Origin of the sequence: Microbacterium sp. NPDC028030 (assembly GCF_040637855.1) — a bacterium.
Lineage (GTDB): Bacteria > Actinomycetota > Actinomycetes > Actinomycetales > Microbacteriaceae > Microbacterium.
In genome coordinates this window covers 893,973-950,162 of sequence record NZ_JBEZXF010000001.1, presented here as the reverse complement: position 1 = coordinate 950,162, position 56,190 = coordinate 893,973, and the positions used below count along the sequence as shown (strand labels likewise).

The following is a 56,190-nucleotide window of genomic DNA, read 5'->3' as shown; positions in this document are numbered from 1 at the left end:
CCGCTCGCGGCCTCGCGCTGCGGCAGGGCGTCCCGGCGCGAGGCGAGGCTCGGCGCGGCGGCGAGCAGCTGCTTCGTGTACTCGTGCTGCGGATCGCCCAGCACCTCGACAGACGTGCCCTCCTCGACGATGCGACCGCGGAACATGACCACGATGCGGTCGGCGCGCTCCGCGGCGAGCGCCAGGTCGTGCGTGATGAGGAAGACCGCGGTGCCGAGGTCGTCGGTGAGCGCGTCGAGCTGGTCGAGGATGCGCCGCTGCACCGTCACGTCGAGGGCCGAGGTGGGCTCATCGGCGATCAGCAGGCGCGGTTTGCAGGCGAGACCCATCGCGATCAGCACGCGCTGGCGCATGCCGCCGGAGAACTCGTGCGGATACTGGTGCGCGCGCTGCGCGGCATCCGCGATCCCCACCATCTCCAGCAGCTCGACGACCCGGGCTTTCGTGGCGTCGCCGTGGGTGTGGCCGTGCACCTCGAGCGCCTCGCCGATCTGCTCACCCACGCGCATGAGCGGGTTGAGGTTCGACATCGGATCCTGCGGCACGAGGCCGATCCCGGCCCCGCGCAGCGAGACCATGGCGTTCTCCGGGAGCTCGGTCAGCTCGCGCCCGTCGAAACGGATGCTGCCGGCGGTGATCACGCCGTTCTCCGGCAGCAGTCGGTTGACCGCGGCCGCCGTGGTCGACTTGCCCGATCCCGACTCCCCCACGATCGCCACGGTCTCGCCCGCGGCGACGTCGATGGTGATGTCGCTGATCGCGGTGACCAGCGCGGAACCGGTCCGGAAGGCGACGGCGAGGCCGTTGATGCTCAGCACGGGCTCGGTGGTGCTCATGATGTTCTCGTTCCTTCGTTGTCACGGAGTGCCTGGCCGCCGACGGATGTCGGGTCGTCGCCCACGAGTGCGGGAAGCGCCGTGCGCCACAGCGTCTCCGTCGGCGCGGGTTCGGGCGCGAAGAGGCGGTTGGTCAACAGGACGGCGGCGGTACCGGTGCCCTCGACGATGCCGAGGGCGCAGCCGGTGTAGCCGGGGTGCCAGAGCATCCGGGTCTGCCGACCGGCGACGTCGACGCTGTCGCTGCGCCACCCGAGGGCCTGCCCCGCGTCGGGTCCGTCGCGGAACAGCTCCGCCACGACCTCCGAGCGCCACAGCTCCGGGTGCGTCTCGGGGGCGGCGAGCGCGGCGCCGAGGGTGAGCAGGTCGTCGGCGGTGCTGAAGAGTCCCGCATGACCGGAGACGCCGCCGAGCGCGTGGAAGCAGTTGCCGTCGTTCACGCTTCCGGTGACCTCGCCCTCACGCCACGCGTAGTCGCGGTCGGCGGTGAGGATCGGGTACGGCTCGCCGGTCGCGACCATCCGACGCTCGGCCGCATCACCGATGCCGGAGGATGCCACGGGCGGAGCGGCGGGACCGTAGCCGGTGCGGGCGAGGCCGAGGGGTGCCGTGACGAGCTCACGGACGGCAGCGTCCAGGGGTGTTCCGGTGACGACCGCGACGATGCGGCCGAGGAGCATGAAGCCGAGGTCGGAGTAGTGGCGCCCCTCATCGAGCCCGTAGCGCAGCGGGATCGCGTCGATCGCGTCGGCCGGATCGAGGTGCTCGCGGTCGAGGTACAGCGGCTGCCATTCCCAGAGTCCCGCGCGATGCTGCAGCAGGTGACGCACGGTCGTCCCTGGTGCGCACGCCGTGCCGGGCAGGAACCGCTCGACCGGGTCGTCGAAGTCGAGGTCCCCACGGCTGACCAGCCGCAGGATCGCGGTCGTGGTCGCCGCGACCTTCGACACCGAAGCGATGTCGAACGCGGTCGCGGTGGTCATCGGCGTTCTCGCGAGGTCGGCGAAGCCGCCGGCGGCGAGGACGCGTCCGGCCGTGGTCACCGTTCCCGCGACGGCGCCCCGGGGCGCGGAGGCGCTCGCCAGGACGGCGGCGACGGCCGCGACGGCGCTCCCCCCGGCGCTCATGCCCACTCCTTGCGCATGCGCTGCTCGGGTTCGCCGAACTCGGGCTGCGTCCTGGTCGCCCCGTCGGGCTGCCAGCCCTTGGCCTGGTAGAAGCCGATCGATGGCAGGTTGGCCGCGAACACCCAGAGCGTCGCGGCATCGGCTCCGGCCTCGCGCAGCGCCTCGGTCGCATGCGACAGCAGCGCGCCGCCGATACCGCCGCCGTGGGCTCGTGGCGAGACGTACAGCGAGTGCACGGCGCCGTCGATGCCGCCGTCCGCACCGGGAGTCGCTGCGTACCGGGTGAGCCCGAGGATGACGCCGTCCCGTTCCGCGACGAGCACCGCCCCGTCGGCAGAGGTGAGCACCCGGCGCCACAGCGTCTCGGCGCGCTCATCCGTCATCGCCTCGACCGCCGCATCCGGCAGCACACCGCGGTAACTCTCGCGCCAGCACGCGAGGAACACCTCGAGCACCCCCGACAGGTCGTCCGGGGTGGCGCGGCGCACCTGGAGGTTCACGATGCCGCGGCCTCCGTGAGCACGAGGGAGTCGATCGAGGCGACCGGCTCCGGCATCTGCAGCGGACCGGCACCCGGGGTGATGGTCCCGAGGATGCGCGGCTCGCGCGCTCCGGTGCCGCCGGGGACGATCGCGGGAACGCCGTGCATCGTGGACCAGCCGATCAGCGCCAGGAGGATGGCCTCCTTGCTGTCGGCCGGCGCCCCCAGCTCATCGGCCAGCACGACCTCTGTCGCGGGGAGCGCGGCACGGAGACCGTCGAGGATCAGCGGGTTGCGGCATCCGCCACCTGACACGGCGAGGAATCCGATGCCAGCGGACTCCACGTCTCGCGCAACTGTGCGCACCGTGAGCTCGGTGAGCGTGCGCACGAGATCGGCGACCGCGATCTCGCGCCCCTGTGCGGCGAGGTGCTCGTGCACATAGCCGAGGTGGAAGTGCTCCTTGCCGGTGCTCTTGGGCGGGGTGAGGGCGTAGTACGGGTCGTCGAGCAGCGCATCGAGCAGTGCCTCGTCGACCGTGCCGGTGCGGGCGATCGCGGCGTCGTCGTCGTAGCCGAGCGGGTTGAGGTCGTGCTCGACGATGACCGCATCGACCAGCGCGTTCGCGGGGCCGATGTCGTACGCGACGAGGCCGTCCTGGCGCACGACGGTCATGTTCGAGATGCCGCCGAGGTTCAACGCCGCCGTGACGCCCGCACGCCCGCGGAGAAGCAACTCGTCGAGGAACGACACGAGGGGGGCGCCGTGCCCACCCACGGTGATGTCGCGGATGCGGATGTCGGACACCACGGGCGCGCCGACCTTCTCGGCGATCCACGCCGGCTGCCCGATCTGCAGGGTGCCGAGCGCATGTGCGCCGTCGACCCAGTGATACACGGTCTGTCCGTGCGAGCACACCGCGTCGACACCGCCGACCTCCGCCGCGATGTCGGCTGCGACCTCCGCGAACGCCTGGCCGATGAGGGTGTCGAGCTCGGCCACCTCGGCGAACATCGTCTGCGCGGGCGGCAGTGCGGCGATCAGCCGAGCCCGCAGCTCGGGAACGTACGGCACGCTCGTCGCCGCGAGCACCGTGCCGCGCAGGTCGACACCGTGCGCGGTGAAGCCCCCGCTCGTCGCGAAGTCGACGACGGCCGCATCGATCCCGTCGTGTGAGGTGCCGGAGATCAGCCCGAGGACGCGCATCAGTTCTCCTCCAGAGCGGTGCGCAGCCGGCCACCGGCCGCGTCGAGTCGAGTGCTGGCCGCGGCGAGGTCCTCACCGCGGCGGATCATGATCGACGCGAGCTTCACGTCGTAGGCGGCGGCCTCCAGCGCAGCCACCGCCGCGTCGCGGTCGGCACCCGCGATGGTCTGCACCATGCGGATCGCGCGCTCTCGGAGCTTGTGGTTCGTCGCCTTCACGTCGACCATCAGGTTGCCGTAGGCCTTGCCGTTTCGCACCATCGAGATGGTCGAGAACATGTTGAGCACGAGCTTCTGCGCCGTGCCGGACTTGAGGCGCGTCGACCCGGACAGCACCTCGGGGCCGACCTCGACCTCGATCCCGTGCTCCGCGGCCGCGCTGAGCGCGGTGCCGACGTTGCAGGAGAGCCCGATGCTGAGCGCCCCGCGCTCGCGCGCACGGCGCACGGCCGCGATCACGTACGGTGTGCGTCCGCTCGAGGCGATCCCGATCACGGTGTCGAGCGGTCCGATGCCCGCGTCATCGATGGCTCGGGCCCCCGCGTCCGCATCGTCTTCCGCACCCTCGACCGGGTTCACGATCGCCCCGGGCCCTCCGGCCATGATCGCGAACACCAGCTCCGGCGGAGTGCTGAACGTCGGCGGGCACTCCGAGGCGTCGAGCACGCCGATACGTCCGGGCGTTCCGGCACCGACGTAGACCAGGCGTCCGCCCTGCGCCATCCGAGCGGCGGTCGCCTCGATCGCCGGGACGATCTGCGGCAGTGCACGCTGCACGGCGGCGGGCACCGTGGCATCCGCCTCGTTCATGGTCTGCGCGAGTTCGGCGACGCTCATCTGGTCGAGACGGGCATACCGGGGGTCGCTGGACTCCGTGGCGAGTCCGCCGAGATCCTCCATGGTCATCGCTTTCCTCTGTTCCGGGGGTCGAGACTGTCGCGCAGGCCGTCACCGAGCAGGTTCAGGCCGACCACGAGGAGCACCACGACCACGCCGGGCGCGATCATGGTCCACGGGGCGATCGTCACGAGGGTGCGCGCCTCGAAGATCATCGAGCCGAGCGACGGCGCGGGCGGAGGGGTGCCGAGGCCGAGGAAGCTCAGCGAGGCCTCGGTGAGCACGGCCCACGACAGCGACAACGTGACCTGCACGATGATGATCGACGTGATGTTCGGCAGCACATGCCGGAACATGGTCGCCATGCGGCTCTGCCCCGTGCTCTTGGCGGCCTTGACGTACTCGACCTCGCGCAGCGACAGCACGGGACCGCGGGTGACGCGGATGAAGATCGGCACGTAGACGATCGCGATGGCGACGGCGATCGTGAACCAGTTCCGGTCGAAGACCGACGCCAGCGACAGGGCCAGCAGCAGAGGCGGGAAGGCGAAGAGCACGTTCGTGACCGCGGTGATCGCCCCGTCGGAGATACCGCGGTAGAAGCCGGCGATGAGTCCGCAGACGGTGCCGACCACGGTGGCGAACGCGACCGCGACGAGCGAGATCAGCGCGGAGTTCGCGACACCGGCGGCCACGCGCGAGAAGACGTCGCGGCCGAACTGATCGGTGCCGAACCAGTGCACGCCCGACGGTGGCTGGAGGCGTGACGGCGGGTCCTGGGCGAGCGGATCGAACGGCAGCAGCCCGAACGCCGAGATGAGGCTGAGCACCCCGAGCAGGATCACGATGATGAGGCCGGCGAGGCCGCTGCGGCTGCGCAGCAGGAGGCGCACGCGCTCCATGGTGCGCCCGCCGCCGGGGGCGATGGTCGGGGTCTGAGAGATGTCGGTCATGCGGCACGCACCCGAGGATCGATGACCCGGTACAGCAGGTCGGTGAGCAGATTGACGATGACGAAGGCGAGCGCGATCACGAGGACGGTGCTCTGCACGAGCGCGTACTCCTTCTGCTGGATTCCCAGCAGGACCTGTCGTCCGATGCCGGGCAGCGAGAAGATCTGCTCCACGACGACGGCGCCGCCGAGCAGGTAGCCGAACTGCAGACCGGTCATGGTGACGATCGGCACCAGCGCATTGCCCAGCACATGGCGCACCTGCAGGCGGCGGGGCGGCACGCCCTTGGCCTTGGCGGTGCGGATGAAGTCGTTGGCGCGGATCTCCAGCACCGCGGTGCGGGTCGTGCGCATGATGGGCGCGGCGATGCCGAAGCCGAGCACGACCGAGGGCAGCAGCATCTGCTGCAGGTTCAGCAGCGGGTCCTCTAACAGGGTGACGTAGCCCTGACCGTTCGGGTTGAACCCGAACGACGAGGCGAGGACCGCCAGCAGCGCGGTGCCCAGGAGGAACGCGGGGATCGAGAGGCCGGCGAGTCCGACCACCTGTCCGACGCCGTCGCGGACCGAGTCGGGCTTCGAGGCGGAGAGCATGCCGAGGGGGATGCCGATCGCGAGGGCGATCACGATCGAGAAGATCGCGAGCTCGAAGGTGACGGGGAGCGCGGCGAGCGTCAGGTCGAGCACGCTCGTCTGCGCGCGGGAGGAGAAGCCGAGGTTGCCCGTGAAGATGTTGCCGAGCCAGGAGAAGAACTGCACGAAGAGGGGCTGGTCGAGGCCGTAGTACGACTCGAGAGCCGCGCGCTGGGCGGGGGTGAGCGCTGCCGCCTCGGTGCCGAGACCCGAGCTGATCTGATCGCCCGGGATGGCGCGCAGCATCAGGAAGACGAAGATCGCGACGCCGAGGAGCGTGCCGAGGGCTGCGAAAATGCGTCGCAGCACGCTGTTGCGGAGGAGCTGTCTGAACATGCGAGTGTGTGGTGCCTGTCGTCGGGGAACGAGGGGGTGCGAGGTGCCGCACCCCCTCGGTCCGCTAGGAGATGGAGGTGGTCCGCAGGTACTGCAGCGAGCCGTTCACCATCGGGACGAACCCGTCGACGTTCGACGCCGTCGCGGTGTACGTGTAGCTCGTGAACAGCCAGATCCACGCGGCGTTGTCCTCGAGGTTCTCGGAGACCTGCGCGTAGATGTCCTTGCGCTTGTCGGGATCAGCCGTCTGGCGACCTTCGGCGAACAGCGCGTCGAGCTCGGGCGACGAGTAGCCGGCGACCTTGTTCAGGTTTCCGGTGCTGGTGAAGTAGCGGCCGTACATGCCGTCGGGATCGGGCCGACCGCCGTTGAGCGCCACCGCGGCGTCGAAGTCGGCGGCGATCCAGCGGTCGACGAACGCGCCGGACTCGAGCACCTCGAGCTCGAGGGTGATGCCCGCGTCGGCGAGCTGCGCCTTGAGGTTCTGGGCCTCGTTCACCGAGGTGGCATACTCGCCCTGCGACACGATCGTCTTGATCGTGACGCCGTCCTCCTTGCCGGCCTTCTTCAGGTAGTCGGCGGCCTTGTCGAGGTCGCGCTCGGGGCAGGGGCGCGCGTCGGGGTCGGACTTGTACGCCGGGGAGGTGATGGGTCCGGTGACCTCGCCCTCGCCGAGAGCGGCGGTGTCGAGCACCTCCTGGCGGTCGATGGCGCACTGGATCGCGAGGCGGACGTTGACATCGGTCAGGTCTCCGCGCGTGGCGTTCAGCTGCAGCGCGTGGTAGCTGAGCTGCGGGGTGGTCGCGACCTCGACGTTCGCACCCTCGGCGGTCTGCGCGACCAGCGGGTCGTCGAACACGGCCAACTGCACGTTGCCGGACTGCATGGCCGACACGATCGACGACTCGTCGGGGATCACCCGGAACTCGACGGTGTCGAGCAGGGCAGCGTCGCCCCAGTAGTCCTCGTTCTTGGCGAGGGTGATCGACTGGCTGGCCTTGCGGTCGTCGAGGATGAACGGACCGGTGCCGTTCGGGGTGGTGTTCAGCGCCTCCTCGGTGTCGTCCGAGGAGAGCATCGCCATGTTGATCACGGCGAGGTTCGCCGGCAGGGCCGCGTCGGGAGCGCTGAGGGTGAGGGTCACGGTGGTCTCGTCCGTCGCCTCGACCCCGGTGACCGATGCGAGGGAGCTGGCCGCGACCGCCGCGGTGGCCTCATCGGCGATCGCGTCGAGCGAATACTTGACGTCCTCGGAGCCGAACGTGCTGCCGTCGGCGAAGGTGACACCCTCACGGAGGTGCAGCGTGACGGTGAGGCCGTCGTCGGAGACATCCCACGACTCGGCGAGACCCGGGACGACGTTGAGCTCCTCGTCGAACTCGGTCAGCGTGCCGTACAGGTTCTGCAGCACGTTGACGGCCTGGAACTGCGTCGCCTTCCACGGGAACAGGGTGTCGGGGTCGCTGGTCACGCCGATGACGAGGTCGCCGCCTGCGGCGCCCTCGGCGGGCTTCGGGTCGGACGCGGGTGCGGAACAACCGGTGATGACGAGCGCCAATGCGACGCCCGTGGCGGAGAGAGCGCCGAATGACGCCCGCCGTGCTGTGCTCATGCTGATTCCTCCTGGCTGGGGACCGCGTCGCCCTGGGTCGGTTCCGGCGATGCTGCCCGAACGTCCCACGAACATCCTCGGTCTGGGTTGGTACTAAAAGTACACGAAGGTCGCTTCTGATGTAACGGAAGTTCCTCTACTGTTATGAACACCGAACGGAGAACACATGTCCCCTGACGCCGCCCGCGACGACGCCGGCGCGCATCCCGTGCTCGTGCGCATGCGTGCCATCCGACCCGAGCTGCGCCCGAGCGAGCAGCGCATCGCCGACCTGTTCCTCACGGACCCGGCGGGCACGGCCGGACTCTCGATCGCCGAGCTCGCCCAGCGCTGCGACACCTCGACGACCTCCGTCGTGCGCTTCTGCAAGCGTCTCGGCTACGAGCATGTGCGGGAACTGCGCAACCACGTGCTGCGCGACGTCGAGCGGGAGACCTTCGACACCGCGGCGCTCCCCGCCGTCTCGGGAGACATCGACCGCAACGACACCCTGACCGACATCGTCGCGAAGGTCTCGCTCGCCGAGACCCTCTCACTCGCCGACACCGCCAAGGTGCTCGACGTGGAGTCGTTGCGCGCCTCGGTCGACGCGATCACCTCCTCCTCCAGGGTCGACATCTTCGGCGTCGGCGCCAGCTCCATCGTGGGACTCGACCTGCAGCGCAAGCTCACCCGGATCGGACGCACGGCGCTGGAGTGGTCAGACCCGCACGCCGCGTGGACCTCGGCCGCGACCCTCGGACCGGGCAACGTCGCGATCGCCGTGTCTCACAGCGGGGCGACCACCGACACGATCGAGTTCCTGATGCTCGCGCGCAGCGCCGGGGCGACGACGATCGCCATCACCAACCATGCGGGAGCGCCGCTGGCCGCCCAGGCCGACATCGTGCTCACGACCGCGGCGCGCGAGACGGGCTTCCGCTCGGGTGCGCTCGGCAGCCGGATCGCGCAGCTCATGGTGGTCGACTGCATCTTCATCGGCGTGGCGCAGTCGAACTACGACCGCTCGATGGAGGCGCTGCGCGACACGTTCGCCGCGGTGCACAGGGAGCGGACGGCGGGGGCGTGATCCCGGACGCCGGGCGCGCGCGAGCGGGACTGTTCAGCGCGTTCGCCGGCCTCGGCGTCACCGCAGCGCTCGTGCCGGCCGTGCTCCCCGCGGCGGAGCGCTCGATCGACGCCGATCTCAGCTCGGCCGTGCCCGCACTGTTCGCCGGACTCCTGATCGGGGTGATCGCCTCAGGCCCCCTCCTGATGCGCCGTCCGCCGCAGATCGCCCTGATCCTCGGCGGCGCGCTCCAGGCGGCGGCCATCGTCGGGGTGGCACTCGCCGCGACGCCCGCGGTGTTCATCGCGGCGGCGGTCGTCGCCGGGTTCGGCTTCGGACTCGTCGAGGCGTCGGGATCCGTTGCAGCCAAGTCGGTCGCCGTCGGCAGCGCGACCGGCCTGCTCAGCGCGCTGCTCGGCACCGTCGCCGTCTGCGCTGCGGTCACCCCGCTCGTCGTCGCCCTCGGTTCCGGCGTCCGCCCGGCGCTCGGCATCCTGGCCGTGGTGCCGCTCGTCTCCGTCGCGGTCTTCTCGGTCGCGATGTTCTCCCACCCGACGCCGTCCGACCCGACGCCCACGGCGGCGTACACCGAGGCGCCCTCTCGTCGCGACACCCGCGGACTGCTCGTGCTTCTCCCGTTCGCGGTGGCGTTGCCGCTCTACGTCGGCGTCGAGACCGTGCTGTCCGGGTGGTCGGCGGTGATCCCCGGGCGGATCCTGGCGATCGATCCTGGCGTGGCCGCCCTGGGCACCTCGGCGTTCTGGAGCCTGATGGCGCTCGGCCGTTTCGGCGCCGCGACGCTGCGCCGCCTCGCCGTGCCGCCCACCCGGATCCTTGCCACCGCCACGTGCGCCGCCGCCGTCCTGATGGCGGCCGCAGGACTCCTCGTCGACCGCGCCCCCGTCTGGGCCCTGGTCGCCCTGGCCGCCGTCGTCGTGCTCCTCGCCCCCAGCTACGGCCTCATCCTCGGCCTCGCGCTGGACCGCCTCGACCCGGCCCGCAGCGCGGCCGCGACCGGAGCACTCGTCGCGTGCGGCGCGGTCGGCGGCGCTGCCATCCCCGCGCTGATCCTCATGATCGGTCGCGATCCGGCGTCGGGGACGACCTTCCTGGTCGCGGCCGCACTGTGCGCGCTCGTCCCGCTGCTGGTGCTGGTCGCCGCTCGACCTCCCCGACCTGCGACCGTACCGCGCTGACATCCCCTGCGCATCTGCCGACATTCGCGACCTTCTCACAGATGCCGGAATACCGGCGCTCGCACCGGCGCAGGCGGCGTACCGTCGATGACACACCCATCCGCAGCAAGGAGCGCCCGTGTCCACCGAGGTCCTCACGATCGTCGTCAGCGCCATCGGCATCGGCATCGTGCTCACCCTCGGCACCAGTCTGTTCACCGCAGGGGCATGGCTCGTTCGCCGCATCGATGACCGCATCGACGCCGTAGACGAGAAGCTCAGCTCTCGGATCGATGCCGTCGCCGCCGACGTGACCGACCTCAAGATCTCCGTCGCCCGCCTCGAAGGACCGCCGCGACACCTGCTCACCGCAGGACGGAGATGAGACCGTGACGACAGACACCCTCACGATCGTCGTCAGCGCCATCGGCGTCGTGCTCACCCTCGGCACCAGCACCTTCGTCGGCGCAGCCTGGATGGTGCGCCGCATCGACGCCGTCGACGAGAAGCTCAGCAGCCGCATCGATGCCGTCGCCGCCGACGTGACCGAGCTCAAGATCTCCGTCGCGCGCCTCGAAGGCCCTTCACGGCACCTGCTCATCGCGAGCCGCTGAGCAGCGTTCCCGGTACGACCTACCGCAGCACGAGGGCCGCAGCGCCGATGAGCGGTCCCTCGTCGCCCAGCCCCGAGCGCACGACGCGGGTACGACGGGAGTATTCGTGCACGGCACTCGCGGTGAGCGCCTGCTGCACGAGGTCGATGTAGTCGGGCGACACCCGAGAGAAACCGCCGCCGATGGCGACGACGTCGAGGTCGACGAGGGTCGCAGCATCCGCGAGCGCCTCACCCACGGCACGGGCCGAGCGCTCGATCGCCGCCCGAGCCAGACGATCGCCGGCCGCCGCATCCCGCGCGAGGTCTTCGCCCGTGGCGCCGGTCCAGCCCTGTTGCTGCGCCCAGGCCGCACTCGCCGGGCCGGAGGCGATCTCCTCGAGCGTCAGCCCGCCCTCTCGGCGCACCTGCCCGAGGTGTCCCGCGTTGCCGGTCGCACCGGGGATGTAGGCGCCATTCGCGACGAAGCCGCCGCCGACGCCGGTCGAGACGACGATCGAGAGCGAGGCGCCGGCGTCCTGCGTCGCACCGAGCCAGGACTCGGCGAGCGCGAGCGCACCTCCGTCGTGACCGAGCACGGTGGGCACGTCACGTCCGACGACCGAGGATGCCGCCGCGTGAACCGCCTCAGCGAGCGCGAAGCCGCGGGCGAGCGGCATGTTGACCGGCATGATGGTGCCGAGTGTCCGGTCGACGGGTCCGGCGCTGCCTGCGCCGGCGCCGACGAGCTCGGCATCTCCGGGCAGCGCGGCGAGCGCGTGCTCGACGATCGCGACGACGGCGGCGTGCAACGCCTCGAACGTCGCTTCGCGCCCCGTCGCCTGCCGGCTGCGGCTGCCCGTGACGAGCACCCCGCGCTCATCGACGAGCGCGGCCTCCATCTTCGTGCCGCCGACGTCGACGGCGAGAGCGTACCGCGTCACTGCGGGTCGAGCCCGAGGTCGTCGAGATCGAACGCGGCGCGCCACTCCAGCCCCTCGGCCTCGATCGCGGCCTGCGCCCCCGTCTTCCGGTCGACGATCACCGCGACCGCGACGACCTCGGCGCCTTCCTTGCGCAGAGCTTCGACGGCCTTGAGCGCCGACTGTCCGGTGGTCGAGGTGTCTTCCAGCACGACGACGCGCTTGCCCTTGACGTCGGCGCCTTCGATCTGGCGGCCACGCCCGTGGTCCTTGGGCTCCTTGCGCACGACGAACGCATCGAGCGGCCGGTCGGTGGCCACCGAGGCGTGCAACACGGAGTTCGCGATCGGGTCGGCGCCGAGCGTGAGACCTCCGACGGCGACCACATCGAGGTCCCCGATCAGGTCGAGCATGATGCGGCCGATCGCGGGAGCGGCGCGGTGATCGAGCGTGAGCTTGCGCATGTCGACGTAGTACGTCGCCTTCTTGCCGCTGGAGAGGGTGAAATCGCCGTGGAACACCGCCTCGTCCTTGATGAGGTCGAGGAGGGTCTGGCGGTCTGCGTCGAGTGCGGTCACGGCATCCAGTGTAGGAGGCACGGCCTAGGCTTGACGCATGCGCTTGGCCACCTGGAACGTCAACTCCATCCGCACCCGTGTCACCCGCACCGTCGAGTTCGCCGTCCGCGAAGACATCGACGTGCTGGCGATGCAGGAGATCAAGTGCAAGCCGGAGCAGTTCCCCTACGGTCCATTCGAAGAGGCCGGGTACCACGTCGAGGTGCACGGGCTCAATCAGTGGAACGGCGTCGCGATCGCAAGCCGGCTGCCGATCACCGATGTGCGCACGGCGTTCGACGGCATGCCGGGGTTCGCGAAGGGGCATGAAGGCCCCGACGCACCGCTGGAGGCGCGTGCACTCGGCGTGATGGTCGACGGCGTACGCGTGTGGAGCCTGTACGTCCCCAACGGCCGTTCGCTCGACGACCCCCACTACCTCTACAAGCTGCACTGGCTGGAGCAGCTGAAGAAGTCCACGGCTGCCGAGCTCTCGGCGAACCCCGATCTTCCGCTCGCTCTGGTCGGCGACTTCAACATCATCCCGTTCGACCACGACAACGGCGACCCCGACATCGTGGTGGGCCGGTCGACCCATGTCTCACCGCCGGAGCGCGAGGCCTTCTTCGCGTTCCAGGACGCGGGTGTGACCGATGTCGTGCGCCCGCTGCTCCCCGAGGGATACACCTACTGGGACTACCAGCGGCTGAAGTTCCCCCGCAACGAGGGCATCCGCATCGACTTCGTCCTCGGCTCGCGCACCCTGGCTGAGGCCGTGACCGGCGCCTCGATCCACCGCGACGAGCGCAAGGGCGAGCAGCCCAGTGACCACGTCCCCGTGGTCGTCGACCTGGATGGCCGCCGTCTGGGAACGGGCGGCGCGGCGGAAGACGACGATCTCCCGATGATCTTCTCCTGAGCGCCGCTCCCATGACGGTGCGACTGATCGCCACCGATCTCGACGGCACGCTGCTCGACTCCTCGTCCGGGGTCTCGGTGCGCACGAGGTCGGCGCTCGACGCCGCCCGTGACCGCGGCATCCACGTCGTGCCCGTGACCGCCCGGCAACCCATCGGTCTGCGCGCGATCGCGGCTGATGCGGCCTTCGACGGCTGGGCGCTCTGCAGCAACGGGGCATATGCCGTCCACCTCGTCGACGGACGGATGCTGTTCGCAGAAGAGCTCCCGGCCGACACGATCCGCACGCTCGCCGACGCGTTGCGGGCGAGCATCCCCGGCCTGCTGTTCGCGAGCGTTCGGGAGGGCGGCGAGACGTTCGTCGCCCAGCACGGCTACGCCGAGATCGCCGACGTCTCCGACCACAAGCGAGACCCGGAGACCATGGGCGGCGTGCCGCTCGAACAGGTTCTCTCCGCGCCGAGCCTGAAGCTCGTCATCCGGCATCCCGAACTGGCACCCCCGACCCTGTTCGAGGCGCTGCGCTCACTCGGACTCACGGGTTTCGAGGCCACCCTGTCCGGGGCGCCGTTCGTCGAGGTGATGGCGGAGGGCGTCACGAAGGCCACCGGCCTCGCCCGCCTCTGCGACCACCTCGGCATCGACCGCGCAGACGTCGTCGCCTTCGGTGACGCCCTCAACGACGTGGAGATGCTCCGCTGGGCCGGCCGCGGCGTGGCGATGGCGCATGCAGCCACCATCGTCCAGGACGCCGCCGACGAGACCACCGCCTCGAACGACGAGGACGGCGTGGCGAAAGTGATCGAGCGACTGCTCGGCTGACAACAGCTCCGCCGCGACGGTCGAAACGCGCCCGGTCACCTCAGCCGAACGTCCCGACCTCGGGTACTCGGTCCGTCCTCCCGTAACGGAACAGCGTCACGCCCTCGTCGTCGGTGATCGGCCGCTCGAGCAGGCGCAGCACGGACGGCAGGGCGTCGTCGGCGAAGACCTTCTTCCCCGCGCCGAGCAGGATCGGGTACACCCAGAGGTTCAGCTGGTCGAAGAGCCCCTCGGCCAGCAGCGTGTGCACGAGGTCGATGCTGCCGATCACGTGGACTTCGCTGTGCGCGGCGCGCATCGTGGCGATCTCGGCCGCGAGGTCGGCGCCGACGCGCGTGCTTCCCGCCCACTCGAGGGCGAGGTCGTCGTCGCGGGTCGCCACGTATTTCGGCACCCGGTTGAAGAGCGTGCCGATGTCGCCGGACTCTCCCTCGGTGTGATGCGGCCAGTAGGAGGCGAAGATGTCGTAGGTCCGGCGACCGAGGAGCAGCGCATCCAGCCCGCGCATGCCCTTCTCGACCTCGGGTCCGACGCCGGAGGAGGGATACCCCGCCTGCCAGCCGCTGAAGCCGAACCCGCCAGACGGGTCTTCGTCGACGCCGCCGGGCCCCTGTGCGACCCCGTCGAGCGTCATGAAGAGGTCGATCAGGATGCGGCCGCGCGCGGCGTCCTGCGTGCTGTCAGTGCTCATGTCGTGCTCCCTGCAGTCATTCGTGCGATGTGGAACGTGGCCGAGAAGGCGTCGAGCCAGGAGTCCTCTCCGCGCACCACCGCGACGACATCCTGCTCGATCGCCTCGGCCGCGGTGAGGTCTCCGCCGATCAGGTGACGGATGCCGGGGCCGGCGACGATCACGGCATCCGGATCCCCCTCGGGGAGTCGTCCGCCGACGGGCGGCGCCGGAGGGGCGAGCTGCGCGATGCGGAGCCCGCCGTCGCGCACGGATGCGCGCAGCGCCACATCCCCCACGTGGAGTTCGTACTCGCCGTCTGTCGCGACATCCGCCTGGAACGCCGTGCGCAGTGCCATGGTGAGCGAGTCCGGGGTGACCACGTCGCCCTCTTCGGGATCGCCCATCGCCTGGAAGCCCCAGCGACCGAGCGCGAGCATGATCGGCTCGAACGAGCGCCCGTACGGGGTGAGCTCGTACACGAGGCCGCAGTTGAGCAGCGGGACCCGGCGGACGACGCCGCCTTCCTGCAGCTCCTTCAGCCGCGTGGAGAGGATGTTGGTGGGGATGCGCGGCAGGCCCTGCTTGAGGTCGGTGTACCGACGGGGACCGACGAGCAGATCGCGGACGATGAGCAGACTCCACCGCTCCCCGATCAGCTCGACGGCGGTCGTCACGCCGCAGTACTGGCCGTAGCTGCGCGCCGCCATGTCAGGCCGACGCCGCGTGATCCGCCACGTGGTCCGGTCCGTTCTCGACGGCCTCGGGGGTCATGTAGAGGAAGCCGAGGGAGTTGCCGTCGGGGTCGTCGAGGTCGCGCGAGTACATGAAGCCGTAGTCCTGCACGGGCTTGGGTTCGGTGCCGCCTGCTGCGAGGCCCTTGGCGAGGATCGCATCGACCGCCTCGCGGGAATCCTGGCTGAAGGCGACCGACACCTGGACGACCTCGTTCGGGTCGGCGATGGGCTTGTCGGTGAAAGTCGCGAAGAAGTCGCGCTTGAGGACCATGAAGTAGATGTCCTCACTCCACACGATGCAGGCGGCGTTCTCGTCGGTGAACTGCGGGCTGATGTCGCAGCCCAGCGCCGTGTAGAACGCCTTGGCGCGCTCGAGGTCGCTGGTGGGCAGGTTGACGAAGACCTTGGTCATGATGACTCCTTTGTCCGGTGTTGTGCGCTCATGCTTGCAAATAACAACCATGCTTGTCAATAGCAAGTGATCGATCCGTCGCCAGGGGGATGCCTCGATCCGTGCACCGGCCTTACGGTGGAGAGATGCCCGCCGAACCGTTCATCCGCACGCCGACCGAGCGCGAGCGACGCGGCGACCTGGTGCTCGCGGCCGTGATCTTCGTCGGCGCGGTGCTCAGTGCGGCCCTGTCCGCCATCTCGCTGATCTACGGCGACCAGCAGGCCGAGCTGTGGACAGCGCTCGTCTACGCCGTGGTGGTCGCCGTCCCGCTCGCCTTCCGGCGCCGTTGGCCCGGAACGGTCGCGGTGATCGTCTCCCTCGCCTACTTCGCGGCGGTGACCATCCGCGTCCCGGAGATCTACGTCGGCAACATCGCGATGTTCATCGCCCTGTACACGGTCGGGGCGTGGATGAACGACCGACGGCGCGCCCTCATGGTGCGCGTGGCGATCATCATCGGCATGTTCGTGTGGCTGGTGATCACCATGTACCGCGACGCGATCAGCGAAGCGGACGAGGCGGACGTCGTCGCGGGCGCCATGTCTCCCTACGTGGCCTTCATGCTGATCCAGCTGCTGCTGAATGCGCTGTACTTCGGGGGCGCGTACTACTTCGGCGAGCGCTCCTGGGCGGCCGCAGCCCAGCGCGCGGTGCTGGAGCAGCGCACGGTCGAGCTGGAGCGCGAACGCGAGGTCACCGCGGCACAGGCGGTCGCCCTCGATCGCGTGCGCATCGCGCGCGAGCTGCACGATGTCGTCGCGCATCACGTGTCGGTCATGGGCGTGCAGGCGGGCGCCGCACGACTCGTGCTCGAGCGCGACCCCGCCGAAGCCGCCCGCATCCTCTCCGGCGTCGAGGGTTCGGCGCGCGACGCGATCCACGAGCTCCGCCAACTGCTGGAGACCCTGCGCACGCCGGGCGGCGAGACGACGGACGCGGCGTCGACCCTCGCGCTCGACGACATCGCCGACCTCGCCGATGCCTCCACCGAGGCGGGGCTGCCCACGGACTACGCGGTGATCGGCGAGCCGGTGCCCGTACCGTCGCTGGTCGCGGTGAACCTGTACCGGATCGCCCAGGAGTCGCTCACGAACGCCCGCCGTCACGCCGGGAGCGGAGCGACGGCCGACGTGCGCGTGCGGTACGACGAGGACGGGGTCGAGGTCGAGGTCGTCAACACCGGCCGCACGATCACCCAACTTCGCCCTGGGCTCGGCCAGCTGGGGATGCGCGAGCGCGCCGCGGCGTCCGGGGGGACGCTCGAGGTGACCCCGCGGTCGCTCGGCGGACTGCGCGTGCGAGCTCGAGTGCCGCTCGCAGCGACGACATCGGGCGCGGACCGATGAGCGCCCCGATCCGCGTCCTGCTGGTCGACGACCATGCGCTGCTGCGCGCCGGCTTCCGGACGATCCTGGACACCCAGCCCGACATCACGGTGATCGGCGAGGCGTCGTCGGGCAGGGAGGCCGTGGCCAAGGCCGCCGCGCTCCGCCCCGATGTGATCACGATGGACGTGCAGATGCCCGACATGGACGGCATCGAGGCGACCAGGCTCCTCGTCGCAGATCCGGCGGTCGGCGCGGCCATCGCGATCGTCACCACCTTCGATCGCGACGACTACCTGTACCAGGCGCTGGACGCGGGTGCGAGCGGCTTCCTGCTCAAGAACGCCGGGGCGGAGGATCTGATCGCGGCTGTCCGTGCCCTGGCCGCGGGCGACGGCATGCTCGCCCCCGAGGTGACCCGCCGCGTGCTGGCTCGATTCGCCGCGACGCCCGCTGCATCGGTGCCGGGAGTCCCTGTCGACCGGGGTCCCACGCCGAAGGTCGCCCTCGCGGAGCCGCTCACCGACCGCGAGACCGAGGTGCTGACGCTGCTGGCCGATGCCCGCAGCAATGCCGAGATCGCCAGGGCACTGTTCATCGGCGAGGCGACGGTCAAGACGCATGTGTCGCGCATCCTCCAGAAGCTCGGCGCACGGGATCGGGTGCAGGCGGTCGTGCTCGCGTATCGCATGGGCCTGGCGTGATCCCGCGCCTCCGCCCTCCGCGATAACCTCGGATCCATGCCAGACGCCGCTCCGCTGTCCCGTCCGATCCTGGCGGGGGTGGTCACGGCACTCGTGGGCTTCACGAGTTCGTTCGCGGTCGTGCTCACCGGACTCGACGCGGTCGGGGCGGACGCCGCACAGGCAGCCAGCGGTCTCCTCGCGGCGAGCCTCACGATGGGACTCGCGTGCGTGGTGCTCGCCTGGCGGTTCCGCATGCCGATCACGGTGGCCTGGTCGACTCCTGGTGCCGCCCTCCTCGTGGCGACGGGCACCGTGGAGGGCGGATGGCCTGCCGCGGTCGGCGCCTTTCTCGTCACGGCCGCGCTCATCCTGCTCACTGCGCTGTGGCCGGCGCTCGGCGCTCTGATCGCCCGCATCCCGCCGTCGATCGCGCAGGCGATGCTCGCCGGTGTCCTGCTGCCGCTATGCCTCGCGCCGATCACCGGCATCGTCGCCAACCCCTGGGGCGTGGTGCCTGTTGTGCTGGCCTGGCTGGTGTGCACACGGCTCGCGCCGCGCTGGGCGGTGCCGCTCGCGTTCGTCGCCGCGGCGGTGGTGGTCGCGGTCTCGCTGGTCGTCGACGGAGCGTCGTTCGACGCGTCCCTCCTGCTGCCGGGCTTCGTGTTCACGGCACCGACGTTCACGGTAGGGGCGCTGGTCGGCCTCGCCGTGCCGCTGTTCATCGTGACCATGGCCTCGCAGAACGTGCCGGGCATCGCCATCATGCGCAGCTTCGGATACGAGGTGCCGTGGCGTCCGGCGATGCTGGTCACCGGGCTGGGAACCGCGCTCGGGGCCACCGCCGGCGGGCACGCCATCAACCTCGCGGCGATCAGTGCCGCGCTCGCCGCATCGCCGGATGCCGACCCCGACCCGAAGCGACGGTGGGTCGCCGGGGTCTCCACCGGAGTGTCGTACCTGGTGCTGGGCGGCTTCTCGGCCGCGTTCGCCGCTCTCGTGGTGCTCGCGCCGGAGGCCGTGATCCCCGCCGTCGCGGGACTCGCCCTGTTCGCCGCGTTCGGATCGTCGGTGCAACAGGCCATCGACGATCCGGGCGAGCGGATCCCCGCGGTCGTGACCTTCCTGGTGGCGGCATCCGGAATCTCCGTGCTCGGCGTCAGCGCCGCGTTCTGGGCCCTCGTCGCCGGCCTCCTGGTGCGCACCGCGCTGCACGCCGGCCGTCGCTGACAGGGGGTCCACCGGGCGGGGGTGGAGAGTCCGCCGGGCGGGGGATGTCGCGCGTCGATGCCCTGCGTAGCGTGAAGGGCATGACGACAGGAATGCTCGAACTCTCCGGCATCACCAAGAGCTACGGCTCGCGGCGCGTGCTCGACGACGTCTCCTTCACGGTAGCCCCCGGGCGGCTGACGGGCTTCGTCGGCGGCAACGGCGCCGGGAAGACCACCACCATGCGGATCGTCTTGGGGCTGCTGTCCTCCGACGGCGGCCGGGTCGACCTCGACGGTGCACCGCTCACGACGGCCGACCGCCGCCGATTCGGCTATATGCCGGAGGAGCGCGGCCTGTACCCGAAGATGAAGGTGCTCGAGCAGATCGTGTACCTCGCCCGCCTGCACGGATTCGGCAAGCAGGACGCCTCGGACCGGGCGACCGCGCTGCTCACGGAACTCGGCCTCGGCGAGCGCCTGAACGACACGATCGAGTCCTTGTCACTCGGAAACCAGCAGCGGGCGCAGATCGCGGCATCGCTCGTCCACGACCCCGAGGTGCTGATCCTCGACGAGCCGTTCTCCGGCCTCGACCCGCTCGCGGTCGACGTGGTCGCCGGGGTCCTGCAGTCGAGCGCGGCGAAGGGCGCGTCGATCCTGTTCTCCTCGCACCAGCTCGATGTGGTCGAGCGTCTGTGCGACGACCTCGTCATCCTCGCGGGGGGCACCATCCGCGCGTCCGGCTCCCGGGACGCGCTACGCGCCGAGCACGCCCGCGACCGCTACGAGCTGGTGTCCGCAGGCGACGCCGGGTGGCTGCGCACCGAACCGGGCGTGACCGTGGTCGACTTCGAGGGCGGATATGCGCTCTTCGACGCGGACGGCCCGGAGACGGCCCAGCGCGTGCTCCAATCCGCGGTACAGCGTGGTGATGTCGCCAGCTTCGCGCCCAAGCATCCGTCCCTCGCCCAGATCTTCAAGGAGGTCATCCAGTGAGCACCCCCGCCCCCACCCGCGGCTCCAACGGCATCTGGCTCGTCGCCGAGCGCGAGATCGGATCCAAGCTGCGCAGCAAGGCCTTCCTGATCTCGACCGGAATCCTCCTGATCCTGGCCCTCGCGGGCATCGTCCTCGGCGGGTTCGCGAGCAAGAACACCGACACCACGCCGATCGCCGCGACCGCGGAGACCGCGTCGGCCGTCTCGGCCATCCCGAACGTCGAGGTCACGACGGTCGCCGACGAGGCCGAAGCCGAGCAGCTCGTGCGCGACGACGAGGTCGACGCCGCCGTGCTTCCGGGCGACGGACCTTCGGGCTACACGATCGTCGCGCTGCAGGACGCCCCCGGATCGATCGTCTCCGCGCTCTCGATCTCCCCCGAGGTCGTCATCCTGGAGCCGGCGACCACGAACCCGCTGCTGCGCTACTTCATCGCCATCGCGTTCGGGCTCGTGTTCATGATGGCCGCCGCGACGTTCGGCGGGACCATCGCGCAGAGCGTCGTCGAGGAGAAGCAGACCCGCGTGGTCGAGGTGCTGCTGTCGGCCATCCCGGCTCGCACCCTCCTCGCGGGCAAGGTGATCGGCAACACGGTGCTGGCGATGGGGCAGATCCTCGCCCTCGCCGCGGTGGCCACGATCGGGCTGATCGTCACGGGTCAACGCGAGGTGCTCACGACCCTCGGGGCGCCGATCATCTGGTTCGCGGTGTTCTTCCTGTTCGGCTTCATCCTGCTGGCGGCGATGTTCGCGGCTGCCGCGTCGATGGTCTCCCGCCAGGAGGACATCGGCTCCACGACCACCCCGATCACCATGCTGATCATGGCGCCGTACATCCTCGTCATCGTCTTCAACGACAACCCGCTGGTGCTGACGATCATGTCGTACGTGCCGTTCTCGGCCCCGGTCGGCATGCCGATGCGCCTCTTCGTGGGCGAGGCGCAGTGGTGGGAGCCGCTGCTGAGCCTCGTGATCCTCCTCGCGAGCTGCGTGGCCGCGATCGTCATCGGCGCGAAGATCTACGAGAACTCGCTGCTGCGCATGGGGTCCCGCGTCAAGCTCAAGGAGGCCCTGCGCGGCTGACGCCGCCGCAACCGAGAAGCCCCCTGATCCGCATCGCGCGGGTCAGGGGGCTTGGTCGTCCGACCGGGTCCGGTCAGATCACGCCGTCGGCGATCGTGGTCGGGTTGCCGAAGCGGTGGTTCGTGATCGAGACGGCCTGCTCGTGCAGGAACGGCAGCATCTCGACGCGGCCCGCACCGGTCACCGCGTGCGACCAGACCGCGACATCCGGGCTCCCGCCGAGCGCCTCGAACAGTGCCGACGCGTCACCGCCGACCAGACGCACGCGCTGCCACGTGTTCGCCGCCTTGGCGTAGCGCCTGGTCCACGCGGCATCCGACTCGTGCTTCACGGTCACGCCGTGCGCGCGCAGCGCCTTCTCGACGCGCGAGGGCAGGGCGGGAGCCGAGACCGTGAACGGGCTGCCGCTGCGCAGGGCGGAGGCGAGCACGCGGATGCCGTCGGCCAGGGCGGCGTCCTCCGCGATGCGCACATCGACCGCGGCGGGCCGGTACCGGAAGAGATTGCGCTCGACGCCCAGGCCGGACTTGTCGCTGACCGTACCGAACTCGTCGATCCATGCCCGCTCGTCCGCTGCCGCAGCGCGCTGCAGCCACTCGACCTCGCCCGCATCCAGCTCGGCACCGGCCGCGTCGAGCAGTGCGCCGACGCCGGGAGCGACCGCGGCACCCGGAGCGACCGGCGGCAGTTCGGCCGGACGCCACTCCCCGAGGCCGAAGAGGTAGTTCGGCCCACCGGCCTTCGCCCCGGCGCCGACAGCCGAGCGCTTCCATCCCCCGAAGGGCTGACGCTGCACGATCGCACCGGTGATGCCGCGGTTCACGTACAGGTTGCCGGCCTCGACGCGGTCGAGCCACGTGGCCACCTCGTCGGAGGCGAGCGAGTGGATGCCGGCGGTGAGGCCGTAGTCGACCGCGTTCTGCAGGCGCAGCGCCTCGTCCAGGTCTTCGGCGTGCATGATGCCGAGCACCGGGCCGAAGAACTCGGTCAGGTGGAAGTACGACCCCTCGCGCACGCCCGTCTTGACGCCCGGAGTCCACTGCTTCCCCTCATCGTCGAGCTTGCGCGGCTTCACCAGCCAGCGCTCGCCCTTCTCCAGCTTCGTCAACGCGGTCAGGAGCTTGCCGCTCGCCGGCTCGATGATCGGACCCATCTGCGTGGCGGGGTCATCGGGCAGGCCGACGCGCATCGAGGTCACGGCATCCACCAGCTGACGCTCGAACCGCTTCGACTCGGCGACCGATCCGACGAGGATCGCGAGCGAGGCCGCAGAGCACTTCTGCCCCGCGTGTCCGAAGGCGCTGCGGGCCACATCGGCGGCGGCCAGGTCGAGGTCGGCGGAGGGGGTGACGATGATGGCGTTCTTGCCGCTGGTCTCGGCGAGCAGCGGCAGGTCGGAGCGGAACGAGCGGAACAGCTGCGCAGTCTCGTACGCTCCCGTGAGGATCACCCGGTCGACGGACGGGCTCGCGACCAGGCGGGTGCCGAGGTCGCGCGAGGCGAGGTCGACGAGCACGAGCAGGTCTCGCGGCACCCCGGCGGCCCAGAGCGCCTCGACCATCACGGCCCCGCAGCGCTGGGTGAGCTTGGCGGGCTTGATGACGACCGCTGACCCCGAGGCCAGCCCCGCGAGCACGCCCCCTGCGGGGATCGCGACCGGGAAGTTCCAGGGAGGGGTGACCACGGTGACCTTCGACGGCACGAACTCGGCGCCCGAGACGGCCTCGAGGTCCTTCGCGCGCTCGGCGTAGTAGTGCGCGAAGTCGATGGCCTCGCTGATCTCGGGGTCGGCCTCGGCGATGGTCTTGCCCGCCTCATGCGCCATGATCTCGATCAACTGACCGCGACGGGCGGCGAGTTCGTCACCCGCGCGGTGCAGCACGGCGGCACGGTCGGCGGCCGACAGCGCGGCCCACTTCTCGGCGGCAGCGGTCGCCGCGGCGAAGATGCCGTCGAGCTCGGCATCCGTCTCGACCTTGGCGATCGCGATCGTGTCGATCCCCAGAGTCGAGGAGACCGAGCGCTGCAGGATCTCGCGCCCCCAGGTGCGGTTCGCGCCGAGCGCCGGATCGGTGTCGGCCTGATTCTCGAACCCCGTCGTCGTACCGACGGGGGTCTCCGCGGTGCGGTCCTGCACACGGTGGGATGCCGGCACGGAGCGGTCGAGGTCGAGGGCGGCGAGCGACCGCTCGAAGCGCTCACGCTCCCTGGTCAGGAGCCTCGGGTTCGAGGCCAGCTCGAACACCGCAGACATGAAGTTCTCGGAGCTGGCGTTCTCTTCGAGGCGGCGCACGAGGTACGCGATCGCCACGTCGAACTCGGCCGGGTTCACGACCGGTGTGTAGAGCAGGAGGCGCCCGACGTCTTTGCGCACGGCCTCGGCCTGACCCGTCGCCATGCCGAGGAGCATCTCGTACTCGACGGCATCCGTCACACCGCGGGCCTGGGCGAGCAGCCACGTGTAGGCGATGTCGAACAGGTTGTGACCGGCGATGCCGATGCGCACGGCATCCAGTCGCTCGGGCGTCATCGCCCAGTCGAGCACCCGCTTGTAGTTGCTGTCGGAGTCCTGCTTGGTGCCGTAGGTCGCCAGCGGCCAGCCGTGGATCTTCGCGTCGACCTCTTCCATGGCCAGGTTCGCGCCCTTGACGACGCGCACCTTGATCGGCGCCCCACCCTTGGCGCGGCGGGCGGCTGCCCACTCCTGCAGGTGCTGCATGGCGCCGAGGGCGTCGGGCAGGTAGGCCTGCAGCACGATGCCGGCTTCGAGGTTCTCCAGCCCCGGCTGATCGAGGATGCTCGTGAAGGCCGCGATCGTCAGGTCGAGGTCGCGGTACTCCTCCATGTCGAGGTTGATGAACTTCGCCTTGCCCGCAGCTTCTGCACGGGCGGCGAGTTCGTAGAGCGGGGTGAGCTTCTCGACGACATCTGCCACGGCCTCGTCGAACGACCACATCGAGAGCTGGCTCACGACGCTGGAGACCTTGATCGAGACGTAGTCGACGTCGTCTCTGGCCAGGAAATCGCGGGTGCCCTGCAACCGATGCCCGGCTTCACGCTCGCCGAGGACCGCCTCGCCGAGCAGATTGAGGTTGAGGCGGTTGCCGCTCTTGCGCAGCTTGGCGATGGCGGGTCCGAGCTTGGCGGGAGTGGCATCGAGCACGAGATGGCCCACCATGGCGCGCAGCACGCGGCGGGCGATCGGCACCACGACGCCGGGCAGCTTGGGTGCCCAGAACCCACCGGTCTTGATCGCGGCTCGCAGATAGCCGGGGAGCAGCGTCGGGGTGATCTCCGAGATCTCGGCGAGCTTGCGACCGGCGACCCGCAGATCTTCGGGGCGCATCACGCCGTCGACGAAGCCGACGGTGAAGGCGAGTCCGTTCGGGTCCTTGAGCACCTCGGACAGGCGCTGGGCGGCGGGCTCGACGGGGTGCGTCTCGCTCTCGGTGAGCCAGCGCTGCACGAGGGCGGCGACGTCTTCGGTGCGGGGGGTGGTGGTGTCGGCGGCGACAGACATCGGTGGGACCTTCCAAGAGAGCGCAGACCGGGGTTTCGTGTGCGGCTGGATCATTGTCCGCCCGCTCGGTAGGCTCCGTCTATCAACCGATTTGCGTGAATTCTGTTCACTCGGACTGAACGGATGGAACCGCGATGCTCGACGTCAACCGCCTGCGGATGCTCGTGGAACTCTCCCGCCGTGGAACCCTCTCGGCCGTCGCCGATGCGCTCTCCTACAGCAAGGCTTCGGTGTCGCAGCAGCTGAGCGCGCTCGAGCGCGATGTCGGAGTACCGCTGCTGCGCCGAGTGGGGCGCGGAGTGCAGTTCACACCGCAGGGGAACGTGCTGGTCGCCGAGGCGATCGGCATCCTCGATCAACTCGAGCACGCCGAGGTCGCCGTCGCCGAGTCGCTCACCGAGGTGACGGGAACCGTGCGCATCGCGGTCTTCCAGTCGACCGCGCACTCACTGCTGCCCCGCGCGCTCGAAGCCCTCACGGATCGGCATCCGGCATTGCGCGTCGAAGTCACCGAGTGCGACCCCGAGACCGGACTCGTCGGGGTGTCCAGCCGCGACTTCGACCTGATCCTCGCCGAGCAGTATCCGGGGCACAGCCGCCCGATCCACGCCGACCTCGACCGGGTGGTGCTCGCGCATGACGCGATCGCCCTCGCGCGAAGCCCGGAAGCCCCCGCGCACGCCGACGCGGTCGCAGCGCTGTGGTCGACTCGAGACGAGCCGTGGGTGCTCGAACCCGCCGGCACCGCATCCCGCGCCTGGGCCGAGCAGCTGTGCCGCACGGCCGGGTTCGAGCCCGACGTGCGATTCGAGATCGCCGACCTCACGGCACACGTACGGCTGATCCACGCCGGCCTCGCTGTCGGTCTCCTGCCCGAGCTCGTGTGGGCGGGCGATACTCCGACCGTGGGCCTGGCCGCACTCCCCCACGAGCCGCGACGTGAGATCTTCTCCTCCGCTCGCCGCGTGTCTGCGGCCGCACCGTCCATCCGCGCCGTGCGCAGGGCGCTCGCGGACGCCGCCGCGCAGAATCTGCCGACCTGAGGACGCGTCGACACCCGAGCTCCGGGAATATGCATGCACATGCATCTGTTTGCTCCCGTGTACCCGGACGAAGGAGTCCGATCCACTCCTTCCGAAAGGCACTTCTGTGAGCACTCCCGTCATCGACCGCACCGCACCGACCGAGCACCCCGTCCTCGACGTCCTCGCCGGCCGCTGGAGCCCTCGCGCCTTCGACGCGCAGAACTCGATCGACGAGGCCAAGCTCGCCACCGCTCTCGAGGCCGCACGCTGGAGCCCTTCCGCCAACAACACCCAGCCCTGGCGCTTCATCGTCGCCCGCCGAGGTACGGCTCTGCACGCCCAGGTCACAGGTGCACTGATGGGCTTCAACCAGGCATGGGCCGGCAACGCCGCGGTGCTCGTGGTCGCGATCGCCGAGACGACTGCGGCCGACGGCACGCCGATCACGCACGCGCTCTACGACCTCGGCCAGGCCGTCGCGCACTTCTCGGTGCAGGCCCACCACGACGGACTCGTCGTGCACCAGATGAGCGGATTCGACCCGGAGGTCGTCCGCGAGTTCGCCGACCTCGAGCCCCGCTTCGTCCCCGTCACCGTCTTCGCCGTCGGCGAGTTCGGTGACATCGAGGCCCTTCCCGAGGTGCTGCAGCAGCGTGAGGTCGCCCCGCGCGTGCGCCGCCCGATCGACGAGACGGTCATCCTGAGCGCCTGACGCGCGCTTCCGTCGACGGGACCTCCGGAGTGTCCGGGGGCCCCGTTAGCGTGTGCGGATGGATATCCTCCGCATCACCGGCGCGCGGACGAACAACCTCCGCGACATCTCGCTCGACATCCCCAAGAAGCTGCTCACCGTCTTCACCGGCGTCTCCGGATCGGGCAAGTCGTCGCTCGTCCTCGACACGATCGCCGCCGAGGCGCAGCGACTGGTCAACGACTCGTATTCGACCTTCATCCGCGCCCGGCTGCCGCAGCTGCCCGCGCCCGACGTGCAGGCCATGGACGGACTGACCTTCACGGTCCTGATCGACCAGCGCCGGTTCACGGGCAACGCGCGCTCGACCGTGGCGACAGCCACCGACCTCGCCTCTCTCGTGCGCCTGGTCTTCTCACGCGTCGGCGAGCCGTCTGCCGGCTACTCGCCGGCGTACTCGTTCAACGACCCGTCCGGCATGTGCCCGACCTGCGAGGGCCTCGGCACCGTGTACGACATCGACATCGACGCGCTCATCGACCCCGAGAAGAACATCGACGAGGGACCGGTACGGTTCAGCCTGTTCCGCCCCGGCGTGTACCGCTGGAAGCGCTTCGCATACTGCGGACTGTTCGACCGCGAGAAACCGCTGAAGGACTACTCGGCCCGGGAGATGGATCAGTTCCTCTACGCCGACAAGCTCAAGCTCGACGACCCGGATCCGCGGTTCCCGCAGAGCGCCCGGTTCGACGGCGTGATCACCCGGATGCGCGACGTGTTCCTGAAGCAGCGGCCGGTGAAGATGTCGGCGTCGGTGCGCGAGGAGCTCGACCGGCTCGTGACCCACCACACCTGCCCGGATTGCGAAGGCGCGAGGGTGAACGAGGCTGCGCGGTCGAGCAAGATCGACCGACGCTCGATCGTGGACTGGATGCGGATGCCGGTGGCCGAGCTGCACACCCTGCTCGGCGCCTTCGACGATCCGCGGGTGGCGCCGGCCGTCGAGGGCATCCGTCATGTGCTCGACGCCCTCCTCTCGGTCGGGCTCGGCTACCTCACGCTCGACCGCGAGTCGTCGACCCTGTCCGGCGGAGAGGCACAGCGCGTCAAGATCGTGCGCCATCTGGGCAGCGCACTGACCGACGTGACCTATGTGTTCGACGAGCCGAGCACCGGGCTGCACCCCGCCGACATCCAGCGCCTCGTCGCCCTGCTGCAGCGGTTGCGCGATGCGGGCAACACGATCCTCGTCGTCGAGCACCATCCGCAGGTGATCGCGGTCGCCGACCATGTGGTCGACCTCGGTCCCGGTGCGGGCTCTGCAGGCGGCATCGTGCAGTTCGAGGGGACGCCCGCCGCGCTGCGCGGCAGCGAGACACCGACGGGACGGGTGCTCGCCGAGCCGCTGCGGGTCCGAGACACGGCTCGCGCGCCCTCGGGCCAGGTCACCGTGCGAGATGCGCGCTCGCACAACCTGCGCGGGTTCGATGTCGACGTCCCGCTGGGCGTGCTCACCGCGATCACCGGGGTGGCGGGATCCGGCAAGAGCTCCTTCGCCACGGTGGAGCTGCCGCGCCAGCATCCCGAGTTCACGGTCGTGGGGCAGGACCCGCTGCGCGGAGGGGCCCGCTCGACAACCCTGAGCATCCTGCGGATCGCCGACACCGTGCGCGGGGTGTTCGCGGCCGCTTCGGGCCTCGACCCGTCGTGGTTCAGCTTCAACTCGCGCGGCGCGTGCCCCACCTGCCGCGGACGCGGGCACATCACGACCGAGCTCGCGTTCCTCGACGATGTCTCGCTGCCCTGTGACGCATGCGGCGGCCTGCGCTTCAATCCGAAGGCGCTCGGCGTACGGGTCGACGGCGCCTCGATCGCCGACGTCCTCGCGTCGACACCTGCCGAGGCCGGTGAGCTGTTCTCCGCGCATCCCGACGTGGTCTCGGCGCTGGACTGGGTGCAGCGCACCGGCCTGAGCTACATCCCGGTCGGGCGCTCACTCGACACCTTCTCCGGCGGCGAGAAGCAACGTCTGCTCCTCGCCCGGCATCTCAGCGACCCGCGGCGCGACCCCGCCGACCGGATCATCCTCGACGAGCCGACGTCGGGGCTGCATCCGACCGACGTCGACACGCTCAACACCCTCTTCGACGATCTGCTCGACGGGGGCGCGACCCTGGTCGTCGTGGAGCACAACCTGCGCGTGGTCGCGCGCGCGGACCACGTGATCGACATCGGTCCCGGCGCCGGGTCGGACGGCGGTCGGCTGATCTTCTCCGGCACCCCCGCGGAGATGCTGCGCGACGACGACTCCCTCACCGGGAAGGCTCTCGCCGCCGCGTCCGGCTCGCACTCGTGAAGCCGATCAGTCGTCGAGCAGCTCGGCCTCGATCACCTCGTCCTCGTCCTCGTCCTCGGACGTGGGCTCGGGGTCGGGCGTCGCCGACGTGAGCACGAGGCCCATCCCGTCGGCTGCCACGTCGACGCGGACGGTGTCTCCGTCGTGCACGTTGCCCGAGAGCAGCGCGGTCGCCAGCTTGTTCTGCACCTCGCTCTGGATGAGCCTGCGCAGCGGTCGGGCGCCGAACATCGGGTCGTAGCCGCGCTCCGCGAGCCAGGCTCGAGCGTCAGGCGTGACCGCGAGCGTCAGCCGACGGTCGCGCAGGCGGTCGTGCAGCTGATCCACCGACAGCTCGACGATCTGCGCGAGGTCGTCCTCACTGAGCGCCGAGAACATCACGATGTCGTCGAGTCGGTTCAGGAACTCCGGACGGAAGGCCTGACGCACCAGCGCCATGACCTGCTCGCGCTTCTCGTCGGGCGACAGCACGGGGTCGATCAGGATCGGCGATCCCAGGTTCGACGTGAGGATCAGGATCACGTTCGAGAAGTCGACCGTGCGCCCCTGTCCATCGGTCAGTCGACCGTCGTCGAGCACCTGCAGCAGCACGTCGAACACCTCGGGGTGCGCCTTCTCGACCTCGTCGAGCAGGATCACGCTGTACGGACGGCGCCGCACGGCCTCGGTCAGCTGACCGCCCTGCTCGTAGCCGATGTAGCCGGGAGGGGCGCCGACGAGGCGGGACACCGAGTGCTTCTCGCCGTACTCCGACATGTCGATGCGCACCATGGCGTGCTCGTCGTCGAAGAGGAACTCCGCGAGCGCCTTGGCAAGCTCGGTCTTTCCGACACCGGTCGGTCCGAGGAACAGGAACGAACCGGTCGGCCGACCGGGGTCGCTGATGCCCGCACGCGAACGACGAACGGCGTCGGACACCGCCTTCACGGCATCCTTCTGCCCGATCAGGCGCTTGCCGAGCTCGTTCTCCAGGTGCAGCAGCTTCTCGCCCTCGCCCTGCAGGAGACGCCCGACGGGGATGCCGGTCCATGCCGCGATCACCGCGGCGATGTCCTCCTCCGTGACCTGCTCGTTGACCATGCGCGGTTCCGCCGGCGTCGAGGCCTCGGCCTGCTCCGCCTCGGCGATGTCACGCTCGAGGCGCTTGATGGTCTCGTACTCGAGCTTCGACGCCTTCGTGTAGTCGGCGTTGCGCATCGCGAGGTCGCGCTGCGTGATCGCGTCGTCGAGCTGCTTCTTCAGTTCACCCACGCGGTTGAGGCCCTGACGCTCACGCGCCCATCGGGCCTCGAGTTCGGCGAGCTGCTTCTCCATCCCCACGAGCTGCTCGCGCAGGGTGCCCAGACGCTCCTTCGAGGCCGCGTCCTTCTCGCGCTTGAGAGCGAGCTCCTCGAGCTTCATGCGGTCGACCTGGCGCTTGAGCTGGTCGATCTCGACGGGCGAGGAGTCGATCTCCATCTTGAGCCGCGACATCGACTCGTCGATCAGGTCGATGGCCTTGTCGGGGAGCTGGCGTGCGGGGAGGTAGCGGTTCGAGAGGGCGGCGGCGGCCACGAGGGCGCTGTCGGAGATCGTGACTCCATGATGCGCCTCGTACCGGCCCTTGAGCCCGCGGAGGATCGCGATCGTATCTTCGACCGTGGGTTCGCCGACGTACACCTGCTGGAAGCGCCGCTCGAGGGCGGCGTCCTTCTCGATGAACTCGCGGTACTCGTTGAGCGTGGTCGCGCCGATCAGGCGCAGCTCCCCGCGGGCCAGCATCGGCTTGAGCATGTTGGAGGCCGCGACGGAACCTTCGCCGCCGCCCGCGCCCATCAGCACATGGAGCTCGTCGATGAACGTGATGACCTGTCCGTCGGATTCGGTGATCTCCTTGAGTACCTGCTTCAGCCGCTCTTCGAACTGGCCGCGGTACATCGCGCCGGCAACGAGGGCGGAGATGTCGAGCGTGACCAGCTCCTTGTCCTTGAGGGATTCGGCCACGTCACCCGCGACGATGCGCTGAGCGAGACCCTCCACGACGGCGGTCTTGCCGACGCCGGGCTCTCCGATGAGCACAGGGTTGTTCTTCGTGCGGCGGGTGAGCACCTGGCTGACACGACGGATCTCGCTGTCGCGTCCGATCACGGGGTCGAGCTTGCCCTGACGGGCGCGGTCGGTGAGGTTGATGCCGAACTGCTCGAGGGCGGACTGCTGGTCTTGATTCTGGGAACCGGTCTGCGGGGTGGTCATGCGCTCCTCCTGAGGATGCTCCTTCTGGTCGTCCCTGGCCCGCCAAGTCGGGGAGCCAGATTAAAAGTTGAGTGGTGTTGACTCAAGTTTAACACTCACCGGATCGCTCCTCCAGCCCTGCTCAGTGCTCCCGCGCGATGGCATCCCAGATCGCCGCTGCGACGAGACGCTTGGACCCCGACGCGACGCCGGCATCGACACCGCCGGGCCCCAGGATGTGCACGGCGTTCTCGGCGGTCTCGAATCCCCGCTCCCAACCCACCGCGTTCACGATGAGCAGATCGACGCCCTTGCGCTGCTGCTTGCGGTGAGCACGTTCGAGAAGTTCGACCTCGTCTTCCGGGGTCTCCGCGGCGAAGCCGACGACGAGCTGGCCCGGCCGTCGCGCCGAGGCCAGCGCCGCCACGATGTCCTCGTTCTCCGCGAGCTCGATCGGGGGCACTCCTCCGCTCTCCTTCGTGAGCTTGCGCTCCGACACCTCGACGGGCCGATAGTCGGCGACCGCGGCGGCCATCACGACCACGTCGGCCTCGACCGCCTCGCGTTTCATGGCGTCGGCGAGCTCGGCGGCAGCGCCGACTGTGACGATGCGGATCGCCGGATGCCGCGCCTCGGCCAGGACGTCGCCCGCGATGTTCGCCGCCACCAGGGTCACCTCGGCCCCGCGGGCGGCGGCCTCCGCGGCGAGCGCGACCCCCTGCCTGCCGCTGGAGCGGTTGCCGAGGAAGCGCACGGGGTCGATCGGCTCCCGCGTGCCGCCGGCCGAGACCACGACGCGCACACCCAGGAGGTCGCCGGGCGTCAGCAGCGCCTGCGCGGCCGCGAAGATCTCCTCGGGCTCCGACATCCGGCCTGGACCACTGTCGCCGCCCGCGAGCTCACCGTCGGCGGGTCCCACGATGTGCACACCGCGTTCCCGCAGTGTCGCGATGTTGGCCTGCGTCGCCCTGTTCCGCCACATCTCGGCGTGCATGGCGGGGGCGATCAGCACCGGAGCCTCGGTGGCCAGCAGGGTCGTGCCCAGGAGGTCGTCCGCGAGCCCGGCGGTCATCTTGGCGAGGGAGTTCGCGGTCGCCGGCGCCACGATCACGAGGTCTGCGGCCTGTCCGAGAGCCACATGCCGCACCTTGGCCACGTCGTCGTGCACGCTCGTGGTGACCGGATGCCGGCTGATCGCCTCCCACGTGGGCAGCCCGACGAAGCGCAGCGCATCTTCGGTGGGCACCACCGTCACGTCGTGCCCACCCTTCGTGAGCAGGCGCACCAGGTGCACCGTCTTGTACGCGGCGATGCCGCCTGTGACTCCGACGACGATGTTCACGTCTCGATTCTGCCCCAGCATCCGCCGCCGCGGGCCGACGCGAGCATCCTCGACCTAGACTGGCACCCGTGTGCACGGTCGTGATCGATGTCGAGGATGCCGGATCCGCACGACTGCTCGCAGTCCGCGACGAGGACCCGCTACGGGCCTGGGACTCCCTCGGCGCCTGGTGGCCGGAGGACTATCCCGGCGTGATCGGCATCCGCGATCGCCGCGCAGGTGGCGCCTGGCTCGCTGCGAACCCCGGCGAGCGGCGACTCGCCGTGCTGCTGAACCGGGCGGATGTGCGCGACCTGCCGGACGGGCGAGCCCTCTCCCGTGGTGCGCTCGCCCTCGAATCGGTGACGGGCCGCTCCCCGGTCGCACCGCTGTCGATGCACGGCTTCAACCTGCTCGAAGTCGGCCCCGAGGGCGCGCGCGTGCTGTCGTGGGACGGGGTCGAACTGCGCGAGACGCGCATCACCCCCGGCACGCACATGATCGCCCACGACGACCTCGACGACGCGACGACCCCGCGGATCGAGGCCTGGCTGCCGGAGTTCCGCGCCCTCGGACCCACCGCCGACAGCCCGGACTGGACGGCTGAGTGGACGGCGCTGCTCGCCTCCTCGGCCGCGCTCCCCCCGGAAGACGACAGGGCGATCATCCGCGACAACCGCCCGCACGGCTACCCGACGCAGTCGCTGCTGTACTGCATCGCCTCCGTCACCGCCGAGGGCGTCGAGGTGCGCGATGTCACGCTCCCCTCGCCCGCGCACTGGGGCGAGTAGTCGGCACGGCTGCGGACAGGGCAGCCGACCCGATCAGGCCGCAGGCACCGAGGACTCCTCGGCGCACGAGAACCGCGCGCGATAGGCCGTCGGGGTGAGGCCGAGCACTCGAGCGAAGTTCTGCCGGAGCACGGCCGCCGACCCGAATCCGCATTCGTCGGCGATGTGGTCGAGGGGCAGGTCGGTGCGCTCCAGCATCCGCTGCGCGTGGATGATGCGCTGGCGCGCGAGCCAGGCCGCCGGCGTGGCCCCGTACTCGGCCTTGAAGCGCCGCGCGAACGTGCGCGGCGACATCAGAGCCCGTGCCGCGAGCTGGTCGACGCCCAGGTCGTCGCGCAGATGAGCGACCGCCCAGTCGGCGACGGCGGCGAGCGAATCGGTGGGCACCACCGGGATGGGACGGTCGATGAACTGCGCCTGCCCGCCGTCGCGCTGCGGGGGGACCACCATGCGGCGGGCGATGCGATTGGTGAGCTCGGCTCCTACCTCCTGTCGAAGCAGGTGCAGGCACGCATCGATCCCGGCGGCCGTCCCCGCACTCGTGATGATCTTGCCGTCCTGCACGAAGAGGACGTCCGGGTCGATGTCGATCTGCGGATACATGTCGGCCATGACATGCGCGTACATCCAGTGCGTGGTCGCACGACGCCCGTCGAGCACCCCGGCGGCGGCCAGGATGAACGACCCGCTGCACACGCTCATCACCCACGCCCCGCGCTCGACCGCCTTCCTCGCCACATCGAGAAGGAGAGGGTCGATGTCGCCCCAGCGCTCCCGCGGCAGCGGGCAGAACACCACGAGGTCGGCTTCGTAGGCGTAGGTCAGATCGTGCTCGACGTTGATCGAGAAGCCGATCTTCGACGTCACGACGCCCGCGCGGGGAGCGACGATGCGGAAGTCGAAGTTTGGCACTCCGTCGTCGGCGCGATCGAGACCGAACGCCTCGCAGGCGACGCCGAACTCGAAGGGCGCGAAACCGTCTTGGACGACGCAGGCGACAGTTCTCATGCAGATGCTCCCGATTGGCAGTTTTCGTTTGTTCGGAGTCTATTCTGCCACTCGTGGCGGTTCAACGCCGATCGTAGCCTTTCTGCCATGTTCCTCATCATCGCACTCCTCGCCCTCGCCGTGTGGGCGATCGTCGCCACCGTCGTGGAACTCCGCCGCGACGGCTATCGCCGCACCCCGACCGACTGGACCCGCGTCGCGGACCGCGACATCTCCCAACAGGCCGAGTCCGGCCACACCTATCGCTGACGCGGTACGCTCCCTTCCGCGCCGTGGAGCGGACGGGGCTACGCTCGTCGTCATGAGCGAGCCGCAGCAGCCTTCCGTTCCGCCCACCGGCCCCGTCGAGCCCACCGGCCCCGCCGAACGGCAGCATCCGGCCTCGCCCCCGGCGCCGCCCGCCACCCATCTCCCCGCGGCTCCGCAATACCCGACGGCTCCGCAATACCCCGCCGTTCCGCACTACCCCGCCGTTCCGCAACACTCGGCGGGCCCGGAAGGCCATCCCCCTGCGGCCACCCCGGCAGCCCAGGCGTATCCGACGGCATATCCGACCGCGTATCCGGCATCGGCCCCGGCCAGTCCACCGGCGTACGCGGCACCGGGGACCGGCTTCCCCGGTCAGGTCCCACCCCAGACGCAGGGGCGCGCGGCCAACCCGCTCGGCGTCACGGCGTTCGTGATCGCTGTGGCCACTCTCGCCGTCAACCTGCTCAGTTCCCTGGCACGACCGTTCGTCTACGGCGGGGGTGGCGCCTTCGAGTTCATGCTCGCGCTCGACAACGGCATCGGGATCCTCAGCTTCTTCGCCTACGTCGTCGCCCTGGTGCTGGGGCTGATCGCGGTGCGCCGTTCCCCGTCACGACTGCTCACCGGGATCGCCATCGGCGTCGCGGGAGCCGGTGCCGTCGGACTCGTGTTCACCGGACTCACGATCGGGCTGTACCAGTACTTCTGAGGTCGCCCCGGCTCAGCCCGCGGCGAGCACCCGGTCGTAGACCTCGATCATCGCCGCGGTGCGCGAAGACTGCCGGAACGCCTCCGACACCGCGGGAACCGGAGTGGGCGCACTCCCGGCGGAGATGTCGGATGCGGCGCGCTGCAGCGTCGCCGCGAGCGCAGCGACCCGCTGGGTCTCGAGCTCGCGGCCCGACGCGTCGGCGCCGGCATCCGGGACCGCCCAGAGTCCGCCGCCGAGCTCTGCGGCGATGTCGGGATCGCAGATCACGGAAGGCGTTCCGAGCGTGGCGGCCTCGAACGGGGTCATCCCCTGGGTCTCGAAGCCGATCGACGTCTGCACGAGCGCGTCGGCCGCGGCGATCCGCGCCAGCGTCTGCGGGTAGGTGAGGCGGCCGGCGAAGTGCACGCCCGCGCGGCCGGCGACGATCTTCTCCGCAGCGGCACGCTGGCCCCCACCGCCGATGACCTCCAGGTCGGCATCGATCCCCGAAGCGACGAACGCCTCGAGGAAGGGCAGCAGACGCTTCTCGGGACTCATCCGCCCCAGCCACACGAAGCGCGGCCGGCCCGGAGCGCGCTCCACGGGGGCGGCGGCCAGGATCTCGTCGCGCAGGTCATCGTCGATGCCGTTCCAGATCACGTCCACCCGGGGGAAGACGTCATGCTGCTCGAGGCGCGCGGCGAAATGCGTCGACGGCGCCGTCACCGCCGCTGCGCTCGCGGCCAGTCCGCGCAGGAACGCCCAGCCGTCGGCGCCGGGCACCGGGTCTCCGATGCCGCGCATGGCGACGCGTCGCCATGCGTTCAGCACCGCCAGGACCGGACTGTGCAGCGGGGTCACAGCGGCGATCCCGACGTCGACACGGTTGTGCATGGTGTGCACGACCGGGATGCCGTGGCGGCGGGCATACCTGTGACCGATGAACGCGCCCCAGAAGTCGGCCTGCACGTGGACCAGATCGACCGGCGGCCTCCTCGTCATCGCCCTGTCGAGGAACCGATCGGTCGCACGGCCTGGCCAGCTCATCGAGTACTCGCGGTCGACCGTGATCGGCATCGAGGGGAGGTCGATGTACGCCCCGCCGTGGGAGCCCGACGAGGGACGGGACCCGTGCATCCGCGGCGCGACCACCGTGACGGTGTGGCCTGCGCGTTCGAGGAACTCGCGCTGCAGCCGCATCGACACCTGCGCGCCGCCGAGGGAGTCGAGGTGCTGATCGCCGAAGAAGACGATGTGCATGTCAGGCCGCTCTGCTACTCGGGCAGCGGCTCGTCGCGGTACAACGCCTCGAAGGTGTCGAGGGTGCGGTTGATGTCGTGGATCACGACGCCGTCGAGCGAGGCCTGCTGCATCCGCTCGTACTCGGCCGGCGACGCGGTGAGCACGTCGGTGAGGCGCGCCGCCAGCTCGTCGACGTCTCCCGGCGCGAACAGGTAGCCGTTCTCTCCGTCGTGCACGAGGTGCGGGAGCGCGACGGCGTCCGCGGCGACGATCGGCAGGGCCGAAGCCATGGCCTCCATCGTCGCGATGGACTGCAGCTCCGCGATCGACGCGATCACGAACAGGCTCGCGCGCGACAGCAGGGCCCGCAGCTCCTCGTCGGTCGTCCGGCCGTGGAAGGTGACGCGGTCGGCGAGCCCGAGCTGTTCCGTGAGGTGCTCCAACTGCTTGCGCTGGTCGCCACCGCCGACGATGTCGAAGGTCGTCTCCAGCGCCGGGTCGAGCTTCGTCAGGGCCTTGAGGATGACCTCGACCTGCTTCTCGGCGGTGAGGCGCCCGACGAAGACGATGCGGTTCTTGTCGCGCGGCCCGATCACGGGGGCGTACTGCGTGCGGTCGATGCCGCAGCTGACGGGGATGACGCCCTGCACTTCGACGGTCTTCTCGAGGAAGTCGGCGGCACGGCGGGTCGGTGTCGTGATCGCCCTGGTGAGGTCGAAGGTGCGCTTCGCGTCGGCCCAGGCGAAGCGGAGCACGAGGTCGTCGATGAACTTCGGCATGGTCGTGTGGTCGAGGATGTTCTCGGCCATCACGTGGTTCGTGGCGATCACCGGGATGCCGCGCTCGTGCGCGATGCGCGACAGGCCGCGGCCGATGACGATGTGCGACTGGATGTGCACGATGTCGGGCTCGACCTGGTCGAGGACTCTGCGCGCGTAGTGCTTGGAGCGCCACGGCCACACGAAGCGCAGCCAGTCGTGCGGGGGCCAGCGCACGGAGGGCAGTCGGTGCAGGGTCATCGGCTCACCCTCGATCACCTCGGTGCGGGCCGCCGTGCGACGGTAGGCCTGGTTGGGGGCGACGACGTGCACATCATGTCCGCGCTGGACGAGGCCGGCGGCGAGGCGCTCGGCGAACCGCGCGGCGCCGTTGATGTCGGGCGCGAACGTGTCGCAGCCGATCAGGATCTTCAGCGGGCGGGGCGCGGGATCGGCGGCGGGGCCGCTCGACGGATCGATCGGATCGTCGGAGGAGGTCACAGACATGCTGCCTTACGATGTGGCGGCCAAGGAGAGCCCTGGTCGGGCGCTGGCCACTCTACCCGAGGGCCCTGGTCGGACCGCCGAGGCATACCGGCATCCCTTCAGCCTCAGCCAGTAGCGTGGAACGCATGCGACTGAGTGCCGAGGCCGATCCCCAGCTGTGGATTCCCGTGACGGACTCGCTGGGCTGGAAGGGCCGCCGGCATCGCAAGGCCGCGATCCGGATGCTGCTCGGCCAGGTCAATGCAGCCGTCGGCGCGACGGAACGCCCCGGCTCGCGATTCGGCGCGTGGGCGATGAGCCAGGCCGCACCGATGCTCATGAAGCGGGCGGATGGCCGGGTGCTCGTGTGGACCTGGAAGGCCGAGCCCGAGCTCGTCGTGGCGATGGCGACCGCACGGGTGCTGACGCCGGATGTGCGGATCGCCCGGGCCTCGATGCCGATGGACTACGACGACACCGAGTCGTTCCCCACCCGACTGGGCATGGGCGAGAAGCTGCTCGTGCCGATGCCGCCGTCTCCCGCCTCTCCCCCCTTCGCGACCTACACCTGGGACACGGGCACGCATCTGGTGACCCTGACCGCGGTGTGCAGCGACAAGGAGCGCTTCGGCACGTTGATCGGCGCGCTCGACGATCTCGCGCGCAGCCTCCGCATCGCCGACGACCTCACGGGTGGCGAGTCGCCCGACGTGCTGCGCCTGCCGCCGGCCTGATCTCGACTCCGACTACACAAATAGTGAAGTTTGGTAACTATGTAGTAGCATCATCATTATGGATCCGCTGCTGCTCGACCGCCTGCTCCAGATCGGCGACCTGTTCCAACGCGACATGGCACGTGCGTTCGAGGGGACGGGACTGACGACGGCGCGGGTCCACCTGCTGTGGACCCTGCAGCACGCGGGCCCGTCCACTCAGAAGACGCTCGCCCGACTGTGCGAGGTCAGTCCCCGCAACATCACAGGGCTCGTGGACGCATTGGAGGCGAGCGGGCACGTCGCCCGCGCCGCGCACCCGACTGACCGACGCGCCGTGCTGGTGACGCTGACCCCATCGGCCGCGGCGACCATGTCGCGGATGCAGCAGGAGCACACCGAGTTGAACGACACCCTGCTCGCGGCCGTGGCGCCCGAGGATCGCTCCGCGCTCGAACGCGGCATCGCCGCGATCGCGACACGCCTCGAGGTCCTGGTCGCCGGGGCCGCCGATGAGGGAGCGACGCCGTGACCGACGCCACCATCCCCTGCTCCGCCGCCGCACCGGCGCCCTCCACGGCACCCACACCGCCCACGGCCCCTGCGACGCCTGCCCCTTCCACCGGCGACGAGCGGCTCGCACACCCGTCGCCGACGCGCATGGCCCGCATCGGGAGCCTGCTCCACCGCGCGCTGATCGCCGAACTTCGCGTGTACTCAAGCATCGGCCGCGCGATCGCGAGACGGCCGGCGGTCCCGGCCGGCGGTACGGGGATCGGCTACCACCGCCCGGTGCTGACCGTCCTCCTCATCTTCATCGTGCTCTCCGCCGTGGAGATCCCGATCCTCGACCTGATCGTGCACCCGTGGCCCGCCGTGCGCATCCCGATCCTGATCCTCGGCATCTGGGGACTCACCTGGATGCTGGGGCTGCTGTGCGCGATGCTGCTGCGCCCGCATGCCGTCGGCCCCGACGGCATGCACGTGCGGAGCGGTCTGGAGGTCGACGTCTTCGTCCCGTGGGAGGCGGTGGCCTCCGTGGCGATCTCGAAGCGCGTCGACGAGCCGAAGCGGCCGCGCGTGACCGTGTCCGACAAAGGCGCCGAGTACGCGGAGCGGATGCAGGACGAGACGAACATCGAGATCGAACTCGAGCGTCCTCTGGCCGTGCGTCTTCCAGGACTCGCACCGCGCGGCGGACAGCACGAGGTCACGAGCATCCGGCTCTGGGCCGACGAGCCCCGCGCGTTCCTCGACGCCGCGCGACCGTTCCTGACCGCCGCGGACTGAGCGGACGACGGCTGCCGCCAGGAACCCCGATCACTCCAGCCCGTGCTCCGCCAGCCACGCCTTCGCGACCCGCGCGGGCGCGCGCACGAGCCAAGCATCCGTGATGATCTCCTCGAGTCGGTCCCGGTCGACGACATCGAGACGCACGAGCAGCCCGGGGTAGCCGTCGAAGTGCGGGATCGTGAACAGGTCCTCGGGCTCGGCCGCGAGCAGAGCCTCCTTCTCACCGAGGTCGCCCACGCGCACCGCGAGCACCTTTCCGGCCGGCCAGTCTCGTCCGAGCTCGGAGAGCTGACGCAGGTCCGTCCCGCTCGGACCTCGCAGCCACGCGAACTGTCCGCTCTTGACCCGCCACGCAGCCTCGCCGGTGTGTCCGCTCACGGTCTCTTCGACCCCGGGCAGAGCGAGGGCGATCGCGCGCACTTCCTCGATGCTCACCATGCCGTCATCGTCCACCCGGCGGTCCGTCGCCGCAACAGGCCCGCGCCCGTCACCCATTCACGCGAGATCAGGCATTCACGCGAGATCAGGCAGATCCACGGGCGATTCGCCTGATCCCACGCTTCTGCCCGACCCCGGGCGCGCGCTCAGCGCACGATGCGGAGCGTGCGCACCTCGAACGGCCGCAGACGCAGCGCGCCGCCGGTCCGCGCATCGTCGAGGTCGTCTTCGATCAGGCTCACCTCGCGCACCTCGCGGTGCGCGAACCCGATCGTCAACTCTCCGGTCGCACGCCGCCCGAGCGCCTCGTACACCCGCACGATCACGTCACCGGAGCCGTCGTCGGCGAGCTTGACCGACGACACCACGATGCCTTCGCCCTGCACACTCACCAGGGGCTCGACCTCGTGTGCACCACGCACGACCGTGGGCAGAGCATTGATACGGATGCCCTCGGCCGTGGCGATCGCGGCATCCGCGCCGATCACGAAGCCCACCTCGATCTCGTGGTGCCCGTGGTCGGTGTCCGGATCGGGGAACCGCGGGGCGCGCAGCAGCGACAGCCGCACGGTCGTCGTCACCGCGTCGTCGGAGACCTCGCGCGCCGTGTCGTACCCGTAGATCGAGTCGTTCACGAGGGCGACACCGAAGTCCTGCTCGCGCACCAGCACGAACCGGTGCATGGAGGTCTCGAACTTCGCCGCCTCCCAGCTCGTGTTGGTGTGGGTCACCCGCGACTGGTAGCCGAACTGGGTCTCGGCCTCGGTGTGCGCGGCCTGGATGTCGAGCGGGAACGCGAGCTTGAGCAGCTTCTCGGTCTCGTGCCAGTCGACCTCGTTGCGCAGCAGCACCGTGCGCGACTCCGGCGCGAGGACGATCGTCTGCGAGATGGTCGACTCCGAGAACGGGCGCACGACCACGATCTGCGCGACACCCTTCACGACAGACGCCTCGATCGAGGAGACCGCGGTGATGTCGTCGACGCTGTTGCGGTAGTAGCGGTCGATGTCCCACGCATCCCACATGTTGGGGAAGTCCTGGTGCAGCTGGAACAGGTTCGCGGACTTGCCCTGCGCGACGGCCTCGCGACCGGTGGCCTTGTCGACGGCCGACACGATCAGGCCATCGGCCGAGACGAGCACGGAGACGAGCTCGTTCTCCAGCCGCCAGCCGCCGTCCTCCTCGGTGAGCGAGACCGGCGCCGCCGTGGGCTCCGCCACGAAGGCCGCCCCGAGCGCGCGACCGCGCCCGACAGAGGTCGGATCGAACCGCAGCGCACGGTCACCCTCGCCGGCGAGCGAACGGCGTGCAGTGTCCGCGATGTCGCGGGCGTCCGACAGCACGTCGCTCAGCACGGCCACGGCCTCTCGGTGCACCCACGCGATCGAGGTGCCCGGCAGGATGTCGTGGAACTCGTGCAGCAGCACCGCCTGCCACAACCGGTCGAGCTCGGCCTGAGGGTACGCGGCACCCGTGCGCACGGCATCGGTGGCCGCCCACAGCTCGGCCTCGACCAGCGCGTGCTCGGCCCAGCGGTGCAGCGCCTTCGTGGCGTGCTGACTGGTGAGCGTGCCGCGGTGCAACTCGAGGTACAGCTCGCCGACCCAGACGGCCGGATGCGGGAGCTCGGCCTTCGCAGCGTCGAAGAACGTGTCGGGGTGCTCCCACACGACCTGCGCACTGCCCTCGAGGTCGCGCAGGCGCTCGGCCTTCCCGGTCATCTCCCTGGTCGTGCCGCCGCCGCCGTCGCCCCAGCCGACCGGGGCGATCGACCGCGAGCTGTGCCGGTTCTCCTTGAACTGCCGGGAGGCCTTCGCGACCTCCATGCCACTCAGCTGCGAGTTGTAGGTGTCCATCGACGGGAAGTGCGTGAACACCTGCGAGCCGTCGATGCCCTCCCACAGGAAGGAGTGGTGCGGGAAGACGTTCTGCTGGTTCCACGAGATCTTCTGCGTGAAGAACCACTCGAATCCGGCTCGGCGCATCAGCTGCGGCAGGGCCGGCGAGTAGCCGAAGCTGTCGGGTAGCCACACGCCCTTCGACCGGATGCCGAACTCGCGCTCGAAGAACCGCTGCCCGTGCGAGAACTGCCGCACGAGGGACTCGCCCGTGGGCATCACGGTGTCGGACTCGACCCACATGCCGCCCAGAGGCAGGAAGCGCCCCGCGGCGACAGCGGCCTTGACCCGCTCCCACACCTCGGGGCGGTGCTCCTTGATCCAGGCGTACTGCTGCGCGCTGGACATGCCGTACTGGAAGTCGGGCTGCTCCTCGATGAGCGTCGTCATCGAGGAGGTCGTGCGGGCGACCTTGCGGATCGTCTCGCGCACGGGCCACAGCCACGCCGAGTCGATGTGCGCGTGACCGACGGCCGAGATCCGGTGTGCACTGGCTTCGGCGGGTGCGGCCAGCACCTCGGCCAGTCGGGCACGGGCGTCGGACGCGGTCTCGACGATGCGCTGCAGGTCGAGCACGTCGAGCGCGTCGTCCAGCGCCTGCAGGATGCGCATGCGTCGCGGCGAGGTCGACGGCAGCTCGGCCTGCAGCTCGAACAGCACCTCGAGGTCGAGGGAGAGGTCGAACACCTCCTGCTCGAACACCGCGAGATCGAGCCGTCGGAGCCGATACAGAGGCTCCTTCGACGAGGTGAGGATGTCGCCCTCCTGCGTCGGGAGGAAGGGGTGGTAGTCGAGGAGGACGGGGTTCGACGCGCCCTCCAGGTAGAGCTCGACGGGCTCGTCGCCGACCGCGCTCTCGGTGATCGGCACCCACTGGTTCCTCGGGTTGATGCTCTTGATGGGCGTGCCGTCCGGGCGGTACGCCAGAGCCTCGCACTGGAAGCCCGTCATGTTCACGTCGAAGCCGAGGTCGATCAGGGCCTCGACGCGACGACCGGCCCATTCCTCCGGCACGCGCCCGGTCAGACGGAACCACGTCGTCCCCCACGCCGGCCCCCACTGCGCGCCGACGGCACCCGGTTCGAAGTCGAGCGCCAGACCCTCCGCCGGGGCGATCGGCTCGCCGGGCAGCGGGTGGAGGGCGACGTCCAGCGGCACGGAGGCCGAGTGGATGGCGGGCCGGACCCGCTCTTCGAGGACCCGCTTGACGCGGCCGACGGTGAGGGAGGTGTCGTCATGCATGGGTGTGTTCTCCGGGCTCGACGGTGAGTGCTGGTTCGCGGCGCCGCGCCGTGCGGGCGTCCGGTTGATGCTATCGGATTTACTAAAGCGATCTAGTAGAAGTCTAAACCGATCAAGTAGGGTGAGGGACTATGAGTCCGGCGAAACGTGTCACGATCGCCGATATCGCGCGCATGGCCGGGGTCTCCCCCGGCGCCGTCTCGTTCGCCCTCAACGGGCGCCCCGGCGTGAGCGACGAGACCAGGCAGCGCATCCTGTCGATCGTGGACGAGAACGGGTGGCAGCCCAGCTCGGCCGCCCGCGCCCTGGTCGGCGCCCGCGCGAACACGGTGGGCTTCGCGCTCGCCCGTCCGGCACGATCGCTCGGCTCCGAGGCGTTCTTCACCGATCTGATCGCCGGCATCGAGTCGCGACTGTCCGAGAGCAAGGTCAGCCTGCAGCTGCGCCTCGTGACCGACATCGCCGAGGAGATGGAGGTGCATCGCCAGTGGCGCTCCTCCAACCAGGTCGACGGCATCATCCTGATCGACCCCCGCGACGACGACCCCCGCAGCGACCGCATCGCCGCCCTGGATGCGCGCGCCGTGCTGATCGGCTCCAAGCCCTCGCCCGAGGGTGCGGTGCCGAGCGTGTGGATCGGCGACGACGCCGTGGCCGAGACCCTCTTCTCGTATCTCGCAGCGCTGGGCCACTCCCGCATCGCCTACGTCGCCGGACCAGCCGAGCTGGAGCACACGCGCCTGCGCGCCGAGGTGCTGGAGAACATGGCATCCGACGGCATCCACGGCGAGGTCATCGCGACCGACTTCTCGCCCGCCCGCGCCTCCGCGGTGACCCGCTCCCTGCTGTCGGGGCGGCAGCGTCCGACCGCGATCGTGTACGACAACGACGTGATGGCCGTGGCCGGACTCCGCGTCGCGCAGGAGATGGGGCGGCACGTCCCCCGCGACGTCTCCCTCGCCTCCTTCGACGACTCCGTCATCGCGGGACTGATCAATCCGTCGATCACCGCGATGACGAGAGACACCTTCGAGCTCGGCGAGACGGCGGCCACCCTCCTGCTGCGTCAGATCGAGGCGGGGACGACGTTGCCCAGCATCGAAGGCCCCACCCCCGTGCTCACGGCGCGCGAGAGCACGGCGCCCCCGGCCGACCTCGCCTGACGAGCACCGATATCGCCTGACGAGCACCTCCCGCCGGCCGGCCGACCGTGCGACCCTCAGGCCTGGACCACGGTGTTGACCGAGCCGTAGGGGTCGACGGCCCTCGCCGACAGGTCGGGACGGATGAGGCGACGGATGCCCCTGGCGTCGAGCGCGGCGGGGTCGAGGGCATCGCGGGAGGTGACCAGCGCTGGGTCGAGTCCTGCGGCGCACGCATCCACCCACGCCTGGAACACCGCGCCGCCCGGGCTCAGTGCCGCGCGGCTCAGCGGCACCTCGCGCTCGTCGACGTCGACGACGATCGCGGTCTCGCGCAGCGGCGGGGCGGTGCGCTGCCGCAGCTCGGGGATGAGCTCGGCGAGACGCCGACCGAGGGGTTTGGCGGCGCCGTCCTGACCGATCAGGCCGAGGGAGTACTCGAGCTCGGGGAAGTCGCCGAGGTCACGGCTCACATCGTGCGAGCACCACCAGGTGATGCCCCACAGATTCTCGGTGCGCGCGGCCGAGCGGACGGTCGCCTCCAGGAAGCCGGGCATCTCGCGCTCTTCGAGGCAGTTCGACGGCGCACCCACCTCCTGCAGCCATACCACCCGCTCCGGATCGGTCGCGAACGCCCTGGACAGCTCGATCAGGTACTCGGCGTGCCGGTCGGAGGCGACGGAGCGGCCGCCGTAACGCTGAGCCGTGCCGTTGAAGATCCAGGAATGGATCGTGGTCATCGCGCCGAGGCGGGACGCGTGCGTCGGCGTGAAGCCGTGCCCGTCCATGTACCAGACCGCGTCGTATTCGCTGTGCACGTGCGGCAGTCCGGGAGCGGACTCCTCAGCGGCCGAGAGCAGCGACGAGATCCACGCCCCGGCCTGGTCCTGCGTGACCGGCCAGGGCGAGGGGTGGGTGTGCGCGGAGAACTGGTTCGTCTCGTTGCCGAGCGTCAGGCCCAGGAAGTTCGGGGCGTCGCGCAGCGCCTGTCCGAGCCGCTCGACGAGAGCGACCTGCCCCTGCAGCGCCTTCTCATCCGTGAACATGTTCTTGTCGTGCCAGGTGTACAGCCATGACGGCACGAAGTCGAAGCTGGAGAGGTGCCCCTGGATCACGTCGATGCTCGCGTCGAGTCCGAACTCCGCGGCGACATCGACCACGGCGCGGACGTCGTCGACCGCCTTCGCGCGGATCAGGGTCCGGTTCGGCTGCAGCACGGTCCACAGCGGGAACACGCGCACGTGGTCGAGTCCGAGCGCGGCGAGGGCGGCGAAGTCGCGGCGCACGTCGTCGAGGTCGAGATCGAGCCACGAGTGCATCCAGTCCTTCGACGGCGTGTAGTTCGCCCCGAATCTCAGGGGAGCATCGAGAGCGCCGCGCTGCGTCATGTGTTCGGACCTTTCGGACGGTGACCTCGGACGAGGCCATGGTCGCACCACTATAACGCTTGAGCAACGAGCAACACACCGCACCGGCCAGCGACGGCAGGAGCAGAGCGCTATGCGTCTTGACAGCAGAGGAATCGGATGGTTTCATCTGCTAAAGCGTTGTAGTCCCCTCGGGGGACGGCACGCGGATTCGCCCGCCTCGAGGAAGAAGCACGATGAAAGTTCCCACACGCATTGTCGCTCTGGCAGCATTCAGCATCGGCGTTCTGGCGCTGACGAGTTGCACGGGGGGCGGCGGAGCCACCGGCGACTCGGGTCCCATCGACACCTCCGGCGAACTGAGCGGGTCGATCCAGTTCCAGACCTGGTCGCTCAAGAACGAGAAGTTCACCCCCTACTTCGAAGACCTCATCGACGCGTTCGAGAAGGAGCATCCCGACGTGAAGGTCGAGTGGCTCGACCAGCCGGGCGACGGCTACCAGGACAAGATCCTGAGTCAGGCGAACGCCGACACCCTCCCCGACGTGCTGAACCTGCCGCCGGACATCGCGTACCCCCTCGTCGCCGCGGGCAAGCTGGTCGACCTGGAGACCGCCGACCCCGACCTGAAGTCGGTCTACAACGCCGGCGCCTGGGACTCGTACAGCCAGTACCCCGGGGTCGACGGCACGTACGGGCTCCCCTGGTACCTCTCCAGCGACGCCTCGTGGTGGAACCTCGCACAGCTCGCTCCCTTCGGCGTGACGGAGGACAACCTCCCGACGACCGTCGACGAACTCCTCGACCTCGCGAAGGAGATCGCGACCGAGTCCGGGGGCAAGGTGCAGCTGCTCTCGTCGATCCCCGCGCTCGACACGTTCACGGCTGCGGGCATGGAGGTCATCGACGACGAAGGCGAGTTCGACTTCAACACCGACGAGGCCGCCGAGATCATCCAGGCGTACGCCGATGCCTACGCCGCCGGCGCGATGCCCGCCGAGGCCCTGACCGGCGACTACGGCGGGAACGCCGAGGCCTACATCCAGGAGAAGGTCGCCTTCACGACCGGCGGCACGGGCTTCACGACCGACCTCCAGAAGGACGCACCTGCCCTGCTGGAGAACACCGTGGCCACCCCGCGCCTGGGCATCGCGCCGCTGTACGTGCAGGGCCTCAACGTGTCGGCCGACTCGGACAACAAGGAAGCAGCGCTGGCCTTCGCCGAGTTCGTCACGAACGAGGAGAACCAGGTCGCGTTCTCGTCGCTCGCCGTCGGAACCGCTCCCGGCACCGCGGCAGGCGGCGACGAGGTCGTCGACAACATCGCCTCCTCCGTGACCGACGAGAAGCAGCTCGCCGCGATCGACACCGTGTTCGGCGCGATGAAGGACGCCAAGGCGCTCCCGTTCCAGTGGACCTCCGACATGGCCACGTACATGACGCAGCAGATCGCCCTCGCCATCAACGGCGAAGCGGACCCGAAGGCTCAGCTCGACAAGATCGTCGAGTACGCCAACGCGAACCGCGTGGATCAGTAAGCCATGAGCGCGAACACCGGCATCCGGAGCAGAGGGACGACCATGAGATCGCACAAGTGGTTCACCCCGTGGCTCCTCATCGCCCCCGCCGTCATCTGGGTGCTGGTGTTCGCGCTCTGGCCGTTCCTCAACACGGTCTTCCTGAGCTTCACCGACGCGCGGCCGCTGCGCACGCCCGGTTTCGTCGGCGGAGCCAACTATGAGCGCATGTTCGGCGACGAGATGTTCTGGAACGCGCTGACGACCTGTCTCATCTACGTCGTCGTCTGCGTCCCGCTGCTGACCATCCTCCCGCTGCTGCTGGCACTGCTGGTGCAGAAGAAGCTGCCGGGCATCTCGTTCTTCCGCACCACCTTCTACTTCCCCGTGATCGCCTCGGTCGTCGTGGTCGCTCTGATCTGGACCTGGCTGTTCGACAGCCGCGGCATCATCAACCAGACCCTCGAGTTCCTCGGCCTGATCGACCAGCCCATGGCGTTCCTCGTCGACCGCTGGCTGCTGCTGGGCTGCGCCATCCTGCTCACGGTCTGGAAGGGCCTCGGCTACTACATGGTCGTGTACCTCGCGGCGCTCGGGAACGTCGGCAAGGAGCTGCACGAGGCGGCGATGCTCGACGGGGCCGGGGCCTTCCGCCGCTTCCTTTCCGTCACGATCCCCTCGGTGCGCGGCGCGATGCTCCTCATCTCCGTCCTGATCGCCGTGTCGGCCATGCGGGTGTTCGCCGAACTCGACGTGCTCTCCAAGAGCACGGGCGGCCCCGGCGGCTACGACATGTCGCTCGTGATGCTGATCCGCCAGGTCGGTTCCGGCCTCAACGGCAACATCGGCTACGCGTCCGCGATCAGCGTCGCGCTGTTCCTCCTCACCCTCATCCCGCTCGCCGCGATCGCCTTCATGAATCGCGAGAAGAAGGCGAAGGCTCCCGCATGAGCACCCTCACCCCGCCCCGCGCCGACGACTCCCCCGCCGTCGAGGATCGTCCCGCGTCTCCCGCGCGCGAGCGCATCTTCCGACGCCGCGGGTCCGGCGACTTCAGCAAGCCGTCCCTGGGCGGACTGATCGGTCGCTACGCCCTCCTCGTCTTGGTCCTGTTCCTCGTCATCGGGCCGTTCATCTGGCAGCTGTCGACCTCGTTCAAGGGCCCTCAGGAGAACATCTACTCCTTCCCGCCCGAGCTCATCCCGCGCGACCCGACCCTCCAGAACTACTCGCGCGTCGCCGACATCGTGCCGGTGTACCTCTACGCGTGGCACTCGCTGCTCGTCTCGGTCGGCACGGTCGTGAGCAACGTGGTCCTGGCCACGTTCGCCGGCTACGCCCTCGGCTGCATGCGCTTCCGCGGCAAGTGGATCGTGATGGGGATCCTCCTGTCGACGCTGCTGTTCCCCGGCGAGGTCACGGTCACGAGCAACTTCCTCACGATCCGCGCACTGGGTCTGGCCGACACCCTGTGGGGCGTGTTCCTCCCCGGTGCGATCAGCGCGATGAACGTGCTGCTGATCGCGACGGCGTGCCGCATGATCCCCAAGGACGTCCTGGATGCAGCCACCGTCGACGGTGCGACGACGTGGCAGCGCATCCGCCACATCGTCTGGCCGAACATCCGCGGCATGGTCTCGGTCGTCGCGATCTTCGCGTTCATCGGCGCCTGGGACGACTACCTCTGGCCGCTGATCGTGCTCTCCGACCCTTCGAAGTACACGCTCACGGTCGGCATGGCGTACCTCAACAGCAGCTTCTCGGTCGATCCGCGACTGATCGCCGCCGGCACCATGATCGCGCTCGTGCCGATCGTCATCATGTTCTCCTTCACGCAGCGCTTCTTCTTCAAGGGCGTGCAGGAGGGGGCGATCAAGGGGTGAGCGTCGCGCACCTCACCCCGGCGGAGGGCCCAGACGATCCGCCGTCGTCTCGTCCGCGCGCGGGTGTGCTCGCCGGACCCGTCTTCGCCTTCGCGTTCGACCCCGCGGTCGGCGAGCAGCGGGTGGACATCCCGGAGCTGACGGACATCGTCCTCACGGGCGAGACCGTGCTGCACTGGGCCTTCTACGCCGACGGCCGCGACGCGACGCATGCCCCGCACGCCGCTCTCGCCGTGGCCGTCGACGTGCGACTCCCCGACGGCACGCGGCTGACCGATCACGCCGCGGTCCGCGACCGCTACGACTTCCCGATCGACCCCGAAGCGCAGTTCGCCGCCCGGTGGTCGTTCCCCGAGCAGTGGAACGCCGACACCGTGTCGCTCGCACCGTTGGGCCCCGGCCGCCGCGGAGCCGTCGAGCTCGTGCTCGGCACCGCGTCGCTCGCCGCGGCATCCGGACTCCCCGCGCGTGCGACCGGCTTCGTGCAGGTCGTCGTCGAGGAACGCCCGGCCCCCGGGAACGTCCCGCCAGTCGAGCGGGTGGACACGCGCCGGGGCAGCCACTCGGGGCCGCGTTTCTCGCGCGGCAACACGATCCCGGCGGTCGCCGTACCCCACGGCTTCACCTTCGTCACGCCCGCCACCGATGCATCGGACTCCCGCTGGCCCTATCGCCCGTCCGTGCACGACGATCCCTCTGGCCGGCGACTGGAAGCTCTCCAGTTCTCGCATCAGCCGAGTCCGTGGATCGGCGATCGCGCCGTGCTGCAGGTGATGCCGTTCCTCGGTCGCCCCACCTCGCAGCGTGCCGGTCGGAGGCGATGGATCGTCCCCGGCTCGGAGCGGGCGCGTCCTCACGGATATGCGGTCGAGCTGGGCGACGGGCTCCATGCCGAGATGACGGCCACCTCGCACGCGGCCGCCTTCCGGGTCCGGGCCGAAGACGCGGATGCGCGTGTCGGCTTCGTGATCGACCAGCTCTCGGATGAGGGCCGACTCGTCTGGACGGACGACGACCGCTTCGAGGGCTGGATCCCGGAGGGCCGGGAGGACTGGGGCAACGCACCGCGCTGCTATTTCGCAGGGGCCGTGATCTCAGACGCCCCCGAGGCTCCGAGCGAGCGGTCGATGCTCGACGACGACGGGCGCGGACGGGTGGCCGGCTGGATCGCCGGGCGTCGCGGATTGGAGGTCCGCATCGCGGCGTCGTTCCTCTCCGTGGAGCAGGCCAGGCGAAGTCTCGACCTGGAGGCACCGGCCTCCGTGCCGTACGAGCGGCTGAGGGAGGAGGCGGCGACCTCGTGGAACCGGGTGCTCGAGCGCGTCACGATCCCCCCGATGCCGGCGGCCGCGACGCCGTACCGCGCGCTCGCCGACGAGGAGCACCGTGCCAGGATCGCCGCGGCGCTTCATCGCATGCACCTGTACCCGAACAGCGCCGCCGAGAACACCGGAACGGCGGAGGATCCCGTGTGGCGGTTCGCCGACGTCTTCGCACCGCGCGAGACCTACGGTGAGTGCGAGACGAGTGCGCCGATCGCGGAAGGCGAGCTGGTCGTCAACAACGGCTACTGGGACACCTATCGCACCGAATGGCCGGCGCTCGCCCTTCTCGACCCCGCACTCAGCGGAAGACTGCTCGACGGCCAGCTGGCCCAGTACCGGCGCGGTGGCTGGATGGCCCGGTGGAGCGCTCCGGGATACGTCGACAGCATGGTGGGCACCTCGAGCGACCAGATCTTCGCCGACGCGGCCCGGTGGGGCGTGGCCTTCGATCGCACAGTCGCGTTCGAGAGCGGCTGGCGGAACGCCTGCGAGCCCGGGCCCGACGCCCGGAGGGGGCGCAAGGGCATCGCCCGTGGCCGTTTCACCGGGTACATCTCCTCCGATGTGCCGGAGGGCATGAGCTGGAGCATCGAGAACGCGGTGAGCGATGCCGCGCTCGGCCGGTTCGCCGCACGGCTCGCCGACGAGGACGAGTCGGGAGGCGACGCGGCGCGCTACCGCGCCTTCGCCCGCTACTTCGCCAACAGAGCGCTCTCGTACCGGTCTCTGTTCGACGCGGGCACCGGGTTCTTCCGCGGCAGGGATGCGCACGGAGAGTTCGCGCCCGGCTTCGATCCGCGGACCTGGGGCGGTGACAACGTCGAGACGAACGCATGGGGCATGTCGGTCGGCGCCGTCCACGACGGTCACGGGCTCGCCGCTCTGCACGGCGGACCCGGGGGGCTCGGTCGTCACCTCGACGCGCTCTTCGCCGAACCGGAGACCGCCGAGGAGCGCTTCGGCGGCGCGTACGGCACCGTGATCCATGAACAGCGCGAGGCCAGAGCGCTGCGCTCCGGCATGTGCGCGATCTCCAACCAGCCCGCCCACCACATCCCCTTCATGTACGCGTTCTCCGACCGCCCGTGGCGCTCGGCGGCGATCGTGCACGACCTGGCCGGACGCCTGTTCGCCGGGGCGCACATCGGCCAGGGGTTCCCCGGCGACGAGGACAACGGCGAGATGAGCGCCTGGTGGCTGTGGGCGGCGCTCGGGCTGTATCCGTTGGAGCTGGCGTCCGGCGTGCTGCAGATCGGCTCACCGCTGTTCGACGACATCCGCGTCGACCGGGGCGACGGGTCGTCCCTGCGCATCCGTTCCCGTCGCAGCGGGCCGGGAGCCACGGTGCTGCGCGGTGCCAGGATCGACGGGATCGCACTCCACGGAGCCGAGCTGCCCATCGCTGCGCTCGTCGGCGATGCGGAACTCGAACTGGACTTCGGCACCGATCCGGCGGAGGCGCTCGAGAAGGCCGACTCCACGGCGACGGGCATCACCGCGTGGTGCGAGGACCTGACCGGCGGCACCGGCGAGGTCATCGCATCGGCCGCGGTGCGTGATGCCGCCTTCCTGTTCGACGACGGGGATCCCGCGGGTGCGGTCGGGGTCACCCTGGCCGCAGGTGAGTGGGCGGGGTGGCGGTTCCCCGAGCCCCGGGCCGTCAGCGACGTCACCGTCACGATGGTCGACGCCGCATCGTCGTCCTCGCTCTGCTGGGAGGTCATCGGGGAGGACGGCACCTGGACGCCCGCACCGCCGACGCACGTGGCCGGCCTCCCTCCCGACCGCACCACCCCGTTCACGCTGACGTCTCGGGTCGTGACCCCGGCGATCCGCGTGCGGGCGGATGCCGAGGTCACGATCCGTCAGGTGGAGGTCTTCGACCTCGGGTGATCACGACCTCGGGTGATCACTTCGACAGGATGAACGACACCTCGGTGGTGTTGCCGGCGACGTCGACGACCTGCAGGGTGTTGGAACCGCGGACCGCCCCGAACGCGCCGGGCTTCACGAAGTTCAGATCGCTCCATCGGTCATCCGCGAGGTCTTTCAGCACTCCGTTGACGTACAGCCGGTCGATCTTCCCCTCGTCGTGCAGCGCGAAGCTCACGCGCTGATAGACGCCGTCCTTCCCGCCCTTCGTGAACCGCGCACCGTCCTTGACCGTGACGGTGGGCGGCGTCGTGTCGCGCGGTGCCGCCCGGTACACGGTCGCCTCGCCCTTGAGCTCATCGGTGATCCCCGACAGGAACGCCGACTGGTCCGTCGCGGTGAGGTTGTAGGCGACGTAGACGCCGTAACCGTCAGCGGCCGTGCGTGCGGCGAAGTCGGCCGCGGTCGCGGCGGAGGTGTTCGACAGGTCGATCGCCGCGGCGCCGATCCGACTCCGGTCGTCGAGACCGGGAACCGTGGGCGCGTCATAGGTCGGATAGTAGGGATTCCACGCGTAGTCGAGCACATCCGCGGTGTCGAAGAGGCTGAAGTCCGTGGTCGTGTACGTCGGTCCGATCGCGTACAGGCTGATGATCTTGTCCGGCCCGAGCCGATCGCGCAGCGCGGTGGCCAGCCAGCCGAACGACTGCGGATTCGGCTGCGGCGTCCCGTTCGCCCCGTATTCGGTCCACTCATCGTCGAAGTCGATGCCGTCGAGGCCGTACGTCGTCACCGCGTCGGCGAGCTGGGCGGCGAAGGCATCGGCGTCGGCGTAGGTCGTGAAGTTCGCGAAACCGGCGCCCTGGTGGTTGCCGAGCACCGACAGCAGCACCTTGGTGCCTTGCGCCTGGACCGGTCGGATCTGACTCTCGGCATCGTCCAGCGTCTCGGTGACGCGCTCGTTGAAGTGGAGATACGCCTTCTCCCCGTCGTAGTTGATGTTCGCGGCGAAGATCATCGCCATATCGATGGCTGCGCGCCCCGATTCGGCGAGCGTGTAGTCCGCCACGTTGACTAAATCGTTCGAGTTCACCTCGACGTAGACCGCGAGCTTCGGATCGGCCTCCTCCGTATCAGCGGTGGCGGCACCCCCTCCCGCGAACGCGATCCCTCCGGCGACCGAGAGTGCGGCGAGGGCCGCGAGCCCCCTGCCCAAGCGATGATTCCCGGCGTGCGAGTGGTTCATGACTGATCGTCTCCTTTGGCGTCGGTGTCGCTCTTACGTCGCAGCTGCGCGACGTGGGCCTGACTATATCGCTTAAGTAGTCGCGGGGGAACCATGTCTCTCTGGCGGATGCAGAGCTTTCCGGGGATGCTGGAGCCATGCGCGCCCTTCGGTCCCTCTGGCGATATCCGGTGATCACCCTGACGGTCGTCGTCTTCGTCGCCGTCGGGATCCTGCACGCCGCCGACGCGGAGGCCGTCGGTCGCTGGATCGCCACGATCTACGTCGCGGCGGTCGTGGCCTGGACGCTGGTGGGCATGGTGCGCGACGTGCTCCGCGGACACGTCGGACTCGACATCCTGGCCGTGGTCGCGATGGTCGCCACCCTGGCCGTCGGAGAGTACATCGCCGCGCTGATCATCGTGCTCATGCTGTCGGGCGGGGAAGCACTCGAGGACTTCGCGGGCCGTCGCGCCAGGCGGGATCTGTCAGCGCTGCTCGACCGTTCTCCGCGGACCGCCCACGTGCTCGCGGCACCGGAGGCAGCCGGCTCGGACGAGTCACGCGACGTGCCGGTCGACGACGTCGTCGTGGGCGACGTCCTGCTCGTCCGCCCCGCCGAGATCGTTCCTGTCGACGGAGTCCTCCTCACCGAGGACGGCACGTTCGACGAATCGTCGCTGACCGGCGAGAGCATGCCGGTCACCCGAACGGAGGGCGAGGAGGTGCTGTCCGGCGCCGTCAACGGCAGCCGCGCGATCCGGATCCGCGCGCTGCGCACCGGGGCCGACAGCCAATACCAGCAGATCGTCGCGCTCGTGCATTCCGCCGAGTCCTCGCACGCGCCGATCGTGCGATTGGCCGATCGCTTCGCCATCCCGTTCACGGCTGTCGCGCTCGTCCTGGCCGGCGCGGCATGGGCGATCTCCGGCGACTCCACGCGTTTCGCCGAGGTGCTGGTGCTCGCGACACCCTGCCCGCTGCTGATCGCTGCCCCCGTCGCCTTCCTCGGAGGGCTGTCCAGAGCGGCGAAGTCGGGCGTGATCATGAAGAGCGGGGCCGTGGTCGAGCAGATCGCCCGCGTGCGCTCGGCCGCCTTCGACAAGACGGGCACGCTCACGCAGGGGCGCCCGGAACTCGTCGACGTGCGACCGGCCGCGGGTTTCGACGCCACGGAGATCCTGCAGCTGGCGGCCTCGGCGGAGCAGTACTCCTCGCACGTGCTGGCCGACGGCATCCGCCGTGCTGCCGCCGCACGGGGACTCGTGCTGCACGCGGCAGAAGAGGCGAGTGAGACCGCCACGAACGGGGTGTCGGCGACGATCGGCGGGCGGACGGTCGTGGTGGGCAAGCCGGCGTACGTCGCCTCGCTCGCTCCCGACACCGTCAGGGCGACGCTCGGCGTGGGTGAGGCCGCGGCCTACATAGCGGTGGACGGACGCTTCGCCGGCGTCCTCGTGCTCGCAGACGCCGCACGCCCCGAGGCGGCGGCCGTGGTGTCGTGGCTGCGCGTGCACGAGGTCGAGCGGGTCGTCATGCTCACGGGTGACGTGCATTCGACGGCCGAGTCCGTCGGCACGCAGATCGGGATCGACGAGGTGCACGCCGAGCTGCTGCCTCCCGAGAAGGTCCGACTCGCGTCCGAGCTCCAGCCACGCCCGGTGCTGATGGTGGGCGACGGCGTGAACGACGCGCCGGTGTTGGCGGCCGCAGACATCGGGATCGCCATGGGGGCGAAGGGAGCGACGGCCGCGGGCGACGCCGCGGACGTCGTGATCCTCGTCGACTCACTCGCGAAGGTCGTCGATGCGATCGCGATCGGGCGTCACACCCTGCGCGTCGCCCTGACGGCGATCTGGATCGGCATCGGGCTGAGCGTCGGCCTCATGATCGTCGCGATGACCGGCGTCATCCCCGCGGTCGTCGGCGCACTCGTGCAGGAGCTCGTGGATCTCGCGACGATCCTGTACGCCCTGCGGGCGTTGAGTGGTCCGCCGAGTGGACTCCGCCCCGATGCGGTCTCCCGTACTGCACCGAATCCCCCATCGGCGGGTTCTGCACAACCACCGGGTTCCGCGTCTACCGCCACCGGAATACCGTGACACGCTGACCCTCCACACACAGACTGGAGGCATGCCCTTGAACGACCCGCAGGTATGGACCCTGATCGGACTCTTCGCCGCCGTGATGCTCGGCGGCGTGACGCTCATGACCACACAGCTCAGCCGCATCATCCGCGCCGAGGTCGACCGGATCGACGGCACGCTCTCCGCACGCATCGACCGGATCGACGGCACCCTCTCCGCACGTATCGACGGCATGGACGCGCGGCTCGGCCGCATCGAATCCAAGGTCGACGACCTCGACAAGGAATTGACGAACCTCGCCACGCGATTCTGGCGCTCGCAGTAGTCTCCGCGGCACGGGCCCCGATCAGATCGCGACGTCGCCCACGAGGTTGACGGCGATCCCCATACCCGCGAACATCGCGGCCTTCGCGACGAGTGCCCTGTCGGCGGTCTCGGCATCGGGCGCGTAGACGAGCTGGGCGTGGTTGGCCTTGTGGCGGGCCATGAACTGGTCACGAGAGATGCCGTGCAGCACCACGTGAGCGATCGGCCACTCCGGGTTCGTCGCGTCCTTGCGCCGCTGCGTCTCCTCCGCCGGCAGCTCGACGACGCTCGCGCGGAAGATGTCGGCCTGCAGGATGC

General features: G+C 69.8%; 51 protein-coding genes (2 of these 51 running past the window's edge). 27 read left to right on the top strand and 24 right to left on the bottom strand.

All coding sequences use genetic code 11. The annotated features are described in order from the left end of the window. The 8 genes from AB0E56_RS04670 to AB0E56_RS04635 form a co-directional block, all read right to left on the bottom strand. On the bottom strand, positions 1-836 hold the 5' portion of the coding sequence (locus tag AB0E56_RS04670) for an ABC transporter ATP-binding protein (RefSeq protein WP_359797022.1). Its footprint begins 793 nt before the window's first position; 836 of the gene's 1,629 nt are visible here — the first part of the coding sequence; its start codon is at positions 834-836; the stop codon falls past the left edge of the window. Next, a complete protein-coding gene (locus AB0E56_RS04665) occupies positions 833-1,963 on the bottom strand; it encodes a serine hydrolase domain-containing protein (RefSeq protein ID WP_359797021.1) in 1,131 nt (376 codons plus the stop codon). Before AB0E56_RS04665 ends, AB0E56_RS04670 begins: the two co-directional genes overlap by 4 nt. Continuing rightward, positions 1,960-2,463, bottom strand: coding sequence for a GNAT family N-acetyltransferase (locus AB0E56_RS04660; protein ID WP_359797020.1), 504 nt, complete (start codon positions 2,461-2,463; stop codon positions 1,960-1,962). Before AB0E56_RS04660 ends, AB0E56_RS04665 begins: the two co-directional genes overlap by 4 nt. Further along, positions 2,460-3,650, bottom strand: a complete 1,191-nt coding sequence (locus tag AB0E56_RS04655; protein ID WP_359797018.1) for an anhydro-N-acetylmuramic acid kinase — start codon at positions 3,648-3,650, stop codon at positions 2,460-2,462. Before AB0E56_RS04655 ends, AB0E56_RS04660 begins: the two co-directional genes overlap by 4 nt. Then, the gene (murQ, locus tag AB0E56_RS04650) at positions 3,650-4,555 is read right to left on the bottom strand and encodes an N-acetylmuramic acid 6-phosphate etherase (RefSeq protein ID WP_359797017.1); all 906 of its coding nucleotides are present in this window, start codon (positions 4,553-4,555) and stop codon (positions 3,650-3,652) included. Before murQ ends, AB0E56_RS04655 begins: the two co-directional genes overlap by 1 nt. Continuing rightward, positions 4,552-5,439: an ABC transporter permease gene (locus tag AB0E56_RS04645; RefSeq protein ID WP_359797015.1), complete on the bottom strand. Its 888-nt coding sequence runs from the start codon at positions 5,437-5,439 to the stop codon at positions 4,552-4,554. The genes murQ and AB0E56_RS04645 overlap by 4 nt, the downstream gene beginning before the upstream one ends. After that, entirely contained in the window at positions 5,436-6,407 is a 972-nt protein-coding gene (locus tag AB0E56_RS04640; RefSeq protein ID WP_359797013.1) for an ABC transporter permease, read from the bottom strand. The genes AB0E56_RS04645 and AB0E56_RS04640 overlap by 4 nt, the downstream gene beginning before the upstream one ends. A 64-nt stretch (positions 6,408-6,471) precedes the next feature. After that, positions 6,472-8,019, bottom strand: a complete 1,548-nt coding sequence (locus AB0E56_RS04635; protein WP_359797012.1) for an ABC transporter substrate-binding protein — start codon at positions 8,017-8,019, stop codon at positions 6,472-6,474. A gap of 166 nt (positions 8,020-8,185) precedes the next feature. On the opposite strand from AB0E56_RS04635, the gene AB0E56_RS04630 reads away from it, so the two are divergent. The 4 genes from AB0E56_RS04630 to AB0E56_RS04615 all read left to right on the top strand — a co-directional run bounded on the left by AB0E56_RS04630 (position 8,186) and on the right by AB0E56_RS04615 (position 10,856). Beyond that, complete coding sequence (locus AB0E56_RS04630) at positions 8,186-9,088, top strand: MurR/RpiR family transcriptional regulator (RefSeq protein ID WP_359797011.1); 903 nt, start codon at positions 8,186-8,188, stop codon at positions 9,086-9,088. Continuing rightward, positions 9,085-10,263, top strand: a complete 1,179-nt coding sequence (locus tag AB0E56_RS04625; RefSeq protein WP_359797010.1) for an MFS transporter — start codon at positions 9,085-9,087, stop codon at positions 10,261-10,263. The genes AB0E56_RS04630 and AB0E56_RS04625 overlap by 4 nt, the downstream gene beginning before the upstream one ends. 118 nt (positions 10,264-10,381) lie before the next feature. Next, positions 10,382-10,627, top strand: a complete 246-nt coding sequence (locus AB0E56_RS04620; protein WP_359797008.1) for a hypothetical protein — start codon at positions 10,382-10,384, stop codon at positions 10,625-10,627. A gap of 4 nt (positions 10,628-10,631) precedes the next feature. Next, on the top strand, positions 10,632-10,856 hold the full coding sequence (locus AB0E56_RS04615) for a hypothetical protein (protein WP_359797006.1): 225 nt from the start codon (positions 10,632-10,634) through the stop codon (positions 10,854-10,856). Between the two features lie 19 nt (positions 10,857-10,875). On the opposite strand, the gene AB0E56_RS04610 is transcribed toward AB0E56_RS04615, so the two are convergent. Together AB0E56_RS04610 and pyrE are read right to left on the bottom strand one after the other, a co-directional pair. Beyond that, positions 10,876-11,778 (bottom strand): ROK family protein, encoded by a 903-nt coding sequence (locus tag AB0E56_RS04610; RefSeq protein WP_359797005.1) that lies wholly within the window; start codon positions 11,776-11,778, stop codon positions 10,876-10,878. Continuing rightward, positions 11,775-12,335: an orotate phosphoribosyltransferase gene (gene pyrE / locus AB0E56_RS04605; protein ID WP_359797004.1), complete on the bottom strand. Its 561-nt coding sequence runs from the start codon at positions 12,333-12,335 to the stop codon at positions 11,775-11,777. The genes AB0E56_RS04610 and pyrE overlap by 4 nt, the downstream gene beginning before the upstream one ends. Positions 12,336-12,372: 37 nt before the next feature. Between pyrE and AB0E56_RS04600 the strand changes: the two genes are divergently transcribed. Together AB0E56_RS04600 and AB0E56_RS04595 are read left to right on the top strand one after the other, a co-directional pair. Then, on the top strand, positions 12,373-13,233 hold the full coding sequence (locus AB0E56_RS04600) for an exodeoxyribonuclease III (RefSeq protein WP_359797002.1): 861 nt from the start codon (positions 12,373-12,375) through the stop codon (positions 13,231-13,233). Positions 13,234-13,244: 11 nt separating this feature from the next. Next, complete coding sequence (locus AB0E56_RS04595; RefSeq protein WP_359797001.1) at positions 13,245-14,054, top strand: HAD family hydrolase; 810 nt, start codon at positions 13,245-13,247, stop codon at positions 14,052-14,054. A gap of 40 nt (positions 14,055-14,094) precedes the next feature. On the opposite strand, the gene AB0E56_RS04590 is transcribed toward AB0E56_RS04595, so the two are convergent. The 3 genes from AB0E56_RS04590 to AB0E56_RS04580 are packed head-to-tail and all read right to left on the bottom strand — an operon-like array spanning position 14,095 to position 15,873. Next, positions 14,095-14,745 (bottom strand): dihydrofolate reductase family protein, encoded by a 651-nt coding sequence (locus AB0E56_RS04590; RefSeq protein ID WP_359797000.1) that lies wholly within the window; start codon positions 14,743-14,745, stop codon positions 14,095-14,097. Further along, complete coding sequence (locus AB0E56_RS04585; RefSeq protein ID WP_359796998.1) at positions 14,742-15,434, bottom strand: helix-turn-helix domain-containing protein; 693 nt, start codon at positions 15,432-15,434, stop codon at positions 14,742-14,744. Before AB0E56_RS04585 ends, AB0E56_RS04590 begins: the two co-directional genes overlap by 4 nt. 1 nt (position 15,435) lies before the next feature. Next, a complete protein-coding gene (locus AB0E56_RS04580; RefSeq protein ID WP_359796996.1) occupies positions 15,436-15,873 on the bottom strand; it encodes a VOC family protein in 438 nt (145 codons plus the stop codon). A gap of 125 nt (positions 15,874-15,998) precedes the next feature. On the opposite strand from AB0E56_RS04580, the gene AB0E56_RS04575 reads away from it, so the two are divergent. The 5 genes from AB0E56_RS04575 (at position 15,999) to AB0E56_RS04555 (ending at position 21,215) form a co-directional block, all read left to right on the top strand. Continuing rightward, positions 15,999-17,261, top strand: a complete 1,263-nt coding sequence (locus AB0E56_RS04575; RefSeq protein WP_359796994.1) for a sensor histidine kinase — start codon at positions 15,999-16,001, stop codon at positions 17,259-17,261. Next, complete coding sequence (locus AB0E56_RS04570; protein ID WP_359796992.1) at positions 17,258-17,944, top strand: response regulator transcription factor; 687 nt, start codon at positions 17,258-17,260, stop codon at positions 17,942-17,944. Before AB0E56_RS04575 ends, AB0E56_RS04570 begins: the two co-directional genes overlap by 4 nt. Positions 17,945-17,980: 36 nt before the next feature. After that, positions 17,981-19,153, top strand: coding sequence for a benzoate/H(+) symporter BenE family transporter (locus AB0E56_RS04565; RefSeq protein WP_359796991.1), 1,173 nt, complete (start codon positions 17,981-17,983; stop codon positions 19,151-19,153). Between the two features lie 92 nt (positions 19,154-19,245). Next, a complete protein-coding gene (locus AB0E56_RS04560; protein WP_359798259.1) occupies positions 19,246-20,130 on the top strand; it encodes an ATP-binding cassette domain-containing protein in 885 nt (294 codons plus the stop codon). Continuing rightward, a complete protein-coding gene (locus AB0E56_RS04555; protein WP_359796989.1) occupies positions 20,127-21,215 on the top strand; it encodes an ABC transporter permease in 1,089 nt (362 codons plus the stop codon). The genes AB0E56_RS04560 and AB0E56_RS04555 overlap by 4 nt, the downstream gene beginning before the upstream one ends. 73 nt (positions 21,216-21,288) lie before the next feature. Here the strand turns inward: AB0E56_RS04555 and AB0E56_RS04550 are convergent, their stop codons facing one another. Beyond that, on the bottom strand, positions 21,289-24,735 hold the full coding sequence (locus tag AB0E56_RS04550) for a bifunctional proline dehydrogenase/L-glutamate gamma-semialdehyde dehydrogenase (protein ID WP_359796987.1): 3,447 nt from the start codon (positions 24,733-24,735) through the stop codon (positions 21,289-21,291). A gap of 134 nt (positions 24,736-24,869) precedes the next feature. On the opposite strand from AB0E56_RS04550, the gene AB0E56_RS04545 reads away from it, so the two are divergent. From AB0E56_RS04545 to AB0E56_RS04535, 3 genes are all read left to right on the top strand, one after another. Beyond that, positions 24,870-25,778 carry a LysR substrate-binding domain-containing protein gene (locus AB0E56_RS04545; RefSeq protein ID WP_359796986.1) on the top strand — a complete coding sequence of 303 codons (909 nt, stop codon included), beginning with the start codon at positions 24,870-24,872 and terminating at the stop codon, positions 25,776-25,778. Positions 25,779-25,884: 106 nt separating this feature from the next. Beyond that, positions 25,885-26,472, top strand: a complete 588-nt coding sequence (locus AB0E56_RS04540) for a nitroreductase family protein (protein WP_359796985.1) — start codon at positions 25,885-25,887, stop codon at positions 26,470-26,472. Between the two features lie 58 nt (positions 26,473-26,530). Then, the gene (locus AB0E56_RS04535; RefSeq protein ID WP_359796983.1) at positions 26,531-28,807 is read left to right on the top strand and encodes an excinuclease ABC subunit UvrA; all 2,277 of its coding nucleotides are present in this window, start codon (positions 26,531-26,533) and stop codon (positions 28,805-28,807) included. Positions 28,808-28,813: 6 nt separating this feature from the next. Here the strand turns inward: AB0E56_RS04535 and AB0E56_RS04530 are convergent, their stop codons facing one another. Both AB0E56_RS04530 and coaBC read right to left on the bottom strand, forming a co-directional pair. Further along, the gene (locus AB0E56_RS04530) at positions 28,814-31,039 is read right to left on the bottom strand and encodes an AAA family ATPase (RefSeq protein WP_359796981.1); all 2,226 of its coding nucleotides are present in this window, start codon (positions 31,037-31,039) and stop codon (positions 28,814-28,816) included. Between the two features lie 121 nt (positions 31,040-31,160). Next, the gene (gene coaBC, locus AB0E56_RS04525; protein WP_359796979.1) at positions 31,161-32,360 is read right to left on the bottom strand and encodes a bifunctional phosphopantothenoylcysteine decarboxylase/phosphopantothenate--cysteine ligase CoaBC; all 1,200 of its coding nucleotides are present in this window, start codon (positions 32,358-32,360) and stop codon (positions 31,161-31,163) included. Positions 32,361-32,428: 68 nt separating this feature from the next. On the opposite strand from coaBC, the gene AB0E56_RS04520 reads away from it, so the two are divergent. Beyond that, positions 32,429-33,130, top strand: coding sequence for an NRDE family protein (locus tag AB0E56_RS04520; protein ID WP_359796978.1), 702 nt, complete (start codon positions 32,429-32,431; stop codon positions 33,128-33,130). Between the two features lie 33 nt (positions 33,131-33,163). On the opposite strand, the gene AB0E56_RS04515 is transcribed toward AB0E56_RS04520, so the two are convergent. Beyond that, positions 33,164-34,138 carry a helix-turn-helix domain-containing protein gene (locus AB0E56_RS04515; RefSeq protein WP_359796976.1) on the bottom strand — a complete coding sequence of 325 codons (975 nt, stop codon included), beginning with the start codon at positions 34,136-34,138 and terminating at the stop codon, positions 33,164-33,166. A gap of 87 nt (positions 34,139-34,225) precedes the next feature. Here AB0E56_RS04515 and AB0E56_RS04510 point away from each other — a divergent pair, with 87 nt between their 5' ends. Further along, positions 34,226-34,387, top strand: coding sequence for a hypothetical protein (locus AB0E56_RS04510; protein WP_359796975.1), 162 nt, complete (start codon positions 34,226-34,228; stop codon positions 34,385-34,387). 52 nt (positions 34,388-34,439) lie between these two features. Then, positions 34,440-35,096, top strand: coding sequence for a hypothetical protein (locus AB0E56_RS04505; RefSeq protein WP_359796974.1), 657 nt, complete (start codon positions 34,440-34,442; stop codon positions 35,094-35,096). Between the two features lie 12 nt (positions 35,097-35,108). On the opposite strand, the gene AB0E56_RS04500 is transcribed toward AB0E56_RS04505, so the two are convergent. Next, positions 35,109-36,338, bottom strand: a complete 1,230-nt coding sequence (locus AB0E56_RS04500; protein ID WP_359796972.1) for a glycosyltransferase family 4 protein — start codon at positions 36,336-36,338, stop codon at positions 35,109-35,111. A 14-nt stretch (positions 36,339-36,352) separates the two neighbouring features. Next, positions 36,353-37,585, bottom strand: a complete 1,233-nt coding sequence (locus tag AB0E56_RS04495; protein ID WP_359796971.1) for a glycosyltransferase — start codon at positions 37,583-37,585, stop codon at positions 36,353-36,355. A 125-nt stretch (positions 37,586-37,710) separates the two neighbouring features. On the opposite strand from AB0E56_RS04495, the gene AB0E56_RS04490 reads away from it, so the two are divergent. The 3 genes from AB0E56_RS04490 to AB0E56_RS04480 are packed head-to-tail and all read left to right on the top strand — an operon-like array spanning position 37,711 to position 39,567. Next, complete coding sequence (locus tag AB0E56_RS04490; RefSeq protein ID WP_359796970.1) at positions 37,711-38,298, top strand: hypothetical protein; 588 nt, start codon at positions 37,711-37,713, stop codon at positions 38,296-38,298. Between the two features lie 58 nt (positions 38,299-38,356). Then, the gene (locus AB0E56_RS04485; RefSeq protein WP_359796969.1) at positions 38,357-38,809 is read left to right on the top strand and encodes a MarR family transcriptional regulator; all 453 of its coding nucleotides are present in this window, start codon (positions 38,357-38,359) and stop codon (positions 38,807-38,809) included. Further along, complete coding sequence (locus AB0E56_RS04480; RefSeq protein WP_359796968.1) at positions 38,806-39,567, top strand: hypothetical protein; 762 nt, start codon at positions 38,806-38,808, stop codon at positions 39,565-39,567. Before AB0E56_RS04485 ends, AB0E56_RS04480 begins: the two co-directional genes overlap by 4 nt. 30 nt (positions 39,568-39,597) lie before the next feature. On the opposite strand, the gene AB0E56_RS04475 is transcribed toward AB0E56_RS04480, so the two are convergent. Both AB0E56_RS04475 and AB0E56_RS04470 read right to left on the bottom strand, forming a co-directional pair. Further along, positions 39,598-40,008, bottom strand: coding sequence for an MmcQ/YjbR family DNA-binding protein (locus tag AB0E56_RS04475; protein WP_359796967.1), 411 nt, complete (start codon positions 40,006-40,008; stop codon positions 39,598-39,600). A gap of 146 nt (positions 40,009-40,154) precedes the next feature. After that, positions 40,155-43,148 carry a glycoside hydrolase family 38 C-terminal domain-containing protein gene (locus tag AB0E56_RS04470; protein ID WP_359796966.1) on the bottom strand — a complete coding sequence of 998 codons (2,994 nt, stop codon included), beginning with the start codon at positions 43,146-43,148 and terminating at the stop codon, positions 40,155-40,157. A gap of 131 nt (positions 43,149-43,279) precedes the next feature. On the opposite strand from AB0E56_RS04470, the gene AB0E56_RS04465 reads away from it, so the two are divergent. After that, positions 43,280-44,311, top strand: a complete 1,032-nt coding sequence (locus AB0E56_RS04465) for a LacI family DNA-binding transcriptional regulator (protein ID WP_359796965.1) — start codon at positions 43,280-43,282, stop codon at positions 44,309-44,311. A gap of 56 nt (positions 44,312-44,367) precedes the next feature. Here the strand turns inward: AB0E56_RS04465 and AB0E56_RS04460 are convergent, their stop codons facing one another. Then, positions 44,368-45,678, bottom strand: a complete 1,311-nt coding sequence (locus tag AB0E56_RS04460; protein ID WP_359796964.1) for a glycosyl hydrolase — start codon at positions 45,676-45,678, stop codon at positions 44,368-44,370. A gap of 215 nt (positions 45,679-45,893) precedes the next feature. Between AB0E56_RS04460 and AB0E56_RS04455 the strand changes: the two genes are divergently transcribed. Genes AB0E56_RS04455 through AB0E56_RS04440 form a run of 4 tightly spaced genes read left to right on the top strand, consistent with a single transcriptional unit; the run spans position 45,894 to position 52,275 of the window. After that, the gene (locus AB0E56_RS04455; RefSeq protein ID WP_359796962.1) at positions 45,894-47,195 is read left to right on the top strand and encodes an extracellular solute-binding protein; all 1,302 of its coding nucleotides are present in this window, start codon (positions 45,894-45,896) and stop codon (positions 47,193-47,195) included. A gap of 42 nt (positions 47,196-47,237) precedes the next feature. After that, the gene (locus tag AB0E56_RS04450; protein ID WP_359796960.1) at positions 47,238-48,125 is read left to right on the top strand and encodes a sugar ABC transporter permease; all 888 of its coding nucleotides are present in this window, start codon (positions 47,238-47,240) and stop codon (positions 48,123-48,125) included. Next, a complete protein-coding gene (locus AB0E56_RS04445) occupies positions 48,122-49,057 on the top strand; it encodes a carbohydrate ABC transporter permease (protein ID WP_359796958.1) in 936 nt (311 codons plus the stop codon). Before AB0E56_RS04450 ends, AB0E56_RS04445 begins: the two co-directional genes overlap by 4 nt. Further along, entirely contained in the window at positions 49,054-52,275 is a 3,222-nt protein-coding gene (locus AB0E56_RS04440; RefSeq protein ID WP_359796956.1) for a glycoside hydrolase domain-containing protein, read from the top strand. Before AB0E56_RS04445 ends, AB0E56_RS04440 begins: the two co-directional genes overlap by 4 nt. Positions 52,276-52,291: 16 nt before the next feature. Here the strand turns inward: AB0E56_RS04440 and AB0E56_RS04435 are convergent, their stop codons facing one another. Beyond that, a complete protein-coding gene (locus AB0E56_RS04435; RefSeq protein WP_359796954.1) occupies positions 52,292-53,500 on the bottom strand; it encodes an endo-beta-N-acetylglucosaminidase H in 1,209 nt (402 codons plus the stop codon). 137 nt (positions 53,501-53,637) lie between these two features. On the opposite strand from AB0E56_RS04435, the gene AB0E56_RS04430 reads away from it, so the two are divergent. Then, the gene (locus tag AB0E56_RS04430) at positions 53,638-55,581 is read left to right on the top strand and encodes a heavy metal translocating P-type ATPase (RefSeq protein WP_359796952.1); all 1,944 of its coding nucleotides are present in this window, start codon (positions 53,638-53,640) and stop codon (positions 55,579-55,581) included. Between the two features lie 31 nt (positions 55,582-55,612). After that, complete coding sequence (locus AB0E56_RS04425; RefSeq protein WP_359796951.1) at positions 55,613-55,891, top strand: hypothetical protein; 279 nt, start codon at positions 55,613-55,615, stop codon at positions 55,889-55,891. Between the two features lie 21 nt (positions 55,892-55,912). On the opposite strand, the gene AB0E56_RS04420 is transcribed toward AB0E56_RS04425, so the two are convergent. Beyond that, on the bottom strand, positions 55,913-56,190 hold the end of the coding sequence (locus AB0E56_RS04420; protein ID WP_359796949.1) for a fucose isomerase. The gene runs 1,357 nt beyond the window's last position; 278 of the gene's 1,635 nt are visible here — the last part of the coding sequence; the start codon falls outside the window, past its right edge — the gene reads right to left on this strand; its stop codon occupies positions 55,913-55,915.

Excerpts from the sequence above, each read along its gene's own strand:
- AB0E56_RS04665 (WP_359797021.1), bottom strand. The coding sequence starts at position 1,963 with ATGAGCGCCGGGGGGAGCGCCGTCGCGGCCGTCGCCGCCGTCCTGGCG.
- AB0E56_RS04655 (WP_359797018.1), bottom strand. The coding sequence starts at position 3,650 with ATGCGCGTCCTCGGGCTGATCTCCGGCACCTCACACGACGGGATCGAT.
- murQ (WP_359797017.1), bottom strand. The coding sequence starts at position 4,555 with ATGACCATGGAGGATCTCGGCGGACTCGCCACGGAGTCCAGCGACCCC.
- AB0E56_RS04645 (WP_359797015.1), bottom strand. The coding sequence starts at position 5,439 with ATGACCGACATCTCTCAGACCCCGACCATCGCCCCCGGCGGCGGGCGC.
- AB0E56_RS04640 (WP_359797013.1), bottom strand. The coding sequence starts at position 6,407 with ATGTTCAGACAGCTCCTCCGCAACAGCGTGCTGCGACGCATTTTCGCA.
- AB0E56_RS04635 (WP_359797012.1), bottom strand. The coding sequence starts at position 8,019 with ATGAGCACAGCACGGCGGGCGTCATTCGGCGCTCTCTCCGCCACGGGC.
- AB0E56_RS04630 (WP_359797011.1), top strand. The coding sequence starts at position 8,186 with ATGTCCCCTGACGCCGCCCGCGACGACGCCGGCGCGCATCCCGTGCTC.
- AB0E56_RS04600 (WP_359797002.1), top strand. The coding sequence starts at position 12,373 with ATGCGCTTGGCCACCTGGAACGTCAACTCCATCCGCACCCGTGTCACC.
- AB0E56_RS04595 (WP_359797001.1), top strand. The coding sequence starts at position 13,245 with ATGACGGTGCGACTGATCGCCACCGATCTCGACGGCACGCTGCTCGAC.
- AB0E56_RS04590 (WP_359797000.1), bottom strand. The coding sequence starts at position 14,745 with ATGAGCACTGACAGCACGCAGGACGCCGCGCGCGGCCGCATCCTGATC.
- AB0E56_RS04585 (WP_359796998.1), bottom strand. The coding sequence starts at position 15,434 with ATGGCGGCGCGCAGCTACGGCCAGTACTGCGGCGTGACGACCGCCGTC.
- AB0E56_RS04580 (WP_359796996.1), bottom strand. The coding sequence starts at position 15,873 with ATGACCAAGGTCTTCGTCAACCTGCCCACCAGCGACCTCGAGCGCGCC.
- AB0E56_RS04575 (WP_359796994.1), top strand. The coding sequence starts at position 15,999 with ATGCCCGCCGAACCGTTCATCCGCACGCCGACCGAGCGCGAGCGACGC.
- AB0E56_RS04570 (WP_359796992.1), top strand. The coding sequence starts at position 17,258 with ATGAGCGCCCCGATCCGCGTCCTGCTGGTCGACGACCATGCGCTGCTG.
- AB0E56_RS04565 (WP_359796991.1), top strand. The coding sequence starts at position 17,981 with ATGCCAGACGCCGCTCCGCTGTCCCGTCCGATCCTGGCGGGGGTGGTC.
- AB0E56_RS04560 (WP_359798259.1), top strand. The coding sequence starts at position 19,246 with ATGCTCGAACTCTCCGGCATCACCAAGAGCTACGGCTCGCGGCGCGTG.
- AB0E56_RS04550 (WP_359796987.1), bottom strand. The coding sequence starts at position 24,735 with ATGTCTGTCGCCGCCGACACCACCACCCCCCGCACCGAAGACGTCGCC.
- AB0E56_RS04545 (WP_359796986.1), top strand. The coding sequence starts at position 24,870 with ATGCTCGACGTCAACCGCCTGCGGATGCTCGTGGAACTCTCCCGCCGT.
- AB0E56_RS04535 (WP_359796983.1), top strand. The coding sequence starts at position 26,531 with ATGGATATCCTCCGCATCACCGGCGCGCGGACGAACAACCTCCGCGAC.
- AB0E56_RS04530 (WP_359796981.1), bottom strand. The coding sequence starts at position 31,039 with ATGACCACCCCGCAGACCGGTTCCCAGAATCAAGACCAGCAGTCCGCC.
- AB0E56_RS04515 (WP_359796976.1), bottom strand. The coding sequence starts at position 34,138 with ATGAGAACTGTCGCCTGCGTCGTCCAAGACGGTTTCGCGCCCTTCGAG.
- AB0E56_RS04510 (WP_359796975.1), top strand. The coding sequence starts at position 34,226 with ATGTTCCTCATCATCGCACTCCTCGCCCTCGCCGTGTGGGCGATCGTC.
- AB0E56_RS04505 (WP_359796974.1), top strand. The coding sequence starts at position 34,440 with ATGAGCGAGCCGCAGCAGCCTTCCGTTCCGCCCACCGGCCCCGTCGAG.
- AB0E56_RS04500 (WP_359796972.1), bottom strand. The coding sequence starts at position 36,338 with ATGCACATCGTCTTCTTCGGCGATCAGCACCTCGACTCCCTCGGCGGC.
- AB0E56_RS04495 (WP_359796971.1), bottom strand. The coding sequence starts at position 37,585 with ATGTCTGTGACCTCCTCCGACGATCCGATCGATCCGTCGAGCGGCCCC.
- AB0E56_RS04490 (WP_359796970.1), top strand. The coding sequence starts at position 37,711 with ATGCGACTGAGTGCCGAGGCCGATCCCCAGCTGTGGATTCCCGTGACG.
- AB0E56_RS04485 (WP_359796969.1), top strand. The coding sequence starts at position 38,357 with ATGGATCCGCTGCTGCTCGACCGCCTGCTCCAGATCGGCGACCTGTTC.
- AB0E56_RS04475 (WP_359796967.1), bottom strand. The coding sequence starts at position 40,008 with ATGGTGAGCATCGAGGAAGTGCGCGCGATCGCCCTCGCTCTGCCCGGG.
- AB0E56_RS04470 (WP_359796966.1), bottom strand. The coding sequence starts at position 43,148 with ATGCATGACGACACCTCCCTCACCGTCGGCCGCGTCAAGCGGGTCCTC.
- AB0E56_RS04465 (WP_359796965.1), top strand. The coding sequence starts at position 43,280 with ATGAGTCCGGCGAAACGTGTCACGATCGCCGATATCGCGCGCATGGCC.
- AB0E56_RS04460 (WP_359796964.1), bottom strand. The coding sequence starts at position 45,678 with ATGACGCAGCGCGGCGCTCTCGATGCTCCCCTGAGATTCGGGGCGAAC.
- AB0E56_RS04455 (WP_359796962.1), top strand. The coding sequence starts at position 45,894 with ATGAAAGTTCCCACACGCATTGTCGCTCTGGCAGCATTCAGCATCGGC.
- AB0E56_RS04450 (WP_359796960.1), top strand. The coding sequence starts at position 47,238 with ATGAGATCGCACAAGTGGTTCACCCCGTGGCTCCTCATCGCCCCCGCC.
- AB0E56_RS04445 (WP_359796958.1), top strand. The coding sequence starts at position 48,122 with ATGAGCACCCTCACCCCGCCCCGCGCCGACGACTCCCCCGCCGTCGAG.
- AB0E56_RS04435 (WP_359796954.1), bottom strand. The coding sequence starts at position 53,500 with ATGAACCACTCGCACGCCGGGAATCATCGCTTGGGCAGGGGGCTCGCG.
- AB0E56_RS04430 (WP_359796952.1), top strand. The coding sequence starts at position 53,638 with ATGCGCGCCCTTCGGTCCCTCTGGCGATATCCGGTGATCACCCTGACG.
- AB0E56_RS04425 (WP_359796951.1), top strand. The coding sequence starts at position 55,613 with ATGCCCTTGAACGACCCGCAGGTATGGACCCTGATCGGACTCTTCGCC.